Here is a 55,918-nt window from a genome sequence, read left to right as displayed (position 1 = left end):
GGTCTCATACCGGCGCACGTCGAACATCAGGAGCGTATCGCCCTCAACCATATCCAGCACGTAATGCGGCCAGGTGGCGGAGGAGGATGTCATATGGGTGACCCGCTGCCGGATCGCCTGAAAGTGAGTAAAGGCGTAATCCGCCAGCGCCCGGGTGATACGACCGCCCACCACATAAAGCCGCCCCTCAGTATTGGCGAGCTGATGCACCGCGGCGTCGAAATGGGCGGAGTCGATGTTGGAGAACGTCTGCTGCAGGTTGTCAGTCACCGCCTGTGCAAATCTGTTCAGCAGGTGGCCTTCGGGCGCCTCTGAGGCCCAGTTGTCGCGCCGCTTGGTGGGACCGGAAACTTTGGCCTCCAGCTCCTTCAGCAGGGCCTGATGAAACTGCGGATACCCTTTAAACCCCAGTTTCTGCACCATCCGGGCCACCGTCGGCGTGGACACTTCAGCATTCCCGGCAACGATGGTGATCGAGGCCAGTCCCGCCGCAGGATAGTTTTCCAGCAGCAGGTTCGCGAACTTCCGTTCGGATTGGGTGAGCGAGGAATAGCTCTCACGGATCAATTCGCGAACGGTGGCAGGAGGTTTCGACAAGGGCGCATTCCTGTTTTGAACAGACACTTTCTAACCTGGAACCGGCCTGAAAAGAAAGTTTCAGGAATACCTGTCCGGAACCGATCATGAAAAGATATTGACACAAATATCTCTTCATGGAAACATTTTTCCAATTCGCAGGGAGGCGGCGCATGCACGAGAGTGATTCTCACACTCAGAAGGACGCGGTGGAGGTGGTGAACCGTAACGGCACCAGCCCGGTCCTGCTTCTGTGCGAGCATGCCTCCAGCAACATCCCCGCCCGTTACGACGGGCTGGGCCTGCGCGAAGCCGACCGGCTGAGCCATGCCGCATGGGACCCGGGCGCGCGGGCCGTGGCCCTGCATATGTCCAAAGTGCTGGATGCCCCGCTGGTCGCCAGCACCGTGTCGCGGCTGGTTTATGACTGCAATCGTCCGCCAGAGGCCGCCAGCGCCATGCCGGAGAAATCCGAACTGGTGGAAATTCCCGGCAACAAGGGACTGACCGCGGAGCAGCGTCTGGAACGGGTGGAAACGGTCTATGATCCGTTCTGCGCAGCCGTTTCCGATTTGATAAAGGCCCGCAAAGAATCCGGGCGGCAGACCGTGCTGGTCACAATGCACAGCTTCACACCGGTTTATTTCGGCAAGCAACGCGCGGTGGAGATCGGCATCCTGCATGACAACGACAGCAGGCTGGCGGACGCGATGCTGGCAGAGGCCCCTGCCCTGCCGCACCGCCGGGTCGAGCGTAACGAACCCTATGGGCCGGCTGACGGCGTCACCCATTCATTGAAAATCCACGGGCTGGCGCATGGGCTGGCCAACGTGATGATCGAGATCCGCAATGATCTGGTGGCAACACCAGAAGAAGAAGAGGCCATGGCAGAAGAAATGCTGACATTGCTGCGCCCGGCCCTGGCCGCGCTGGCAGCGAAGGGAGGGCCAGATGCCTAGAATCATCCGGGCCTATGTCCGCGGCATCGACGCGATGAACCGCGCCATTGGCCGCTTTGCCATGTATCTGATTTTCGCCCTCATCGGGGTGCTGCTTTGGTCCTCGGCGTCCAAGACGTTTTTCAACCCATCGCACTGGACGCTGGAGACCGCGCAGTTCGTGATGGTCGCCTATTACGTTCTGGGCGGCCCTTACTCGATGCAGCTTGGGTCAAACGTACGGATGGACCTGTTCTACGGGGCCTGGTCCACGAAGACCAAGGCGATGGTCGATGCTTTCACCGTGCTGTTCCTGATCACCTATCTGGTGATCCTGATGTACGGCGCTCTCAGCTCAACCGCCTATTCACTGGGCTATTTCGGGCTGGAACCGCTGCAGTTCTTCTGGGACCTGCTGACGACGCTGGTGACCGAAGGTCCCACCGCCGCCGGCGAACAGCTCGGCTATTTGGAGCGCAGCTCCACCGCCTGGCGGCCGTTTCTGTGGCCCGTCAAAACCATCCTCTGCTTCGGTGTCTTTCTGATGCTGCTGCAATGCCTTGCCGAATTGTTCCGGGATATCGGACGCCTGCGCGGAGTTGAAATCTGATGTCCTACGAATGGATCGCCATCGTGATGTTTGCCGGCATGATGCTCATGCTGATGACCGGTCAGAGGGTGTTTGGCGCCATCGGCTTTGTCGGTGCGGTTGCGGGCATGCTGCTATGGGGTACCGGCGGGGTGGAGATCCCCTTCTCCGCCGCCATGAAGCTGATGAAGTGGTATCCCTTGCTGACACTTCCGATGTTCATCTTCATGGGCTACGTGCTGTCGGAGTCGAAAATCGCCGACGATCTCTACAGGATGTTCCACGTCTGGATGGGGCCGGTTAAGGGCGGTTTGGCCATCGGCACTATCGGCCTGATGGTTCTGATCTCAGCCATGAACGGCCTTTCGGTTGCTGGCATGGCCATTGGTGCGACCATTGCGCTGCCGGAACTCTTACGCCGCGGCTATGACAAGATCCTGGTGACCGGCACCATTCAAGCAGGCTCCTCGCTGGGTATCCTGGTACCGCCTTCGGTGGTGCTGGTGCTCTATGCGATGATTGCGCGTCAGCCGGTGGGGCAGCTGTGGCTGGCAGGGGTGATCCCGGGCCTGCTTATGGCAACCATGTTCATCATCTACATATATGTTCGCGCCCGTATGCAGCCGAACCTCGGACCCGCGATGCACCCGGAGGATCTGGCCGAGTATGAGCAGATTACCGACCACCCGCTGCGCCTGAACTATATCGTTCTCGGTGCGCTGGTGCTGGTGCCGCTGCTGATCCTGACCGGCGCAATGGAGACCAAGTCCGCGCTTGGTGTGGCGCTTGCCCTTGGCCTTCTTTCTTTCCTCACTCGCAAGAACGCCATGTTCTACAAAGACGTGTTCATGAAGGAAAAGTATCGCCTGCTGTTCTCCGGCGTGCTGCCCTTGGCGATCTTTGCCGCGATGATGGTGCCCTTTGTAAACGGCTGGACCTCGCTGGTGGAAAGCTCGGCCATTGGTGCGATGACTGCCTTCCTTGCTGCGGTGCTGAAGGGGCGGATGAACAAGGACGTGTTCGAAACCTCGGTGCGATCGACACTCGGCATCTCCTGCATGTTCATGTGGATCATCCTGGCGGCACTGGCCTTTGGCGCGATCTTTGACGGTCTTGGGGCGGTTAAGGCGATCGAGGACTTGTTCACCACCAAACTTGGCCTTTCCCCTTGGATGATCCTGATCCTGATGCAGCTGAGCTTCATCGTGATGGGCACCTTCCTGGATGACACCGCGATGCTGGTGATCGTGGCACCGCTCTATGTGCCGCTGGTTGGGGCGCTTGGCTTTGATCTGATCTGGTACGGCGTGCTCTACACCATCACCACGCAGATCGCCTATATGACGCCGCCCTTCGGCTACAACCTGTTCCTGATGCGCGCAATGGCGCCGCCGGAGATCGGGCTAAAGGACATCTATGTCTCGATCATCCCCTTTGCCGCGGTGATGGTGCTGGCGCTCGCCCTGATCATGATGTTCCCGCAGATCGCCCTGTGGCTGCCGGAATATGTCTACGGAAAATAACCAAGGAGAGTCCCGGCAAGGGGCCGGATGTTTCAACAAGGAGTGAGAATTATGACAACAAGACGTAAGTTTCTTCAGTCCGCCGGTGTTGGCGCCATGGCGGCGCCGCTGGCCACCCCGGCACTGGCCCAGTCCACTATCAAGTGGCGGATGCAGACCTATGCAGGTGCTGCACTGGCCGAGCATGTGGTAAAACCCGCCATCGACATGTTCAACAAGATCGCCGGCGACCGGATGCAGATAGAGCTTTACTACGCCGATCAGCTGGTCCCCACCGGCGAATTGTTCCGCGCCATGCAGCGCGGTACCATCGATGCAGTGCAGTCGGATGATGACTCGATGGCTTCGCCCACCGAAGTAACCGTCTTTGGCGGCTATTTCCCCTTTGCTTCGCGCTACTCGCTGGACGTGCCGGTGCTGTTCAACCAGTACGGCCTGAACGAGATCTGGGACGCCGAATACTCCAAGGTCGGCGTCAAGCACATCTCGGCCGGCGCCTGGGATCCCTGCCACTTTGCCACCAAGGATCCGATCAATTCGCTGGCAGACCTGAAGGGCAAGCGCGTCTTCACTTTCCCGACCGCTGGCCGCTTCCTGGCGCAGTTTGGCGTGGTCCCGGTCACCCTGCCCTGGGAAGACATCGAGGTCGCGGTGCAGACCGGCGAGCTGGACGGCATCGCCTGGTCCGGCATCACCGAAGACTACACCGTCGGCTGGGCCGATGTGACCGACTACTTCCTGACCAACAACATCTCCGGTGCCTGGGCAGGGTCGTTCTTTGCCAACCAGGGCCGCTGGAACGAACTGCCGGAAGACCTGCAGACCCTGTTCCGCGTCTGCTGCGACCAGTCGCATTACTACCGCCAGTGGTGGTACTGGGGCGGCGAAGCGTCCCTGCGCGTGAATGGCGACAAGATGAAGCTGACCACCATTCCCGACAATGAATGGCAGCAGGTCGAAGACGCAGCCGTGAAGTTCTGGGATGAAATCGCAGCCGAGTCCGAGACCAAGGCGAAGGTTGTGGAGATCTTCAAGAAGTATAACGCTGACATGCAGAAGGCCGGCCGCCCCTACCGCTACGGCTGACGCACCGGTTGAAAACGGAATTTGGCCTGCGCCGCAGCGGGCCAAATTCCTTACCCAAGGAATTTGCCAAAACTTTTGAGGAAAAGTTTTGCGCGCAACAGACAAAGGGCCGCTCATGCTCTCCTTCGACACTCTTAAGGACCAGGTTGCCGATGGCACCGTTGACACCGTTCTGGTTTGCCTTGTGGACATGCAGGGCCGCCTGATGGGCAAGCGCTTCCATGCCAAGCATTTTGTGAATGGCGCCTGGGAAGAAACCCATTGCTGCAACTATCTGCTGGCGACTGACCTGGCGATGGCGACCCCGGACGGCTATGCCTCGACCAGCTGGGAACGGGGCTATGGCGACTATGTGATGAAGCCCGACCTTTCCACCCTGCGCCCTGTCCCGTGGCTGGAGGGTACCGTTATGGTGATGTGCGACGTGCTGGATCACCATACGCACGAAGAAGTCTCCCACTCCCCCCGTGCGATCCTGAAGAAACAGGTGAACCGCCTGAAAGCGATGGGCTATGACGCGATGTGCGCCACCGAACTGGAGTTTTTCCTGTTCGCCAAAAGCTTTGACGAGATCCGCCGCTCCGGTTTCCGCGATCTGGAGCCGATCTCCGGCTACAACGAGGACTACAACATCCTGCAGACCACCCGCGAGGAGCATGTGATGCGCCCCATCCGCAATCACTTGTGGGATGCGGGCCTGCCGATCGAGAACTCCAAAGGCGAGGCGGAAACCGGCCAGGAGGAGCTGAACATCAAATACGCGGCGGCGATGGACACGGCAGAGTTCCACACCATTGCCAAGCACGCGATCAAGGAGATCGCGGAGCAACAGGGCCATGCAGTGACCTTCCTGCCGAAGTGGAGCCACGACAAGGTCGGGTCCTCCTCCCACGTGCATCAGTCGCTGTGGCAGGACGGCAAGCCTGCGTTCCATGATGAGAGCGACGAGTTGGGCATGTCAGCGCTGATGAAGAATTACATGGCGGGATTGCTAAAATACGCGCCCGACTACACCGCCTTCATGGCGCCCTATATCAACAGCTACAAGCGCTTCATGAAGGGCACCTTTGCGCCCACGCGGATCATCTGGTCGGTGGACAACCGCACTGCGGGCTACCGGCTGTGCGGCGACGGCACCAAGGCAATCCGCGTCGAGTGCCGCATACCCGGCTCCGACATGAACCCCTATCTGGCGATGGCGGGTATGCTGGCTGCCGGCATTGCAGGCATCGAGGAAGGGCTGGAGCTGCAGGCCCCCACCCGGGGCGATGTCTATCAGGGCGACACCGGCATGATCCCGGGCACCCTGCGGGATGCGGCGGTGGCGCTGAAAGGCTCGGAGATGCTGCGCGCGGCAATGGGTGATGACGTCGTGGATCACTACGTCCGCGCGGCGGAAGTGGAGATCGAGGATTTCGACCGGGTGGTTACAGACTACGAGATCGCCCGCGGGTTTGAGCGGGCGTAATCCGGCTGCTGGCGGCTTGGGGCGCTGCCCCAAACCCCAGAGTATTTTCGGAAAGATGAAGAGGGCTTTGGCCCTTTCTGAATGGAGTGAATGGCAATGGGCCAGGTTTTGAAATGCATCTCGCCGATCGACGGATCGGTCTTTGCGGAACGCGCAGTGCTCTCGCGCGAGGACGCCTTTGCAGCGGCGGATCGGGCGCGGTCAGCGCAAGCAGCCTGGGCGGCCCGGCCGCTGCAGGAGCGCATTGATCTGGTGATGGCCGGCGTGGCCGCCGTCGGTGCGATGAACGATGAAATCGTGCCGGAACTGGCGCACATGATGGGCCGGCCGGTGCGTTACGGCGGCGAGTTTGGCGGCTTCAACGAGCGCGCCAGCCACATGGTGAAGATCGCCGAAGAGTCGCTGGCAGATATTGAGGTCGGCGAGGACGCCACCTTCAAACGCTACATCAAGCGTATTCCGCATGGCGTGGTCTTTGTGGTCGCCCCTTGGAACTACCCCTATATGACCGCGATCAACACCGTGGCGCCTGCGTTGATTGCCGGCAATACCGTGGTGCTGAAGCACGCGACCCAGACCCTGCTGGTCGGCGAGCGCATGGCGCAGGCCTTCCATTCCGCAGGGGTGCCTCAGGACGTGTTCCAGAATGTCTTTCTGGATCACGGCACCACATCGGAGCTGATCGCCGCCAAGGCCTTCAACTTTGTGAACTTCACCGGTTCGGTTGGCGGCGGCCAGGCGATGGAGCGCGCGGCAGCCGGCACCTTCACCGGCGTCGGCACCGAGCTGGGCGGCAAGGACCCGGGCTATGTGATGGAAGACGCCGATCTGGACGCGGCGGTGGACACGCTGATTGACGGCGCCATGTTCAACTCCGGCCAGTGCTGCTGCGGCATCGAGCGGATCTATGTGCATGAGAGCCTGTTTGATGCCTTCCTGGAAAAGGCGATTGCCATCGTGAAGGGCTACAAGCTGGGCAACCCGCTGGATACGGAGACCACCATCGGACCGATGGCCAATGTGCGCTTTGCCAGCGAAGTGCGCGGCCAGATCGCCGAGGCGGTTGAGACGGGCGCGGTAGCCCATATCGAGACCTTCGCCGGGGATGACGGCGGCGCCTATCTCACGCCGCAGATCCTGACGGGTGTCACCCACGACATGCGAGTGATGCGCGAAGAAAGTTTCGGACCCGTCGTGGGCATCATGAAGGTCTCCTCTGATGAGGAAGCCATCCGGCTGATGAACGACAGCGATTTTGGCCTGACCGCCTCGCTCTGGACCAAGGATGTGGAGCGGGCACAAGCTGTCGGTGATCAAATCGAGACCGGCACCGTCTTCATGAACCGCGCCGATTACTTGGATCCCGGCCTGTGCTGGACCGGCTGCAAGGATACCGGGCGCGGCGGCGGCCTGTCGGTCATCGGCTACCACAATCTGACCCGTCCGAAGTCCTACCACCTGAAGAAGGTGACCGGCTGACGTACGGCCCTGCCCCGCCCCGGTGTCTCCTCCCCGGGGCGGGCCTTAGCATCAAAGGAATACGATATGTCTCTCGTTGGAAACTGGTCCTACCCGACCGCAATCAAGTTCGGCGCAGGCCGGATCAAGGAACTGGCGGACGCCTGCACCGCAGCCGGTATCAAGAAGCCGCTGCTGGTCACCGACAAGGGACTGGCAGACCTGCCGGTCACCCAATCGACCCTGGACATCATGGAGGCCACCGGCCTTGGCCGCGGCATGTTCTCAGACGTCGACCCGAACCCGAATGAGAAGAACCTGGACGCAGGCGTCGCCGCCTATAAGGCGGGCGGCCATGACGGGGTGATCGCCTTTGGCGGCGGTTCCGGCCTGGACCTGGGCAAGATGGTTGCCTTCATGGCAGGCCAGACCCGTCCGGTCTGGGATTTCGAGGATATCGGCGACTGGTGGACCCGCGCGGACAGCGATGCCATCGCACCGATCATCGCAGTGCCGACCACCGCAGGCACCGGCTCCGAAGTGGGCCGCGCCTCTGTGATCACCGACAGCGTCACCCACCAGAAGAAAATCATCTTCCACCCCAAGGTGCTGCCGGCAGTGGTAATCTGCGATCCCGAGCTGACGGTAGGAATGCCGAAGTTCATTACCGCAGGCACTGGTTTGGACGCCTTTGCCCATTGCGTCGAGGCGTTCTCGAGCCCCCACTACCATCCGATGTCCCAGGGCATTGCCCTGGAGGGGATGCGGCTGGTCAAGGACTACCTGCCGCGCGCCTATGCCGATGGCACTGATATCGAGGCCCGCGCCCAGATGATGAGCGCCGCCGCGATGGGCGCCACGGCGTTCCAGAAAGGCCTCGGCGCGATCCACGCGATGAGCCACCCCATCGGCGCGCATTTCAACACCCATCACGGCACCACAAACGCGGTCTGCATGCCCAGCGTGCTGGAGTTCAACGCTTCTGTGATTGCCGACCGCTTCAACATGGCCGCGGCTTACCTGGGCATTGACGGCGGCTTTGACGGCTTCCGCAGCTATGTGCAGGAGCTAAACGACTCCCTCGGCATACCGCGCGGGCTGTCGGATCTGGGCGTCACCGGGGCGGCGATCCCCGAGCTGGTCAAGGGCGCCATGATCGACCCCTCCTGCGGCGGCAACCCCATTGAGCTGACCGAGGAAAACCTCACCCAGCTGTTCAACGCCGCGATGTGATCAGCGGAAGAATCCCAGGCTACAGCGCTCTCCGCCCCGCGGGGAGCGCTTTTCTTTAGACAGCGGTTTCAGCCGCTGACGTAAACCTTGTCCTTGGGATAATAGAAAATCTTCTGATTGTGCAGCCGCCCCAAAAGCTCATGCACACGGCGGAGCGTGTCCTCTTCGCTGCTGCCTGCTGCAGGGTGGGTTTCCGATAGCGTGTCCCTGGTGGTTTGCAAGGCAGTTTCAATCAGTTCCATATCCGCAACGGACAATTCGAACATGTCATTGTACTGGGGCATCCGGGCTCCTACTCCTGCTGGCTTGACTGGATTGGCTGACTACAAGCTGCCCCAAGGCGCGGCGCAAAGCCACTGAAAACCGCCGTATCCCCGCCCTGCGTCTTCCAGCGCAGCTGCTGTTGTGATCTGCGGCGGAGGATTACAGCGTCTCTCCCAGGCTGAACGCCGGTGTCAGGCGGTCAAAAACCAGCCCTTCTGTTCCGCCCGGGCTCCGCGACTTCAGGATTACTTGAGCTGCACGTTCACCGATTTCGCGGCGGCAGGCATCCGTGGTCGCCAGTTGCAGCGGCAAGCCTTGCAGGATTTGAAGATTGTTGAAACCGGCCAAGGCGATATCGCCAGGCACCGACAAGCCTGCAGCCAGGCAATGCATCAGCCCGCCGACGCTCATCACATCGCTGGAATAGTAAATGCACTCCAGATCCGGACTGCGCGCCAGCATCTGTGCCGTTAGCTGGCGGCCCGTCTGGATCGCGCTTTCACCGGAATAATGCTCAATATCTCTGAGTGTCACGCCTTGCGCCGCCAGCCCGTCCGTGAAGCCGTCAAACCGTTTCCGGGCGCGGAAATCCTGCGGCATCTTGGTGCCGATAAAGCCGATCTGACGATAGCTGCGCGCCAGGATCTGCTCAGCCATGCCGCGGCCGGCCTGCAGATGCGAGATGCCGACGCAGTGGCGAACGGGATCACCGTCGACATCCATTATCTCAACAACCGGGCAATCAGCCTGCTGCAGCATCCGGCGGGTGGCCTCGGTATGCTCCAGCCCAGCCACGATCAGCCCCGAAGGGCGCCAGCTGAGCATTTCGCGGATAACGCCCTCTTCTTCCTCAAGGTCATAGCCAGAGACCCCGACAACCGGTTTCAGCGGACTGTCCTTCAACACGGCCGAAATGCCCGAAAGAACCTCAGGAAAAACAAAGCTGTTCAACGAAGGCACTACTACCGCCACCAGATTGACAGACTGCGAGGACAGGGAGCCTGCAATCCTGTTTGGCACATAGCCGCGGGTGCGGGCGATTTCCTCAATTTTCGCCTTGGTCTTGGCAGAAACGTCCGGCGCCCCGCGCAAGGCACGGGAAGCGGTCATTTCGCTGACACCTGCCAATTTAGCGATGTCTTTCAGCAGCAGTTTCTTCGTCATGCCCCCATGGTCCTGCAGATCGCGGGCAGCCGCAAGGGCAGCTCTGCCGGCAAGGGGGTTGATTTTTGGAAATGTTATCGATATCGGTATCGAAACCGTTATCGCTACCGGGCCCAATCCGGTAAACCAGCCGGAGATCAGAGATGACATTGAAGATTGCAATCAACGGATTCGGGCGGATCGGCCGCGGCGTGCTGCGGGCACTGCTGGAAAGCGATGCCAAGGATATCGAGGTGGTGGCCATCAACGACCTGTCGCCGCCGGAAACACTGGTTCATCTGCTGAAATATGACAGCGTGCACGGACGCCTGAAAGCGCCGGTATTATTGGCCGGAGACCTGATCCGCGTGGGCCATCACAGCATCCGCCTGAGCGCCATCCGCAACCCGGAAGACCTTCCCTGGCAGGATGTGGACATCGCCTACGAGTGCACCGGGCTGTTCACCGCCCGTGACGATGCCGCGCGGCATCTCGAGAATGGCTCCAAGCGTGTGCTGATCTCGGCCCCCGGCAAGGATGCCGACCGCACGGTGGTCTATGGCGTCAACCACATGGACCTGACGGCGGAGGACGTGATTGTGTCCAATGCCTCCTGCACCACCAACTGCCTGGCACCGCTGGCCAAGGTTCTGGATGAGGCCTTTGGGATCAAGACCGGCTACATGACCACGATCCACGCCTACACCGGCGACCAGCCGACCCATGACGCCAGCCACAAGGATCTCTACCGCGCGCGGGCAGCCGCCTTGTCCATGATCCCAACATCCACCGGGGCCGCGCGGGCAATTTCGGAGGTGCTTCCGCATCTGACAGGCCGCCTGGAAGGCTCTGCGATCCGGGTGCCCACTGCCAATGTTTCCGTTGTGGATCTGAGCTTTGTGCCGGAACGCCCTGCCACGGCTGACGCGGTCAATGCCGCGGTCAAGGCGGCGGCTGCGAACGGGCTGGAGGGCATCCTGTCCTTTGAGGAAGATCCGCTGGTCTCCGTCGACTTCAACCACGACCCCCATTCCAGCTGCTTTGCGGCAGCGCAAACCGCTGTCACCGCCGAAGGGCTGGTGCGGGTGGTCAGCTGGTATGACAACGAATGGGGCTTCTCCAACCGCATGGTGGACACGGGCCGCCGCATAGGAGCGGTAATGAAAACCGCAGAGATGGCACTTGCCAGCTGACGGGTTCCTCCCGCCCGTCCCCGGCCCGATGGGCCTCCTCCCGTTGGGCCCGGCGCCGCGCTGACGCGCGGCGCTGCTGCGTTTGCGGCAAGGTCTCTGGGTCTTCAGCAAGGCCAGCCTGCAAAAAAGCTGACTCCAGGATGTGCTAAATCAAACTCCAGGCCGGGTACAGCTGGCATGACCTGCCGAATTGCGCCAGAACAGGCGCAAGACATGACCAGCTACAGGAGACCGGCGTGACCGTCACCCGTGAAACCGTCCTTGAGGCGCTCAAGACCATCACCGACCCCGTCAGCGGCAGCGACATCGTCAGCGCAGGCATTGCCCGCGCCGTCACTGTCGAAGCCAGCACCGTCCGTTTTGTGCTGGAAATCGATCCCGCCAAGTCTGACGCCTACGGCCCCGTGCGCGACAAGGCCGATGCCGCAGTGGCGGCGCTGCCGGGGGTAGAGAAGGTCTCAGCGATGCTCACCGCCCATTCGGAAAAGGCACCGCCGGACCTGAAACCGAAGAAAGCAGCCCAGCCGCAACAGCAGGCGCCGCAGAATGTGCCCGGCGTGGCCCGGATCCTCGCCGTGGCCTCGGGCAAGGGTGGAGTTGGGAAATCCACCGTTTCCGCCAATCTCGCCTGCGCGCTGGCAATGCAAGGGCGCAAGGTGGGCCTGCTGGATGCCGACGTCTATGGCCCGTCGCAGCCCAAGATGCTGGGGGTCAGCGGCCGCCCCGCCAGCCCCGACGGCAAGACCATCCTGCCGCTGCGCAACCATGGGGTCACCATGATGTCGATGGGACTGATGACCGGCGAGGACCAGGCGGTGATCTGGCGCGGGCCTATGCTGATGGGCGCACTGCAGCAGATGCTCTTGCAGGTGCAATGGGGCGATTTGGACGTGCTGATCGTCGACCTGCCACCGGGAACCGGTGATGTGCAAATGACGCTGGCGCAGAAAACTCATGTGGACGGCGCAATCGTGGTCTCCACCCCGCAGGACGTGGCGCTGATCGACGCGCGCAAGGGCATCGACATGTTCCGCAAGATGAACGTGCCGGTTTTGGGCATGATCGAGAACATGTCCACACACATCTGCTCGAACTGCGGCCACGAGGAGCATGTCTTCGGCCACGGCGGCGTGGCGCAGGAAGCCAGGAAACTCGGCGTGCCGCTGCTGGGCGAGGTGCCGCTGCATCTGGACGTGCGGCTGGCCGGCGACAACGGTACGCCCATAGTGGCCGCCAAGCCCGGCAGCACCCAGGCCAAAGTGTTCCTCGACATTGCCACCCAGCTGGTCGACGCAGGCGCCGCCTGACCCCTGCCAGCCACGGATCAAGGGCCACAAGGCGGCGCGCAGCGCCGTTTACCTTCGAGGTGGGGATGGCAGACCTCACTATTAAAATGGCGCTTCAGGGTAAACCTGCCCCTGAAGCGCATCTCAGCAGGCCCTTAGGCCCGCCGCGCAGCGGCGCCACGCCCAACTGTGACGCACATTCATGAATGTGCTGGAACAGGCGGGAGCACCTGCCCGCCGGATCAGGAATACTTTTCCAGGAATTCTTCTGCCCGCAATATGCGGAAGTCCGGCAGGGCGGCCCGCAAGGCTGCATGGTTCCAGTCCCACCAGGCGAGCTCCATCATCTGCTCAGCAACCGCCTCAGGGTACCGCCGGCGGATCACCTTGGCGGTATTGCCGCCAACGATGGTGTAGGGTGAAACATCCTTGGTCACAACCGATCCAGCCGCCACAACCGCGCCATTACCGATTGTGACATCAGGCTTGATTAAGGCCCCATGGCCGATCCAGGTGTCATGGCCGATGCTGGCAGTTCGCCCGGCGCGGTGGTTAAACCACTCCGCGTCATCCTCCGCATCATCCCAGTAGCTTGCCGACCGGTAGAGGAAGTGGTGCAGAGACGCTTTCTCCATCGGGTGGTCTGAGGCGCCGATCCGCACGAAGCTGGCAATATTGGCAAACCTGCCGATCTCTGCGTTGGCAATGTCACAGGTCCGGTCACAATAGCTGTAGTCGCCGACCACCGCGTTCGCCACCCGGCTGCCGGCGCCGATTTCCACATAGGCACCGAAACGGCTGCCAGTGATCGTGCAATCCGGGTGGATGAACGGCTCTTCAGCCTTCAATCGGGCCATCGTCTGTCCTCCTCCGCAAGCCGGGACCGAAGTCAGGGCAGCAGAAACGCCCCGCCCTCTTCCGGCTTCCGCGCCTTGCGCTTGGCCTTGCCGCCCTCGCCCTTGATCAGGCGGCGGCGCAGCCAGCCGGAGAACCAGTCCATCAGCATCACCATCAGGATGATCAGAGTGATGTAATAGGCCACCTCCTCCCAGTCCTTCTGGGTGATGATCGCCTGTGTCAGCAAGAGCCCGATGCCGCCGCCGGTGATCGCGCCGATGATGGTGGCGGAGCGGGTGTTCGACTCGAGGAAATACAGAAGCTGGCTCAGCAGCACCGGCGTGATCTGCGGGATCACCCCGAAGCGGTGGCGCTGCACCGGCCCCGCCCCGGTTGAGGCCACGCCCTCAATCTGCTTCTGGTCGACATTTTCCAGCGCCTCAGAGAAGATCTTGCCGAACGTCCCGGTATCGGTCACCAGGATCGCCAGCGCGCCGGTCAGCGGGCCGGGGCCAAAGGCGCGGGCCAGAACAACTGTCCAGATCAGCGAATCTACGCCGCGCACGAAATCGAACAGACGGCGCATGGCAAATCGGATGCTGCGCAGAGGCATGAAATTACGCGTGGCGGCAAAGGCCAGCGGCAGCGCGATGATGCCTGCACCAATGGTGCCCAGGAAAGCCATCAGCAGTGTTTCGGCAATCGCCCAGGCTACATCCTGATGGCGCCACATCTTATTGGTCCAGAACTCTCGGAAGATCGCACCACCCTCGCCGGTGGCAGCGTGCTGCAGCAGTTCTCCTGCGCCCATGCCGTAGTACGGGCTGTCGAGGGTGAAGAAGAACAGCTCCCACCCTGCGAAATAGCGGAATACCTCAGCCCTGTTGCGGGTCACGGTCAGGCGGCCGGCCTCTGTGGTAACGGCCAGGCGGTTCTTCGAAACACTGATCCACTCCGGTACATCTCCGGCAGGCAGTTCCGCCTGCACTCCTGCGCTGCGGCTCGGGGTTGCACGTACGGTGCCATAACCGGGAATGACGTATTCGATGGCCTCGGAGCCGAAAGTGACGCTGTGCCCGTTCTCCAGATCAATCACGGTGGTCTCGCCCAGGGCAACCCAATCCGGCGCCATGCCGTCGGGATAAGCACCCTTGCGTTCGCCTTCGATGGCCACCGACACCTCACCGCTGCGGTTGTCGCGGGTGACGTGAGTCTTGTAGCTGTAGCTGTCGCTCACCAATGTCCTGGCGTTGTCCAGGCTGGCACGCTCCCACAGCCCGGCCATATCGAAGGCCACAAACACGTAAGTCAGGTAGACCAGCACTGCAGCGGGCAGCGCGAAATTCATCAGCCTCTTCTTCAGGAACAGCCGCGAGATGTCAGACTTCAGGTCTGCGGGCGCCAGAGTAGTGTCAAAAGTGGTCATGCCTTCGCTCCATGGGTCAGGTGGTCACGCAAGAGGCCGGACAGCTGGTCAACGGCCACGATGGTGACAAAGAGAAGGAGAAAAATGGCAGCAGCCTCGTCGTAGCGGCCCTGCCCCCAGGACATGGCGTTCTTCAACTCGTAGCCAATACCGCCCGCACCGACAAAGCCGAGGATGGCAGAAGCGCGGATGTTGATTTCAAACCGCAGCAGCGCGTAGCTGATGTAATTCGGGCCAACCTGCGGGATCACCCCCAGCGTCATCCGCTGCGCCCAGGTGGCACCGACGGAGGTCAGGCCCTCAACGGGTTTCAACGAGGCGTTTTCGTTCACTTCGGAAAACAGCTTGCCCAGCGCGCCCGCGGTGTGGATGGCGATGGCAATCATGGCTGGCACCGGCCCGCCGCCCAGCACAAAGATCAGCATCAGGGCAATAACGATTTCCGGAATTGCACGGCAGACATCGCTGACACGCCGGAACAGCGGGATCAGCATTGGCCAAGGCGCCATGCCGCGCGTCGCCAGCAGCGACAGCAGGGTTCCAAACACCGCGCCAGCCAGGGTCGAGGCGGCTGCAATGTTCAGCGTCTCCACCAGCGCCGGAAAGAATTCCACCAGATGCCCCGGCAGTTGGGCGGCCTTCTCGGCTGCTTCCGCCAGAACTTCGGAAGGATAATCGAAGATGCGCGAGAACCCGTCGGCAAAGGAGCCTGCATTGCGGGCATTCGCGGTGCGGAAACCGGCCGCCATCAGCGCCACAAAAACCGCCAGCAGGATGCCGCCATAGAGCCGCTTGCGCTGGGTATGGGCAGTGTAGTGCTGCCGGATGTCCTCGATGCCCGGCCGGGCGGCTGTCAAATCTGCCATTTGGGATCCTGATCTTCTGGGGATGGGTGATACTGGGCCCATCCAGGAAATTGCGGGGCTCCAAGACCGGCCCGGAACCCCGCAGAGCACAGTTAAATACGTGCTGGGCTGAAATTACTGGGACTTCAGCTTGCGGGCCTCAATGATCACCTCATAGGCTTCATGAGTGATCGGGTCGAAGCTCTTGGCTTCACCTGCCGCAACACCATAGAAGCAATCACGGTCGGTCTCGCTGAGATTATCCATCAGCGCGGTCATCTTGGCTTTTACGTCTGCCGGCAGCGCTTTGCGCAGAACCACCGGGCCTTCCGGGATCGGGGCGGATTTCCAGATCTCCACCATGTCGTTCATATCGACAAGGCCGGCATCCACAGCGCGGCGCAGGGCGCCGGACTGGTAGCCATCTTCCCATTCGCCCAGGCCGTCGGCCCAGGTCACACCGCCGTCCACATCGCCATTGGCGACCGCAACGATGGTCTGTTCATGGCCGCCGGTGAACTTCACTTCACCGAAGTAGTCGCCGGAGTCCATGGAGGCATTGATCTTGCTGGGGATCTCGATCGACGGGATCAGGTAGCCCGAGGTGGAGTTCGGATCGCCGAAGCCAAAGGTCTTGCCTTTCAGGTCTTCCAGCGAGGTGATGCCGCTGTCCTTGCGGGCAAAACCAACCGAGTAATAGCCGTAGCCGCCGTCGGTATTCACCTTGACCAGAACCGGCTCCACAGCTTCGGGGTCGGTCAGGTAGGTCTTGGCATAGCCGGAGGCACCCAGCCAAGCCATGTCGATGGTGCCGCCCAGCAGGCCCTGGATCACGCCGTTGTAGTCGGCCGGCGCGAACAGCTTGGTTTCGACACCAAGCTCCTTTTCGGTGTAGGCGCGCAGGCATTCGTTGTTGTTCAAACGGTCCTGGGCATTCTCGCCGCCGATGATCCCGATGCGGAATTCGGTGATGTCTTCGGCGGCAACGGGGGCTGCCAGCGCGGTGGTTGCCATAACGGCAGCAATCAGTTTCTTCATCTCATGTCTCTCCGGTTGGGTCCCGGCAGAGCAGCCCGCCGGGTCGATGAATTCAGGGTCACGGGTTACTCAGCGGGAATGGCAGCGCGCATCGCGCCCGTCTTTTCCAGCGTTTCAATCTCGGTCGAGGTGGCGGCTTCGGAGAATTCCTCCCCGGCGCCATAAATCTCGCGGGCGACGCCGGTGGTCAGCTGCTCCGGCAGCCCGTCAAAGACGATGCGCCCGTCGCGCATCCCAACGACCCGGTCGCAATAGCGGCGCGCAGTATCCAGCGTATGCAGGTTGGCAATGACAGTACGCCCGTCTTCCTCGTGGATGCGGCGCAGCGCCTCCATCACGGTCTGGGCGTTCATCGGGTCGAGCGAGGCGATCGGCTCATCCGCCAGAATGATTTTCGGGTCCTGCATCAGCGCCCGGGCAATCGCCACCCGCTGCTGCTGGCCGCCTGAGAGCGCTTCAGCCCGCTTGGCCGCATGCTCGGCAATGCCTAGGCGGTCGAGGATGTCGATCGCCTTGTGAATATCCGCCATCGGATAGAGGTTGAACAGCGTCGCCATCGCGTTGCGGCGGTTCAGTGTGCCGTGCAGCACATTCGACACCACATCCATCCGCGGCACCAGATTGAATTGCTGGAAAATCATCGCGCAGTCGGACTGCCAGGCGCGCTTGTCTTTGCCTTTCAGCCCGGTGATCTCGCGCCCCTCGAACAGGATGCGGCCGCCGCTGGCGTCCTCCAGCCGGTTTAGCATCCGCAACAGGGTGGATTTGCCCGCACCAGAGCGGCCGATGATGCCGATCATGCAGGGCTTGTCGATGTCCAGCGTGGCGGTATCCACCGCAATCTTGCCGCCGAACCGTTTGGTCAGTTTGTCTATGCGCAGCACCGGGGCGCTCCCTTGTCGTTCGGGAGTTGCCTACCGGCCCCGCTCAAAGCTCTTGTGTCACTGCCGTGAAAGTTTTGTAACGAGGACCGGCGCAACCGGCAGGCGTGGCACCCCAGGAAACAGGGCCGCGGCGCAATCTGCCCCTGTGCACAGCGGGCCGGACGGTCTATACGGCCTCCGACTCCTCAATTCCCTTTGCACAAGGAAGCCGCCAGATGTCCTTTGACCGCAAGATCAAGATCGCGCCCTCCATCCTGTCCGCCGATTTCGCCAACTTCGGCCAGGAGATCCAGGCTATCGAAGCCCAAGGCGCCGACTGGGTGCATGTGGACGTTATGGACGGGCATTTCGTTCCGAACCTCACCTTCGGCCCGCAGGCGGTGAAGGCCTTCCGCCCGCATGTGAAGACGGTAATGGATGTGCACCTGATGATCGCACCTGTTGATCCCTACATCGACGCCTATGCCGACGCCGGTGCCGACGTGCTGACTGCCCATATCGAGGCAGGCCCGCACATCCACCGCACCCTGCAGGCAATCCGCAGCGCAGGCATGAAGGCAGGCGTGGCGTTGAACCCCGGCACCCCTGCCGAAGCGGTGGAGCATCTGCTGGACCTGACTGATCTGGTCTGCGTGATGACCGTGAACCCTGGCTTCGGCGGCCAGAAGTTCCTCGACATGACCGCCAAGATCCGCCGCCTGCGGTCGATGATCGGCGACCGCCCGGTGCATATCGAGATCGATGGCGGCGTTGATCCTACCACCGCGCCACTGGTGGCCGAAGCCGGTGCCGACGTACTGGTTGCAGGGTCCGCGGTATTCAAGGGCGGGTCCGTGGACAAGCCGGAAGTCTACGGCGAGAACATCCGCAAGATCCGTTCCGCCACCGAAGGCACCTGGGCGTAAAGCGCGGGGAACTCCCGCCAATCGCCAGGCGCACCGAAGGTGCGCCGCTCTTGTTGGGCCATGCGCCGCGCGTTCCGCGCGGCGCTTTTGCGTAATACGGCCAACGCTTGCGCGTCCAGCCCGGCAGCACCGGGACGCGCACCGCTGACCCTCGGCGGGCCGGAGGGGCGCCGCCCGTGTGCCTAGCCGGCTTTGTTCAGATCGTCGAAGGTCGTGCCTTCCGCCACCAATTGCTCCAGGAGCGGCGCGGGCTGCCAGAAGAAACCGTCCTCTTCTGCATAGGCCTGAATATCGGCCAGGATACTGTCCAGCCCCTGCAGATCGGCCCATTTCAGCGGACCGGCCCAGAACCGCGGGAAACCGTAGCCGAACAGCATCACCATATCCACATCCAGCGGGCGCCGGGCTATGCCCTCGCCCACCACCTTGGCAGCCTCATTCACCATGGCGCACATGTAGCGGCGCAACACCTCCGCGTCCGAGAACTCCCGCGGGGAAACGCCTTGCTGTTCCTGATCCCGGGCAATCAGCTCGGCCACCTCAGGGTTCGGCACGCCGCCGCGCTTGCCTGCTTCGTAGACATAAAAGCCCTTGCCGGTTTTCTGACCGAAATCGCCGCCTTCGCAGAGCATTTCGTAGAAGCGCGGCACCCGCTCGCGCGGGTCGCGGGTGGGCGCACGGCGCTTGCGGGCGGCCCAATTGATATCCAGCCCTGCAAGATCCCCCATTGCAAACGGCCCCATCGGGAAGCCGAAAGTGGTCACCACCTTGTCCACTTGGTAGGGCGACGCCCCATCCAGCACCACATATTCTGCTGCCTTGCGGTAGGCATTCATAATCCGGTTGCCGATGAAGCCGTCGCAGATGCCAGACCGCACCGCCACTTTCTTCAGCCGCTTGCCGAGAGCAAAGCCGGTGGCCAGAACTTCCGGCGCAGTCTTCTCCGCCACCACAACTTCCAACAGCTTCATCACATGCGCGGGTGAGAAAAAATGCAGCCCGATCACATCCTGCGGGCGGGAGGTCGCTGCGGCGATCTCATCCACATCCAGATAGGATGTATTGGTCGCCAGCACCGCCCCCGGCTTGCAATGCGCATCCAGCTTGCCAAAGACCTCGCGCTTGACGCCCATGTCTTCGAACACGGCCTCGACCACCAGATCCACCTGGTCCAGCGCGGCATAATCCGTGGCCACGGTCAGCGCCTCGCCGGTCAGCTGATCATATTGCGCCTGGGTGACCTTGCCCCGCTTCAGGGCGCCTTGCAGGTTGCCTTCAATGCGCCCGCGCGCGGCGGCAACACCCTCGTCCGTCATCTCAATCAGCACCACCGGCATCCCCGCCAACAGCGCCGCTGTGGCAATGCCTGCGCCCATGGTGCCACCGCCGATCACCCCCATCGCGGCAACTTCGCGGGGATCCACGCCTTCCAGCTCCGGCAGCTTGCTGACCGCACGCTCCGAGAAGAAGGCATGGATCAGCCCCTGCCGCTGATCCGATTCCATCAGTTCCGTGAACAGCGCGCGCTCGCGTTTAAGGCCCGCCTCAAAGCTTTCTGCTTCCACCGCTGCCTGCACCGCCCGCACCGCCGTCGCCGGAGACAGCTGGCCGCGGCCTTTTTTCAGCGTCGCCTCATAGACGGCATCGAAATCCACAGCTTCCGGCGCGGGCATTTCGCCAACAGCTCGGCGCGGTGCGCCCGAATCCAGCAGTTCCTGCGCATAGGCGAGACCGATTTCACGGGGTTCGCCGTCTGCAATACGGTCGATGATTCCCTTGTCCAGCGCCTCAGCCGCGCCAAAGTGGCGGCCGGTGGTGATCATCTCCAGCGCCGCTTCGGTCCCCGCCAGCCGCGGCAGCCGCTGGGTTCCGCCGGCACCGGGCAGGATGCCCAGGTTGACCTCGGGCAGCCCCATTTTCGCCGTTGGCACTGCAATCCGGTAGTGCGAGGACAGAGCCACCTCCAGCCCGCCACCCAGCGCCGTGCCGTGCATGGCAGACACGACGATCAGCGGCGAAGCCTCAATCCGGCTGCACAGGCCCGGCAGGTAGGGATCCTGAGGCGGCTTGCCGAATTCGCGGATATCAGCACCTGCGAAATAGGTTTTGCCTTCACCGTAGATCAGCACCGCCTTGGCGCCTTCACCTTCAGCACGCTCGATTGCGGCCAGCAGCCCTTTGCGCACATCAATGCCCAGCGCGTTCACAGGCGGGTTTTGCGCCTTCAGAACGGCAATATTGCCGACGCGCTCGTATGCAATGGCTTCATTCATCCGGTATTCCTCTCTCTCCCGCGGCGGCAGTGCCTGCGCCCGGCTCCCAACAGATTAGGCACAGCACCCGGACCGGCGCCAAGCCCCAATGGCGGCCGAAGGCCAGCAAACCCCGCGTCGCGGCGTTCAGATGCCCAGCGGCCTGTTACGCTGGCAGTTGCGTAACAGAAGATGAGGCAAATGGGAACTTTTTGAAACGCATCATCCGACAGGCCAGCCTCCTTCCGCGACGAACCCGGATTCCTGACTTGGCTATCCGCCTCGCTACCCCCCTGCCTCTGCACGGCTTGTTGTGCCTCGCTGCCGAGACTCCCCGTTAGTTCTGTAAGGCCCGCGTCAAACCGGCTTCAAGGCACCCCGACAGCCACGGCACCCCGACAGCCACGGCATGAGGATAATCCCGGGCATCTCTTGGTGTTCGCAAGTGCCTAGCCCCTTGCAGCCCTAAGCACTGCCGCCGCCAAACCGTTGCCTGGCGATCCCCTCGCTCGCTACGGCTCTGTTCAACTTGTCGGCTCACTATTCAAACCACTGGTTTATTTAATTGACAACCAGATCTCGCATCTGCCATTTAAACCGCATCACGGAACCGTCGGCGCAGGAGAGATCGTCCGGACAGTTCAAACAGGGAGCTTCAACAGGCGCATGGGAACTGTATCCAAAGCCTTGTCACTGCTGACATATTTCAATCACGGCCGGACCGCGATCGGGCTCAGCGACCTCACGCGCCTGTCCGGGATGAACAAGGCAACCGTCTACCGGCTTATGAACGAACTTCAGGAATCGGGCTTTGTAGAACAGACGGGCAGCGACCGCTCTTACCGGCTAGGCCCCCAGGTTCTGCGTCTTGCAGCCCTGCGTGAGGCCGCGGTGCCAATCCTCTCCGTTTCCCGCCAGGTTCTGCGCGATTTGAGCGATGAAACCGGCGAAACCACTCACCTGTCGCTCTTGCAAGGCAGCCAGCTCAATTCGCTGTCACACGCCTATTCACCGCGCAACGCCACCAGGGTGATGATGGAGGACGCCAAGGTTCTGACATTTCATGGCACCAGCTCCGGCATGGCAGTTCTTGCCTATGCCGAACCGGACTTCGCCGAGACTATACTGTCCCAGCCGCTGGGGGCCCGCACTCCGGAAACCATCACAGATCCGCAGAAAATCCGCGCCCAGCTTACCAGCATCCGCAAAAGCGGCATTGCCGTGTCTGTCGGCGGGTTTGAGGAAGACGTTCATTCCCACGCGGTTCCAATATTTGATCCGGACCGCAAGGTGATCGGCGCCCTAGCGGTGGCCGCCCCCGCTTCCCGCATGACAGCAGAACAGAAACAACTGATCCCAGCCGCCCTGCGCCGCGCAGGCGCCACCCTCACCTATCGCATCGGAGGGTCCGCTCCGGCGGGCTTCCCGCAGGACGAAACCGCCTGACCCCTTCACCGGCCCAAACCGGGCCGCATCCAGGAGCTGCCCCATGAAAGACTCCAACTTCCTGAAAGAGCACAACGCCAAATCCCTCTGGCACCCCATGACGCACCCGGGCGACAGCCTAGCCAGTCCGCCCGCCATCATCACCTCTGCCAAAGGTGTCAAGATCACCGACATTGACGGGCATGAGGTGGTTGATGCAGTCGGGGGTCTCTGGAACGTGAACCTCGGGTTCTCATGCCAACCGGTAAAAGACGCCATCGCGGCGCAACTGAACGTGCTGCCTTACTATTCCACCTTTCGCGGCACCACCAACGATCAGGTGATTCAGCTGGCAGAAGAGCTGCACGCGTTCTTTGCGCCGGACGGGCTCACTCGCGCCTTTTTCACCTCCGGCGGCTCGGATTCCGTAGAAACCGCCCTGCGTCTTGCCCGCCAGTACCACAAGATCCGCGACGAGGAAGGCCGCACCAAGTTCCTGAGCCTCAAGAAGGGCTACCACGGCACCCACATGGGCGGGGCTTCGGTGAATGGCAACGCAAACTTCCGCACCCAGTACGAACCGCTGCTGCCCGGCTGCTTTCACATCCCGGCGCCCTACACCTTCCGCAACCCCTTCAACGAGACCGATCCGGAACGTCTGGCCCAGCTCTGCCTGCAGGCTCTGGAGGACGAGATCGCCTTTCAGGGCGCAGGCACAATCGCCGCTTTCATCATGGAGCCGGTCCTGGGGGCCGGCGGGGTGATCCCGCCGCATGCCAGTTTCATGCCCGGCGTGCGCGAGATCTGCTCCAGAAACGGCATCCTGCTGATCGCCGATGAGGTGATCACTGCCTTCGGCCGCACCGGATCGTGGAGCGGCTCGCGCCACTGGGGCGTGCAGCCGGACATGATGGCCACCGCCAAGGCGATCACCAATGGCTACTTCCCCTTTGGCGCAGTGATGATTGCAGACCATATGACCGAAACTTTCGAGAAGGACACCACCGGCAAGGCGGCCATCGGACACGGCTACACCTACTCGGGCCACCCGGTCGGCGCGGCTGCTGCCCTGGCCTGCCTTCAAGAGACCCTTCGCCTGAACGTGACGGAAAACGCAGCCGCCCGCGGCACCCAAATCCATCAGGGCCTGCTGGCGCTGCAGCAGAAATACGAGCTGATCGGCGACGTCCGTGGCGGCCACGGCCTGATGTGCGCGCTGGAGCTGGTATCCGACTGCACCGCCAAGACAGCCGTGGACAAGAAGACCATCAGCAAACTGCAGGAAGCGGCCTATGAGGCAGGCGCCATGGTGCGGGTCTCCGGCCCCAACATCATCCTGTCGCCGCCGCTGGTGCTGAGCGAGGCGGAGGCCAGCACCATACTTTCTGCCCTTGATGCAGGCTTTGCAGCGGTGAGCTGACATCAGCGCCGGATCCCCCTGCGCCCGGGCCGTCAGGCCCGGGCGCCACCAGGTGCCATGGCGGGCCCGATGCACAGGCTTCGGGCCCGCTCGTGTCCTTTCTGTGGCGCATCGGAAAGCCGGTTGAAGATTTGGTCGGCGATTCAGAGAGAGGAGTATTGCAGCACGTCGTTGGCGTATTCGGCTTCGCTGATCCTGAAACTTGTCAGCCCGGCATGTTCAAACCCGTTGCGCAGATAGAAGGAGATTGCGCGGGAGTTCTCGGAATTGCTGGCAAGCCAGGGCGCGTCCCAGCCGTTTGACCGGCAAAGTTGCAGCCCGGCTTGCAGCAGGTGCCGCCCGATGCTGCGCCCGTGGTGCCGCGGCTGGACGTAGAGCGTGGATATCTCGGTGCACGAAGCCCCGCCAGCCGGGCTGGGACGTCCGTGCGTAACACGGATATAGCCGTCGATGCCGTCCAGGTTTTGCGAGACCAGCAGGCCCTCTGCCGGATTTTGCAGGGCCTCGGCGAAACGCGCAGGGGTATAATACGCTAGCACATAGTCCGCAAAATGCGCGCTGATCCCATAGTGCAGATAGGTGCTGGCCCAGATTTCGATCGACAAGGCCGCTAGGCTGGAGCAGTCCTCCATTCCAGCGGGGCGGATTGCAGCGGGGGGTGAAAGACCTGTCATGAATGCCGTTGGGACAAAAGAAAACAAACGCCATAGTTCTGGCCAGGGCGGGACTCGTCAAGAAGCTCCCTCGTCAAATTTGCTTCACTTGTTTATTAATACTACAGCACCAAGCAGGAGGCGCCGATGAACATCCTCTATATCATGTTCGACCAGCTGCGGTTCGACTATCTGAGCTGCGCCGGCCATCCGCATTTGCAGACACCCCACATCGACGGGCTGGCCGCCAGGGGCGTGAGGTTTACCCGTGCCTATGTGCAGTCGCCCACCTGCGGCTCGTCGCGGATGTCGAGTTATACGGGGCGTTACCCCTCCAGCCACGGGGTGCAGTTCAACAGCTACCCGCTGCGGGTGGGCGAGTGGACCATGGGCGATCATTTGCGCAGCGCAGGCATGGGCTGCCACCTGATCGGCAAGACCCATATGGTTGCGGATGCGGACGGCATGCAGCGGCTGGGGCTGGCCCCGGACAGCGTGATTGGCGTGCGCCAGTCAGAATGCGGCTTTGATCCCTGGGTGCGCGATGACGGGTTGTGGGCGGAAGGGCCGGATGGCTTCTATGACAGCAAGCGCAGCCCTTACAATGAGTACCTCAAGGAAAGGGGCTATCCAGGCGAAAACCCGTGGAACGACTTCGCCAATGCCGGGGTCGAGGGGAATGACATCGCCTCCGGCTGGTTCATGATCAATGCGGACAAGCCCGCCAATATCGCTGAAGAAGACAGCGAAACGCCCTGGCTGACCACTCAGGCGATGGCCTTCATCGAGCAGGCAGAGGGCCCGTGGTGTGCGCACCTGAGCTATATCAAGCCGCATTGGCCCTATATCGTGCCCGCGCCCTACCACGACATGTACGGGCCGGAGCATGTGCTGCCGGTCGTGCGCTCGAAAGGGGAGCGCGAGGACGCGCATCCCGTGTTCGGCGGCATGATGAACAACCAGATCGGCAAGACCTTCAGCCGCGACGAAGTGCGGGCAAAGGTGATCCCCGCCTATATGGGGCTGATCAAACAGGCCGATGACCAGATGGGACGGCTGTTTGCCTGGCTGGAAGAAACTGGCCGGATGCAGGATACGATGATCGTGGTAACCTCGGACCACGGCGATTACCTGGGCGATCATTGGCTGGGGGAGAAGAACCTGTTCCACGAGCCCTCGATCAAAGTGCCGCTGATCATCTATGACCCGCGCGCGGAGGCCGATACCGCCCGCGGCACCTCCTGCGACGAACTAGTGGAGGCGATTGATCTGCTGCCGACCTTCCTGGAGGCGGCAGGCGGCGAACCTGCGCCGCACATCCTGGAAGGGCGTTCCTTGATGCCGTTCCTGCGCGGTGAAAAACCGGAGTGGCGGGAATATGCCATTGCCGAGTTCGATTATTCCACCATGCCGCTTAGCGAGAAGCTGGGCCTGGGGCCGAAGGATGCGCGACTGTTTATGGTCACCGACAAACGCTGGAAGTTCATGCACGCAGAGGGCGGGCTCAGGCCGATGCTGTTCGACATGGAAAATGACCCGGATGAACTGGTGGACCTCGCCAAGGACGGCAGTCATCAGGCGATCATCGATCTGATGTATGACCGTTTGCTGGAATGGGGCCTCAGGATGTCACAGCGGATCACCCTGTCGGATACGCAAATCAAGGCACGCCGCGGCAAGTCCGGGCGCAAGGGTATCCTGCTGGGGGTCTACGAGGCTGATGATGTGGCGCCTGAATTGACAGAACGATACCGCGGACAAGTACCGCAGTAACCACCCGGCCCTTTTATTCAGCGTGCATGCTTCAGGGAGCCCCGCGGGATGGGGGCGCCCCCAGCCCGGACAGCTCTGCGTCCATTCGTTACAGATTTTCACCAACATCCATTTTTGAGTTACAATTTACTTGCCGCGAATCATCTTCCGGCTTATCACCGACCCAACGGTCGGCTTTTCCTACCGCCGCCACAGGAGACGCGAACACCCATGGATGCTTTCATCTGCGATGCCACCCGCACCCCAATCGGCCGCTATGGCGGCGCGCTGAGTCAGGTGCGTACTGATGATCTTGCCGCCCTCCCTATTGCCGCGCTCGCCGCGCGCAACCCGGACGTAGACTGGGGCAGCCTGGACGACGTGATCTTTGGCGATGCCAACCAGGCAGGCGAAAGCAACCGCAACGTGGCCCGGATGGCCGCCCTGCTGGCGGGCCTGCCCACCTCTGTGCCCGGCACCACCATCAACCGCCTCTGCGCCTCCGGCATGGATGCGGTCGGCATGGCCTCGCGCGGGATCAAGGCGGGCGATTACGACATGGCCATTGCCGGCGGCGTTGAAAGCATGAGCCGCGCGCCCTTCGTGATGCCCAAGGCGACCTCCGCCTTCACACGTGCCAATGCGGTCTATGACACCACCATCGGCTGGCGCTTCGTGAACAAGAAGATGCACGGGATGTACGGCACCGACTCGATGCCGCAGACCGCCGACAACGTGGCCGAAGACTATGGCGTCAGCCGCGAAGATCAGGACGCATTTGCCGCCCGCAGCCAGGCCCGCTGGGCCGCCGCGCATGAGGCTGGCATTTTCAAGGACGAGATCACCCCGGTCACCATCCCCCAGCGCAAGGGCGATGACCTGGTTGTGGACACCGACGAACACCCCCGCCCCGGCACCTCGGCTGAGAAGCTGGCGGGCCTCAAGGGCGTCAACGGCCCCGACAAGACCGTCACCGCAGGCAATGCCTCCGGCGTCAATGACGGTGCCGCGGCGATCCTGATGGCAAATGAGGCCGCGGCTGCAAAGAACGGCCTGAAACCGATGGCCCGCATCGTCGGCATGGCCGCCGCAGGGGTCGAGCCGCGCATCATGGGCATCGGCCCGGTGCCCGCCACCCGCAAGGTGCTGGCCCGCACCGGCCTCAGCATCGAACAGATGGACGTGATCGAACTGAACGAGGCCTTTGCCTCCCAGGGCCTTGCAGCTCTGCGCGAGCTTGGCGTTGCGGACGATGCGCCCCATGTTAATCCCAACGGCGGTGCAATTGCACTGGGCCACCCGCTCGGCATGTCCGGGGCGCGGCTGGTGCTGACCGCCGCTTACCAATTGCAGCGCACCGGCGGGCGGTATGCCCTCTGCACCATGTGCGTCGGCGTCGGACAGGGCACCGCCCTGATCCTCGAACGCGTTTAATGAAAACCTGAGGAGGTCCCAGACATGTATGCTCAGATGGTTCAATCCGAAGCGACCCAGGACGATCCGGAAAAGCTGGCCGCCTTCCAGGCGCGCATCGACGCGGGCGAGAAGATCGAGCCCAAGGACTGGATGCCCGAAGGCTACCGCAAGACGCTGATCCGCCAGATCGGCCAGCACGCCCACTCCGAAATCGTCGGCCAGCTGCCCGAGGGCAACTGGATCACCCGCGCGCCCACGCTGGAGCGCAAGGCGATCCTGCTCGCCAAGGTACAGGATGAGGCGGGCCACGGCCTGTACCTCTACTGTGCAGCGGAAACCATGGGCGTGTCGCGCGACGAGCTTACCGAGATGCTGCTCGACGGCCGGATGAAGTACTCTTCGATCTTCAATTACCCGACGCTGAACTGGGCCGACATCGGTGCAGTCGGCTGGCTGGTTGACGGCGCGGCGATCATGAACCAGGTGCCGCTGCAGCGGACCTCCTTCGGCCCCTACTCCCGTGCGATGATCCGCATCTGCAAGGAAGAGAGCTTCCACGCCCGCCAAGGGTTCGATGCCATCCGCAAGATGGCCGAGGGCACGTCTGCGCAAAAGAAGATGGCCCAGGATGCGGTGAACCGCCTTTGGTTCCCGGCGCTGATGATGTTCGGGCCTTCCGACAAGGACTCGGTCCATTCCGCGCAAAGCATGGCCTGGAAGATCAAGATCAACACCAACGACGAGCTGCGCCAGAAATTCGTCGACCAGACGGTGCCGCAGATCGAATTCCTCGGCCTCGACCTGCCGGACCCCACCATCAAGTGGAACGAGGAGCGCGGCCACTATGACTACAGCGACCCGGACTGGTCCGAGTTCTTTGAGGTGATCAAGGGCAACGGCCCCTGCAACGTCGACCGCCTCGCCGCCCGCAACAAGGCCTGGGACGACGGTGCCTGGGTCCGCGACGGCCTGCTTGCGCATTCCAGAAAGAAGGCTGCACGCCAGCACGCCGCCGAGTAACCCCAAGCATTCCGGCGCTCCGCCCCCAATCGGGACCCGGCGCAGCGCCCCCTCAGCCAGGAGGATTTGAGACATGAAAAACGAATGGCCCCTCTGGGAAATCTTCATCCGCGGCCAGCACGGGATGAGCCACCGCCACGTCGGCTCCCTGCATGCACCCGACGCCGAAATGGCGATCAAGAACGCCCGCGACGTCTACACCCGCCGCAACGAAGGCGTGTCGATCTGGGTGGTTGAGGCCAATCACATCGCCGCCTCCTCGCCCAGCGACAAGGGCCCGCTCTATGAGCCGTCCGAGTCCAAGGTCTACCGCCACCCGACCTTCTTCGACATCCCCGAAGAAGTGGGAGCGATGTAATGACCCGCGAAGACGCATTTTTTCAGTTCCTGCTGCGGATGGGGGACAACACCCTGATCCTCGGCCACCGGGTCAGCGAATGGTGCGGCCACGCCCCGGTGCTGGAAGAGGACATCGCGCTGGCCAATACCGCGCTGGACCTGATCGGCCAGACCCAGATGTGGCTTGGCCTCGCCGGTGAAGTGCAGGGCGAAGGCAGAACCGCCGACGACCTCGCCTTCCTGCGCGACGCCTGGGATTTCCGCAACGTGCTCTTGTGCGAGGTGCCCAACGGCGACTTCGGCCGCACCCTGATGCGCCAGTTCCTGTTCGACGCCTGGCATTCGATCCAGCTGGGCCGCCTGATGAAATCCTCGGACGAGCGGGTCGCCGCGATTGCCGAAAAGGCCTCGAAAGAAGTGGCCTATCACCTGGAGCGCTCCGCCGACACCGTGGTGGGCCTGGGTGACGGCACCGAGGAAAGCCACCGCCGGATGCAGGAGGCGCTGGACTATCTTTGGCCCTACGTAGGCGAGATGTTCCAGTCCGACGATGTGGATGCGGAAATGGTCAAGGCAGGCATTGCCCCCGATCCCGCGTCCCTGCGCGAAGAATACGACGTCCTGGTGTCCCGCATCCTGGGCGATGCGACGCTGATCATTCCGGACAGCAGCTTTGCCCACAAAGGCGGGCGCACCGGTGCGATGCACACCGAGCACTTGGGGCACCTGCTGACCCAGATGCAATGGCTGCAGCGCGTCTATCCCGGCGCCAAGTGGTAACGCCACGGCCAAAGAACTGAGGGCACCCCCGGCTTCAGGCGGGGGGTGAGGCCCGCTTCCGTGAAGGAGGCCGGGCGGAACAGCCAATGAGGGTAACCGCATGAGCCAAGTGACGACACAGCCAAGCATCTCCCAAGTCTGGGACTGGCTTGACGCCGTGCCCGATCCGGAGATCCCAGTGATCTCGCTGGTGGATCTCGGCATCATCCGCGATGTCGCCTGGGAGGGTGGCACCCTGGTGGTCACCGTTACCCCGACCTATTCCGGCTGCCCGGCCACCTCGGTGATCGCTATGGATATTGAGACCGCCCTGCGCGACCGCGGCATCACTGATCTGCTGCTCAAAACGCAGATCTCCCCCGCCTGGACCACCGACTGGCTGACGGAGAAGGGCCGCACCAAGCTGGAGGAATACGGCATTGCCCCGCCCCAGCCCGCTGGCGGCCCCGAAAAATGCCCGCGCTGCGGCAGCAAAGATGTCACCCGTGTGAGCCAGTTCGGCTCCACTCCCTGCAAGGCCCACTGGCGCTGCCAGGACTGCCTGGAACCCTTTGATTATTTCAAGTGCATCTGAGGAGACCCTGATGGCGCGCTTTCACGACCTAGAAGTCACCGACGTCCGCAAGACCATCCGCGATGCGGTGGTGGTCACCCTGAAGCCCGCGTGTGGCGCGGCTGAGGAGTTTGATTTCACCCAGGGCCAGTACCTGACCTTCCGCCGCGACTTCGACGGCGAGGAGCTGCGGCGCAGCTACTCGATCTGCGCCGGCAAGGACGAAGGCATCCTGCAGGTCGGCATCAAGCGCGTCGACGGCGGCGCATTCTCGACCTGGGCCAATACCGAGCTGAAGGCGGGTGATACCCTTCAAGCGATGCCGCCGATGGGCACCTTCTTCACCCCGCTCGACGGGGCGGCAGAAAAACACTACCTGGGCTTTGCCGGCGGCTCCGGCATCACACCGGTGCTGTCGATCCTGAAAACAACGCTGGACGCCGAACCCAAGTCATCCTTCACGCTGGTCTATGCCAACAAGGGCGTGAACACGATCATGTTCCGCGAGGAACTGGAGGACCTGAAAAACCTCTACATGGGCCGCTTCAATGTGATCCATGTGCTGGAAAGCGACGCCCAGGAAATCGACCTCTTTACCGGTCTGGTGACCGAAGAGAAATGCGCGCAGCTGTTCGAGCACTGGATCGACATCCAGTCGGTCGACACCACCTTCATCTGCGGCCCCGAGCCGATGATGCTGGGCATCGCCAGCGCCCTGCGCACTGCCGGCCTGAATGACAGCCAGATCAAGTTCGAACTGTTCGCCTCTGCCCAGCCGGGCCGCGCCAAGCGCAAGGCCGCCGCCGCGGATGCGGCCAGCAGCGCCAACCAGACCAAGGCCGCCATCACCCTGGACGGCGCCACCCAGACTATCGAGATGGGCAAGGATACAACCCTGCTGGACGCCGCGCTGGAAAACGCAATGGACGCGCCTTATGCCTGCAAGGCCGGGGTCTGCTCCACCTGCCGCTGCAAGGTGCTGGAGGGCGAGGTCGAAATGGTCGCCAACCACGCGCTGGAGGACTACGAGGTCGAAAAAGGCTATGTGCTGTCCTGCCAGGCCTTTCCGCTGACTGACAACGTCGTGGTCGACTACGACCAGTAACACCTGCCCGAGGGAGGAAAGATCATGACTGACGAGATGAGCATCACCAGCTATCTGGCCCAGGGCGGCGTGCTGTCCAACCCGTCCAACGTGCCGCCGCGCTACCGCGCCGAGCTGATGAAGATGATGGCGACCTTTGTCGACAGCGAGCTGGCGGGTGCTGCAGGTTTTGCCGACATCATCAACGAAGGGCCGGGCATCAAGGCGCGCATCGCCGCCGCCAAGATTGTGCTGGAAAAATCCGACAGCGCCGAGAAAGTGCTGCGCATCATGGGCGACTTCGGCGCCGACACAGAACGCTATGCCGATCACCACCCCTGGACCGCACGGCTGGAGCGGGACGCCGACATTGGCCAGTCCCGCACCAAGCACGACATGCGGCTGGCCGTGTTCAACTACCCGCTGGAAGGCTGGGCCGATGCGGTGGTGATGAACCTTCTTATGGGCAGCGCGGTTGCGGTGCAGCTGGAGGAGCTGAGCCATGTGTCCTACCAGCCGCTGGCCGAAGCCTTCCGTGCCATCCAGCCCATCGAGGCACACCACGCCGAACTGGCGGAGGAAGGCCTGATGGTGCTGGTGGAAGCGCAAGGGACAAAGGCCCTGCAGGAACTGGCCGGCTATTGGTGGCCGCGGGTCGCGGCAAGCTTCGGCTCCGAGACCTCGCAGAAGTTCGAGGGCCTCAAGTCCATGGGCCTGCGCCGCACTCCGAATGCAGAACTGAAGGCACGCTGGGAGCAAGCCGCCTCTGCCGTACTGGCCAAAGCCGGACTGAAACCCGCCGCCTGATCTCCAGCGGAAACTCTCCCGCCCGGGCTGCAGCGCATCACAGATGCGCAGGCCCGGTTGGGCCGGGCGCGCCTGACGGCGCGCTGAACGTGCCGCGCTGTCAGGCTGTGCATCTCTACAGGGAAATGGTGCAGCACTGCGGAATGGCATCCAGAAAATCTATCCCCCATCTTTGCACCAGCACACAGATGGAGGCAGTAATGAGCATCGGAACACCCCCTCTTCCCGCGGGCACATGCATCGGCCATGTCCATCTCAAGGTTTCCGACCTGGAGCGGTCGATTGCCTTCTACAGCGGCGTGCTGGGCTTTGACGTGACCCAGCGGCTGGGCAGTTCCGCCGCCTTTCTGTCGGCGGGTGGCTATCACCATCATATCGGCCTCAACACCTGGCAGTCGCGCGGCGGCCCGGCGCCGGCGCCAAACATGACCGGCCTCTACCACACCGCCATCCTGCTGCCGGACCGCAAGAGCCTGGCCGCGGTGCTGCGCCGGGTGCTGGACGCCGGGATTGCACTGGAAGGCGCCGCCGACCACGGCGTGTCCGAGGCCATCTACCTGCGCGATCCCGATGGCAACGGGGTGGAGCTGTACCGCGACCGGGCAGAGGCCGACTGGCCGCGCACCCCGGATGGGAGGCTCAATATGGGGACAGAAGCGCTGGACCTGCAGGCTTTGCTCGCGGAAGTTGAGCAGGTCAGCCATTCTGCCCGAATGTTTCGCGCGCGAAACAATTGGTCAGAATGACTGACCAAAATAGCGCGACGTCAGATTTCGCGCACAATGACCACAAGCCACTGTAAGGAATGAAAAATAAGCCTTTCCGGCGCCAATCCACCAACACCTGCAAGCGATGTTAGGTCTGGACCTCTGACCTTTCCCTGCCTACCCTTGCGGCAAGCAGAGGGAGGCTGAACCATGGCTGCAGGCCGCACAATCCGCACGTATTTCAACGGCAGCTGGCAGGACGGAAATCAGGCCGTGATGCGGGCTGCAGACCATGCGATATGGCTGGGCTCCTCCGTATTTGACGGCGCGCGCTTCTTTGACGGCAGGACGCCGGATCTGGACCTGCACTGTGCCCGCACAAATGCCTCTGCGGAGGCGCTGATGATGGCCCCCAGCCATTCTGCACCGCAGATGGTGGAGATCATCCGCGACGGGCTGGAGGGATTTGCTCCCGGCGCCGCGGTTTACATCCGGCCGATGTACTGGGCCGCCGACGGCGACGAGACGCTGATCGCGCCCAAAGCGGACAGCACTGAATTTGCCGTCTGCCTGGAAGAAATCCCGATGGCGGCTCCCGATGCCGCTGCCACCCTGACCCGCACCCGGTTCCGCCGCCCGGTGCTGGAAAGCGCGGTGGTGAATGCCAAGGCCGGCTGCCTGTACCCCAACAACGCCCGGATGCTGCGGGAGGCGCGCAGCAAAGGGTTCAGCAACGCGCTGGCGCTGGACGCGATGGGCAATGTGGCTGAAACCGCCACCACCAATGTCTTCATGGTGCGCGACGGCGAGGTCTTCACCCCGATCCCCAACGGCACCTTCCTGGCCGGCATCACCCGCACCCGCCACATCAGCAATATGCGTGCCGATGGCATCACCGTGCATGAATGCGTGCTGGGCTATCAGGATTTCGAGGAGGCCGACGAGATCTTCCTGTCGGGCAACATGAGCAAAGTGACACCGGTCACTGCCTTTGACGAGAACCGCTATCAGGCCGGCCCTGTCGCCAAACGTGTGCGGGACCTCTATTGGGACTGGGCCGCCAGCCAGCCGTAAATCCGTAAGCTCAAGCCGAATATGCCCGGCCGGCACAAAGTCTAGGGCCAGAAATACGCAGCGTTGACGGCTCTTTGGCTCTATTGCCTGATCGCCCCGCATGCGCCATGATCCGCGGTGCAACAACGAGAGAGCGAAGATGCGCAAATTCCTTGTGGTCCTGGACGACAGCCGCGAATGCCTGAACGCCATGCGCTTTGCCGCGATGCGGGCGGCGCACACCGGCGCGGGCGTCACCATCCTGTCGGTTATTCCCCCGGATGAGTTCAACCACTGGATCGGCGTCGGCGAAGTGATGCGCGAGGAAGCGCGCGAGCGCATCCATGCTCATTTCGAAGTTTTCGCCAAATGGATGCGCGACCGCCAGAATGTGGACCCGGAACTGGTGATCCGCGAGGGTGAGCCGGTGCCGGAAATCCTCGACTTTATCGAGGGCGATCCGGAAATCGGCGTTCTGGTGCTGGGTGCGGGCACCGGCCGCAAGGGACCCGGGCCGCTGGTCACCCAGCTCACCAAGAACTCCGGCGCCCTGCCGGTGCCGATTACCATCGTGCCCGGCGACCTCAGCAAGGAAAAGCTGGAAGCAATCACCTGAGCAGAAAGGACGGCAGAGGCGATGACCGGCAGGATCACATTCTGGTTCGAATTCGCCTCCACTTACTCCTACCTCAGCGTGATGCGGATCGGCGAACTTGCCGCCGCCCGCGGCGTTGCCGTTACCTGGAAACCGTTTCTGCTCGGTCCAATTTTTGCCGCTCAGGGCTGGGACACCTCGCCTTTCAACATCTATCCAGCCAAGGGCCGCTACATGTGGCGCGACATGGAACGGATGTGCGCGGCCCGCGGCCTGCCCTTCTGCCGTCCGGAAGTGTTCCCGCAGAACGGGCTGATGGCAGCGCGTCTGGCACTGGCGGCGGCGGAAAAGGACCGGATTGAGGCCTTCGCCAAGGCGGTGTTCCAGGAGCAGTTCGGCGCGGGCGCGGATATCGCAGATGAAACTGTCTTGCAGAGCTGCCTGAGCAAGGCGGGCCTTTATCCCAGCCTGATGCAGCGGGCGCAGGCGCCGGACATCAAGTCGGCACTGCGGGCGCAGACCGATGAGGCCATTGCCGCGGGCATTTTCGGCGCGCCCAGCTTTACCAGCGGGGCGGAACTGTTCTGGGGCGATGACCGGCTGGAGCAGGCGCTGGAGCACGCCTCGGGCAGCGAAATTTAGAATCGTTCCAAATCTTGACTTGGCGGGCCGCAGGGCGCATATCGGGGGCACGCTTAACGGAGACCCGACATGTTCATTCAGACTGAATCCACGCCAAACCCGGCGACGCTGAAATTCCTGCCGGGCCAGACCGTTCTTGAGGTCGGCACCGCCGACTTCCCCAGCGCAGACGCTGCCGGAAAATCGCCTCTGGCCTCCCGCATCTTTGCGGTCGAGGGCGTGACCGGCGTATTCTTCGGCAACGACTTTGTCACCGTGACCAAAGCGGACGGCGTCGAATGGGACCACATCAAGCCTGCTATTCTGGGCGCGGTGATGGAGCACTATCAGTCCGGCCAGCCGGTGATGGCGGATGGGTCTGCCGATCCGGCTTCGGGCCATGCCGAGCATTCCGGCGAGGACGCCGAGATCGTCAACCAGATCAAGGAACTGCTGGACAGCCGGGTGCGCCCGGCGGTGGCCCAGGACGGCGGCGACATCACCTTCCACGGCTTTGACCGCGGCGTTGTCTACCTGCACATGCAAGGCGCCTGCGCCGGCTGCCCGTCCTCGACGCTGACCCTGAAGATGGGCATCGAGAACCTGCTGCGCCACTACATCCCGGAAGTCACTGAAGTGCGCCCGGTTGCTGTCTGACCGCGCGCGAGAGGACATCTGATGGCTTCCGAACCGCTGGTTCTGGGATTTGACACATCGGCCGCGCATTGCGCGGCCGCTTTGCTGCGCGGTGATGCGGTGCTGGCCTCCCGGCTGGAAGAAATGTCGCGCGGCCAGGCCGAACGGCTGATGCCGCTCCTGGAGGAGGTGCTGGCCGAGGGCGGCGCCACGTGGGCCGATCTTGATGCCATTGGCGTGGGCATTGGTCCCGGCAATTTCACCGGTATCCGCATTGCGGTCTCTGCCGCCCGCGGGCTGGCGCTGGGGCTGGAGGTTCCGGCGGTGGGGGTAGACGGGTTTGAGGCCCGCGCCGCCGAGGGGTCATTGCCCGCCGTGCCTGCGCCGCGCGACCAGGTCTATGCCGCCCTGCCAGGGGAGGCACCGCGTTTGTTGCCCCGCCAAGAGGCCGAGGACGCCGCCCGCGGTGCCGGGCTGGCGTTTGCGCCCGAAGCAAGCCCGGCAGGGATCGCCGAAGCGATTGCGCGCATCGCGGCACAGAAGTTTGAAACCGTGACGGAGCCGCCCGCACCGCTGTACCTGCGTGCGGCTGATGCGGCCCCCTCCAGCGACGTGCCGCCGGCACTGATTGATGAGTGACCCGCTGACACCGGCGCAGATGGCCGCCACCCATGCCGCGGCCTTTACCCAGTCGCGGCCCTGGTCGGCGCTGGAGTTTGCCGCCCTCTTGGACAGCCCGCTGGTCTTTGCCGCCGGCGATGCCCGTTGTTTCGCCCTGGTCCGGGTGATTGCAGATGAAGCGGAACTGCTGACCATCGCCACCGATCCTGCCCATCAGCGGCAGGGACTGGCCCGGGCCTGCATGGCAGACTGGGAATCAGCCGCCCGCGCGCGCGGTGCAGCAGAGGCCTTCCTGGAAGTCGCCGAAGATAACGCACCCGCACAAGCGCTGTACCGCGTCGGCGGATTCGCGGAATGCGGGCGCCGGGCGGGATATTACCGCCGCAAAGACGCCAATCCGGCGGATGCGATCCTGATGAGAAAGTCTTTACGCTAGGCCAGTTGCGCGGATTTCGCACCAAATGGTCAAAAAGCGGTTGACCCCCTCCCTGCCCTGCAGGCTAAATTGCCGCACCCTCTAAGGCCTGAACGGGGCCGGGCAGCGGAAAAGCCCCGCTGCATCCAACAAATAATGACAGTGGGAGTTAACCTGATGACCCTGATGAAACCGCTGATGGGCGCAGCCGCGACGCTGGCCCTGACCGCAGGTGCCGCACTGGCGGAACCGGCCCTGATCTTTGATCTGGGCGGCAAGTTCGACAAGAGCTTCAATGAGGCCGCACACGGCGGCGCCCAGCGCTGGACCGAAGAGACCGGCGGAACCTACCGCGAGATCGAACTGCAGTCCGAAGCCCAGCGCGAGCAGGCGCTGCGCCGCTTTGCCGAGGCCGGCGCCAACCCGATCGTGATGGTCGGCTTCGCCTTTGCTGATGCCCTGGGCCAGGTGGCTGCTGATTATCCGGACACCAAATTCACCATCATCGACATGGTGGTCGAAGGCGACAACGTGCGCTCGGTTGTCTTTAACGAACACGAAGGCTCCTACCTGGTTGGCATGATGGCCGCCATGGCGTCCAAATCGAACACCGTCGGCTTCATCGGCGGCATGGACATCCCGCTGATCCGCAAGTTCGCCTGCGGCTATGCCGAAGGCGTCAAGGCAGCCAACCCGGATGCCACTGTGATCGCCAACATGACCGGCACCACCCCGGCGGCCTGGAATGACCCGGTCAAAGGATCTGAGCTGACCAAGGCGCAGATCAGCCAGGGCGCGGACGTGGTCTATGCCGCGGCGGGCGGCACCGGTGTGGGCGTGCTGCAGACCGCAGCCGACGAAGGCATCCTGTCGATTGGTGTCGACAGCAACCAGAACCACCTGCACCCGGGCAAGGTGCTGACCTCGATGACCAAGAAGGTCGGCAACGCCGTGTTTGAGGCCTTCAGCGATGGAGCCGACATGGAAACCGGCTTCTCTGTCATGGGTCTGGCCAACGGCGGTGTCGGCTATGCCATGGATGAGCACAACGCGTCGCTGGTCTCGGCTGAGATGCAGGCCGCTGTGGACGAGGCTGCTGCCAAGATCGCCTCGGGCGACATCAAGGTGCATGACTACATGTCCGACGACAGCTGCCCTGTGCTGAGCTTCTAAGAAGAAAGCCCCAGGCCATGACGGATTCACTACACATTCTGTTTGAAGCCTGGGGCGACCCATCGCCCGAAACACGCGCCGGAAAGACGGACGCGGCAATCGGGCCCGGTTTTTATTACTCCGATCCCAACACACCCGCCCCGATCACCACACGCGACGCCTATCTGGACTATATCGCGCAGTTCAGCGCGATGATGCCGGGCGCTGCGGCGAATGTGGTTGCCGTCTCCGAACATCATGGCCATGCGCGCGCCACGGTGGATTTCGAGAAGGATGGCAAACGCATGGTGCGCGGACAGTATTTTGCCGATCTCGAGGACGGCAAGGTGGTGCGGCTGATCGGATTTACAGGCATGGGAGAGCCCGATTGACCGCCCCCGCCATCGAACTCAAAGGCATTTCCAAGGCCTTTGGCCCGGTCCAGGCAAACAAGGACATTTCCATCAGCGTCGCCCCCGGCACCATTCACGGTATCATCGGTGAAAACGGTGCGGGGAAGTCGACGCTGATGTCGATCCTCTATGGCTTCTACAAAGCCGATTCAGGCGAGATCTGGATCAAGGGCAAGAAGACCGCGATCCCGGACAGCCAGGCGGCGATTGCCGCAGGCATCGGCATGGTGTTCCAGCATTTCAAGCTGGTGGAGAATTTCACCGTGCTGGAGAACATCGTGCTGGGGGCTGAGGACAGCGGCATGCTGATGCCTTCGCTGCGCCGTGCCCGCAAGGAACTGAAGGCGCTGGAGGAGGAATACGAACTGTTCGTCGATCCCGACGCCCGCATCGATGAGATCGGCGTTGGCATGCAGCAGCGTGTGGAAATTCTCAAGGCGCTTTACCGCAAGGCCGAGATCCTGATCCTGGATGAGCCTACCGGTGTTCTTACCCCAGCCGAGGCCGACCAGCTGTTCCGCATCCTCGACCGGCTGCGCGCGGAAGGGAAGACCATCATCCTGATCACCCACAAGCTGCGGGAGATCATGGAATACACCGACACAGTGTCCGTCATGCGCCGCGGCCAGATGACCGCCACCGTCAAAACAGCTGAGACCAGCCCCGAGCATCTGGCCGAGCTGATGGTGGGCCGCAAAGTCCTGCTGCGCGTCGATAAGGTCCCAGCCCAGCCCGGTGCCCCGATCCTGGAGATCGAGAACCTGCGGGTGGTGGACAGCGCCGGCGTCGAGCGCGTTAAGGGCATCGACCTGACCGTGCGGGCCGGCGAGATCGTCGGAATCGCCGGGGTCGCAGGCAACGGCCAGTCGGAGCTGCTGGAGGTACTGGGCGGGATGCGCCCCGGCACCGGCAGCATCAAGCTGCATGGCACGCCCCTGCCCCTGCACGGGCTAGGGTCCGATGCCGCCGCGCGGCGTGACGCCCATATCGGCCATGTGCCGGAGGACCGCCAGCGCGAAGGCCTGATCATGGATTTCCACGCCTGGGAGAACGTGGCCTTCGGCTACCACCGCGATCCGGCCTACAAAAACGGCGTGCTGATGAACAACGCCGCCTTGCGCGCCGATACCGAGGCCAAGATGGAGAAATTCGACGTTCGCCCGCCCGATCCCTGGCTGGCGGCCAAGAACTTCTCCGGCGGCAACCAGCAGAAAATCGTGGTGGCGCGTGAGATTGAGCGCAACCCCGACCTGTTGCTGGTCGGCCAGCCGACCCGCGGCGTCGACATCGGCGCCATTGAATTCATTCACAAGCAGATCGTCGAGCTGCGCGACCAGGGTAAGGCGATCCTGCTGGTCTCGGTCGAGCTGGAGGAGATCCTGTCACTGGCAGACCGGGTTGCTGTGATGTTTGACGGCATGATCATGGGCGAACGCCCGGCGGATCAAACCGATGAGAAAGAACTCGGCCTGATGATGGCCGGTGTCGCGGGGGAGGCCGCGTAAATGGACAAGATGCCGAAATGGGCCGATGTGGTCCTGATCCCGCTGATCAGCCTTTTCCTGGCCGCGATCCTGTCGGCCCTGGTGATCCTCGGGATCGGCGAAGATCCGGTGGCCGCGGTCAAGCTGATGGTCGATGGCGCTCTGGGCTCCACCTATGGCTGGGGCTATACGCTCTACTACGCCACCAATTTCATGTTCACCGGCCTTGCGGTGGCGATTGCCGCCCACGCGGGCCTGTTCAACATCGGCGGCGAGGGCCAGGCGATGCTGGGCGGGCTGGGCGTGGCGCTGGTCTGCCTGCTGATCCCGTGGCCGCATTGGACGCTAGCGCTGGTCTTTGCGGCGCTTGGCGCGGGCCTTTTCGGTGCGGCCTGGGCCGCAATCCCGGCCTATCTGCAGGCCAAGCGCGGCAGCCATATCGTGATCACCACCATCATGTTCAACTTCATCGCCGCGGCGGTGCTGAACTATGTGCTGGTGAACCTGCTGCGCCCCGAAGGCTCCATGGATCCGGCCACCGCACGTTTCCCCGAGGCGGTGCATCTGCCCTCCCTGCATGAGCTGCTGGCACCGATCGGGATCGAGTTCTCGAAATCCGCACCGGCCAACGTCAGCCTGCTGGTCGCCGTCGGCGCCTGCCTGTTTGTCTGGCTGCTGATCTGGCGCACACCGCTGGGTTACGAAATCCGCAGCTTGGGCAAATCGGAGCCCGGTGCGCGTTATGCCGGTATTTCCTCTGTCCGCACCATCATGATCGCGATGCTGATCTCCGGCGCGCTGGCCGGCATGATGGCTGTGAACAACGTGATGGGCGAGGCAGAACGGCTGGTGCTGAACGCCACCGAAGGCGCCGGTTTCATCGGCATTGCGGTGGCGCTGATGGGGCGCAACCACCCGTTCGGCGTGTTCCTGGCGGCGATCCTCTTTGGCTTCCTCTACCAGGGTGGCGCCGAACTGGCGCTCTGGACCTCGATCCCGCGGGAGCTGATCGTGGTGATCCAAGCCCTGGTGATCCTGTTCACCGGCGCGCTCGACAATATGGTGCGGATGCCGTTGGAGCGGATCTTCCTGATGATGCGGAAGGGGCAGAACTGATGGATTTCCTGACGATCATCCAGCTCTTGGATTCCACCGTCCGCCTGGCCACGCCGCTGCTGCTGGCCTGCCTTGCGGGTTTGTTCTCGGAGCGCGCGGGCATCTTCGACATCGGCCTTGAGGGCAAGATGCTGATGGCGGCTTTCTTCTCCGCCGCTGTTGCTGCCGTCACCGGCAATGTCTGGCTGGGGCTGCTGGCGGGCATTGGCTCCTCGCTGCTGCTGGCAGGCCTGCATGGGGTGGCCTCGATCACCTTCCGCGGCAACCAGCTGATTTCCGGCGTGGCGATCAATTTCCTAGCCGCGGGCATGACGGTGCTCATCGCTCAGGACTGGTTCCAGCAAGGCGGCCGCACGCCGTCGCTGATCGGCGGCGGGCGGTTCACCCCGATCAACCTGCCCTTTGCCGAAAGCCTCTCCGGCGTGCCAGTGCTGGGTCCGGTCTATGCTGAGCTGCTCTCGGGCCACTCGATCCTGGTCTACATTGCCTTCCTGGCGGTCCCAGCCACGTGGTGGGTGCTGTTCCGCACCCGGTTTGGCCTGCGCCTGCGCGCGGTGGGCGAGAACCCAGCCGCGGTGGACACTGCCGGCGTCTCGGTTGTCGGCCTGCGCTATGCGGCGGTGCTGATCTGCGGCCTGTTGTGCGGCATTGCAGGTGCATATCTGGCCACTGCGCTGCAGGCGGGTTTCGTCAAGGACATGACCGCAGGCCGCGGCTTCATCGCCCTGGCGGCCCTGATTTTTGCCAAGTGGCGGCCCTGGCACGCTATGGGCGCCTGCCTGCTGTTCGGCCTGTTGCAGGCGATTGCGCTGCGCTTCCAGAACATTGAGCTTGGTGGCATCACCATCCCGGTGCAGGCAATGGACGCGCTGCCATACGTGCTGACGGTGGTCATCCTGGCCGGTTTCGTCGGCAAGGCGATCCCGCCCAGGGCCGGCGGCGAACCCTATGTGAAAGAGCGCTAAGCTCAGCGCCAGACACAGCATAACGCCCGGCCCTTCGCCGGGCGTTTCCTTTTCCCGCCCTTCTCCTGCAGGCGCGGGAGCACCCGGGCTTTAGATCCAGATCATGACCAGCTGTCGGTCCTGTCTGCCGGATTGCCGCCTGACCGGTTGACCCGGCGCTTTGCGGTTGCTGTATGGGCGCATGCACATCTTCCTCCCCATCGCCGAGGTTTCGGTCAACTTTTTGCTGCTCCTGGGTATTGGCGGCGCTGTAGGGGTTCTGTCTGGCATGTTCGGAGTGGGCGGCGGCTTTCTGATCACGCCGCTCCTGTTCCTGATCGGCATCCCTCCGGGGGTTGCAGTGGCCACATCGGCCAACCAGGTGGTAGCCTCGTCCGTATCCGGACTGATGGCGCATTTCCGGCGTCGCACTGTGGATCTGAAGATGGGTTACGTGCTGCTGGGCGGCGGCCTCATGGGGGCTGCTCTGGGGATGGCCATTTTCAACTGGCTCAAGCAGCTGGGCCAGGTCGATCTGGCGGTGCAGCTCTGCTATGTGCTGTTCCTTGGTGTGATCGGCGCACTGATGTTTGTCGAAAGCGTCAACGCTATCCGCAAAGCCCGGCAGGCCGGCGGCGCCCCCGCCTACAAGCGGCGCCAGCGGTCCTGGGTGCATGCCCTGCCCTACAAGATGCGGTTCAAGGCCTCCGGGCTTTACATCTCGGTGATCCCGCCCGCGCTGGTTGGCTTTGGTGTTGGCATCCTGTCGGCGATCATGGGTGTTGGCGGCGGTTTCATCATGGTGCCCGCGATGATCTACATCCTCGGCATGCCCACCAAGGTGGTGATCGGCACCTCGCTCTTCCAGATCATCTTTGTCGCCGGGTTCACCACAGTGATGCACGCCACCACAAACTACACCGTCGACGTGGTGCTGGCGCTGTTCCTGTTGATTGGCGGCGTGGCAGGCGCCCAGCTGGGAACCGTGATTGGCGCTAAGCTCAAGGCGGAACAACTGCGGGTCCTGCTGGCCCTGCTGGTGCTGTCGGTCTCGGTCAAGATCGGGTTTGAGCTGCTACTGGAGCCAGCCGACGTTTTTTCCCTGACCGTGCTCAACCTGCCCTGAACCGCCGGAGCGGCAGCTATAAGTCCAGTTTGCAACGGCAAATCAGTCCTGCACGCTGCAGAGCGGCATAGATCATTGATTTTTGATATGACTGCGGTCTAACAAAGAACATGCAGATATACCTTCCCATAGCTGAGGTCTCAGTGAATGCCTTCCTTCTCCTGGGCCTTGGGGGAATGGTCGGGGTTCTCTCAGGCATGTTCGGAGTCGGCGGCGGCTTCCTGATGACGCCGCTTTTGTTCTTTATCGGCATCCCGCCCGCGGTGGCGGTGGCCACGGAAGCAAACCAGATCGTCGCCTCGTCCTTCTCCGGCGTGCTGGCGCATTTCCGAAGGCGGACAGTCGATATCAAGATGGGGCTGATGCTGCAGGCCGGCGGCCTGATGGGCGCGGCGCTGGGGGTTGTGGTGTTCAACTACCTCAAGGCGCTGGGTCAGGTCGATCTGCTGGTCAAGCTCTGCTATGTCGTTTTCCTCGGCGTGGTCGGCGGGCTGATGTTCATCGAAAGCCTGAACGCGATCCGCAAATCCAAGAAGGCGGGCGGCGCCGCGCCCGCAGCCCGGCGCCAGCGCGGCTGGGTGCATGCGCTGCCGTTCAAGATGCGGTTCCGCACCTCTGGCCTCTACATCTCGGTGATCCCCCCCATTCTGGTAGGCGTCTGCGTTGGTATCCTGGCCGCGATCATGGGTGTCGGCGGCGGCTTCATCATGGTGCCTGCGATGATCTACATCCTCGGCATGCCAACCAAGGTGGTTGTCGGCACCTCGCTGTTCCAGATCATCCTGGTCACTGGCTTCACCACCATGCTGCACGCCACAACCAACTATACCGTAGACATCGTGCTGGCGGTTCTCCTGCTTGTCGGCGGTGTTATCGGCGCCCAGATCGGCACCCGCATCGGTGTCTACCTCAAGGCAGAACAGCTGCGCATCCTGCTGGCGCTGATGGTGATCGTCGTCTGTGTGAAACTGGGCCTCGACCTTCTGCTGCAACCGGCTGAGCTGTTCTCGCTCGGCGAAGCGGGAGGCCACTGATCATGCGCAAACTGCTGCTGTCCGCCCTGACTGCTGCCACCCTGGCACTGCTGCCGCAATCCGCAGCCCAAGCCGCCAAGGAAGAGGTCGTATTGGGTCTCAGCCAGGACCGCGTGGCAATTACCGCCACCTTTGACGGTTCGGAAATCCTCATCTTCGGCGCGGTCAAACGCGAGACCCCGATCCCTGCTGACGAGCCGCTGGAGGTGATTGTCGCGGTGTCCGGCCCAGCCCCGTCCGTGATGGTGCGGCGCAAAGAAAAGAAGCTGGGCATCTGGGTCAACGTCGACAGCGTTCTGGTCGACTCGGCGCCGGCGTTCTACGCAGTGGCCACCAGTGCCCCCTTTGCCCAGGTGCTGCGCGACACGGAAGACCTGCGCTACAGGGTGTCGATCCGGCGAGCAATCCGCTCGGTCGGCGCTGCCATGCATATCCGCGGTGCCCAGGCTTTTGCCGATGCGGTGATGCGGATCCGCGAAAAGAACGGGCTATATTCCCTGCGTGAAAACACAGTGGCGGTAGACGAGCAGACCCTGTTCCGTACAGCGATCAAGATGCCTGCCGACCTGACCGAGGGCGATTACCAAACCCGCATCTTCCTGACCCGCGGCGGCGAAGTGGTGTCGAGCTACGAGACCTCAATCGACGTGCGCAAGGTCGGGCTGGAACGGTTTCTGTTCTCGCTCTCGCGCGAGCAGCCGTTTCTATACGGCCTGATGTCGCTGGCAATTGCGATTGCGGCCGGCTGGGGGGCATCTGCTGCGTTCAGCCTACTTAGGAACCGCTAAGGAGGGGCGCTGCCCCTCTTGGCCGCGCGGCCAATTCACCCCGGGGTATTTCCAACCAGAAAGAAACCAAAAACACCGGGCTTTTTTCTGGTTCTCAACTACTCTGCACAGCGCCACGCCCAGCGGGAGCAGGGCATCTTGGAGGCACTGGCGACGGGCGGGAGAGCTTACCCGCGGCCGATATAGGGCATTTTGGTCGCCATCACCGTCATGAACTGCACATTGGCCTCCAATGGCAGGCTGGCCATGTGCAGCACCGACTTCGCTGCGTCTTCAACTGCAAATGTATGCATCGGCTCAGCGCCGGGGTTGGCCTCTGAGTGGCGCTGGCTCAGATCCTCGACCATCGGGGTGCGGGTGTTGCCGATATCGATTTGGCCGCAGGCGATATCATAGGGGCGCCCATCCAGCGACAGACTTTTGGTAAGACCGGTGATGGCCGCCTTGGTGGCCGCATAGGGCGCCGAGTGGGGCCGTGGCACATAGGCAGCGATGGAGCCGTTGTTGATGATCCGCCCGCCTTGCGGGGATTGCAGCCGCATCTGGCGGAAGGCGGCGCGGGCAGTCAGATACATGCCGGTGAGGTTCACGTTCACCGAAGCGAACCAGTCCTCCAGCGGGATCTCGTCAATGGTGCCAGGTGGGGTGAAGATACCCGCATTGTTGAACAGCACATCAAGCCGCCCCGCAGCCATAGCAAAGCTGTTCACCGCATGATCGACCGCCGCCGGGTCAGTTACATCGGCGGGCAGAACATTGGCATTGGCATAGCCCATCGCCACTTCTTCAAGCTTCTCTGCCCGGCGTGCTGTCAGGCCGACCTGCCAGCCCTCGGCCAGGAATAGTTCTGCAACAGCGCGGCCGATGCCGGAACTGGCACCGGTAATCAGGATTGATTTGCTCATGCCGGGGTCTCCTCCTGTGCTTCCAGCGTCAGCGCCGCCGCAGGCACCGCCTTCAGGTCATCCACCTGCAGCGGGCCCGAAGGCTTAGCCAGGCGGTTCCTGACAACCCAGATCAGCCGTTCCTGAGCCCGCGTGATGGCCACATAGGCCAGCCGTTTCCACAATGGCTGGCCGGCCTCCACCCGCCCCATCCGGGCGGCGGCATAGATATCCGGAGCGAAGACCTGAGTGGTGTCCCACTGGCTGCCTTGCGCCTTGTGGATGGTTACCGCCGCGCCATGCAGGAAGGTAGCGCCCATACGGGCTGCGTAGGGGATGAAAGGTTCCTCTTCATCCGGTTTTTCAATCTTCACGATAGAGGCGGCGGACACCTGAGGATCCTCCGCCCCCATTACATGCAGGCGCGAAAATCCTGGCTTGCGGCCGGAGCCGAGAAAGATCACCTGCGCGCCCTTGATCAGGCCGCGGGCCTCCAGGTCCAGGCGTTTCTTCCGGTGCTTCACCGGCAGTTCGATGCCGTCGCAAATCAGCGGCTCACCGGCGATCAGTTCATCTTCCGGCGCGCCGTAGACTCTGCGGAAAGCGTTGATCAGCCGGATGCGGGTGTTGTTGCGCCAGACCAGCACAGGCGAGCGCGCCATCAGGTCGACCTCGACCCGCTGCCCCCAGACCACACGCTCGTCGCGGCGCGCCGTGTCTTCGATCATCCGCTCGAAATCCTCAAACCCCAGCTGCGGATCGGCCAGCGCATGCGCCAGATCCAGGATCGGGTTGCCCGCCTCCTGCCGATGGATGCGGTTCAGGATCAGGCGGCGCGGCTCTGGCAGCGCGTCAAACACCATCGACCCCGACTGATTGACCGGCGCCAGCTGGGCCGGATCTCCGAACAGGATGAGGTTCGGGAAAATCTCCTTCAGATCCTCGAACTGGCGGTCGTCCAGCATCGAGGCTTCATCGACAAAGCCGATATCCAGCGGCTCCTCGCGCCGTTTCCAGCCGGTGATGAAGTCGGAGCCGCGCAGGCCCGCGGCGGCCAGCGCGCCGGGGATCGACTTGTTCCTTTCATAGAAGGCGGCGGCACGGGCCAGCGCCTCTTCGGTCAGCCCTTCGATCTCAGGCTGATCACCCTGCCCTGCCAGCCATTCGGCGATCTTCTCGAACTCGGGGTCATAGACCGGGGTGTAGAGGATGCGGTGAATGGTGGTCGCGGGCACGCCGCGCAGGCGCAGCACGCTGGCGGCCTTGTTGGTTGGCGCCAGGATCGCCAGGGTGCGGCGGTCGTCGCCTTTCTTGCGGCTTTCGTAGTCGCCGGAGACGACCTCGACACCTGATTGCTCCAGCGCCTTGTAAAGCTCCGCCAGCAAGAGCGTCTTGCCCGATCCCGCCTTGCCGATCACCGCCATCACCCCGGCGTCGCCGCGGGGCGGATGCAACAGCCCGTCATCAAGGTCCACCCCCGCCTGGCGCAGGAGTTCGGTCACGCTGTCATAAGCGGTGGCCTGGTCGTCGGAAAACTGTACGGGCAGAGCTGTCATGGCGCGACCCTACAGCCGCGGGGCCGGGTCCGCCAGAGGCACCGGCCCCGGAATGCGCGTCTGTCAGGCTGTAAGCGCCAAGGGCATCGCGGCCCCTGCCCCGCCAAACGAACGGTCGAACCAAAGCTGCGAGAGTTCCGGAGCGATGCCCGCCTTGGACGCCACGTTCAAGTACACTTGAGGCGTGTATTCCCACAGGCCAAGGCAGATGCGCTCCCGCCCCTCTCCCTGGGTGCCGATCACCTCGGGGCTGAAGCCCAGGCTGCGGTAAATCCGCACCATACGGCGGTCAAAGACGCCGGCGAAATGCGCGACGGAGAAGTTTCGCATAATCTCCACCCCGCCAAGCGTCAGCGCGCCAGCCACGCTGGTCCCCGCATCGCGCGACAGGCAGAACCGGGTGCATTCCCAGATCAGCGGGCTGCAGATGGGCACACCGCCCGCGAGTTCCAGGAACACATCATTGACCATCACCGGTCCGGTGGTCGGCAGGAACCGCATGGAGCCGCCATGGCTTCCATCGGGCATTTCCCAGATCACATACAGCGGGTCGAGCGCGTCATACTGATCCTGTTCCTCACCGTTCAGATCGACCTGCACGTCCCAGCCCAACCGGGTTTTGAACTGGTCCGCCCGGTCCCGGAACATCGAGTGCGCCAGGAAAGCATGATTTTGAAGATCGCGGCCATAGATAAAGCGAAGCATAATGTAGTCCCCTTCTGGTTGAACAGTGGGGACAGGGTACGGCCAGAACCGACAATCTCAGAGTGTATTTGCGGTAGCTTTCACAACCGATCGTTAAATCACAATAAAACCAAGCGATATTGCGCGGGCAATTGCATGGGTTGTATTGATTGCTCCCAGCTTGAAACGCGCGCTTTCAATATAAACGCGCAGCGTATGCTCGGAAATGGATAAGGTCTTTGCCACCTGCGCCCGGCTGTAACCGATCGCCAGCAGGGTCAGCGCATCCACCTCCCGCGGCGACAGCGGCTGCGCCTGCTCCGGGCTGCGGTCGGGTTCGAACTCCAGCGCCTTTCGGTTGAAATAATGCGCCATCAGGATCATGTCGCGGCTGTAGCGGTCGGTCAGCTTTTCCCAAGTTTCGTCATCGCAGTTGTGGCTGACCGTGAACACCGCAAACTGACCGTTGGGCCCGCGGACCGGGATGGAATACCCTTGGTTTCCAACGCCGTGCTCCAGCGCGTCCTTAAGAAACTCCCGTGCCGGTTTTGGCGACCAGTCCAGCCGCTTCCAGTCGACGGGATGAAACCTCTGATAGCAGCCGGCCACGACCGGGTCCACGCGGACATAAGCCTTTTCCTGATACCGCTCGACCCAAGTCTGCGGATAGGTGCCGAAGTAGTAGTGGTCGCCGGCGCTGTCGACCCAGTGATACATGGCATGGTCAACGCCAAACACAGTGCAGACCTGCTCGATAATCTGCTGGAGACCATCCAGGGTATCCGTGGCGTCGAGCGCCTCCAGAATGCGGTCCAGTTCTGCTTTGCCTGCCATCTGCTATCGCCCGAATCCACCAAAGTTAGGTTTGAATGCCGCAACCCCCTTCGCTTCAGGCAAGGCATATAACTTCGGCTTTTGTGCAGCGGCCAAGTTACTGAAGTCAATGAAGCTTCTGACTTAACGGTCAAATTTGGCGGCCTCGCGCCGTTCATAGGTGTCCTGAAACAGCCTCGCACCACTCATGGTTTATCCTACATGCTTCTTTTAGCCCAGCCACCAGGAAATGCGGCGATGCTGAAACAGCCAAGCACTTGAAAAGATAAATTTTTAAATAAAATTTCCCGCTGATCGCATTTGCGATTCGCGGGAAAAACTTTTCGTCTTCACCTTTGAGGGCCGGTCCGCCTTCAGGCGTCGAGCACATCCTGCAGGGTACGCAGACCGGTCTTTGGCGCTTGCACCAGCACCGACATGTTGCCCGGCAAATGCTCGTTGCGCAGCATCTTCATATGTGCTTCCGGCAGATCCGCCCAAGTGAATACTTCGGACATGCAGGGGTCCAGACGGCGTTCCACCATCAGCTTATTGGCAGCCGCGGCCTGCTTGAGGTGAGCAAAGTGAGACCCCTGCAGACGCTTCTGGTGCATCCACATGTAACGCACGTCGAAGGTCAGATTATAACCGGTGGTACCGGCGCAGATCACAACCATGCCGCCCTTTTTCACCACAAAGGTGGAAACGGGGAAGGTGCTCTCGCCCGGGTGCTCGAACACCATGTCGACGTTGTTGCCCTTGCCGGTAATGTCCCAGATCGCTTTGCCGAACTTGCGGGCTTCCTTGAACCACTCGGCATATTCCGGGGTGTTCACCGTGGGCAGCTGGCCCCAGCAGTTGAAGTCTTTGCGGTTCAGAACGCCCTTGGCGCCCAGGCCCATGACAAAGTCGCGCTTGCTCTCGTCGGAGATCACGCCAATGGCGTTGGCGCCGGCGGTGTTGATCAGCTGGATCGCATAGGAGCCGAGGCCGCCCGAGGCGCCCCAGACCAGCACGTTTTGGCCCGGTTTCAGGTCGTGCGGCTCATGGCCGAACAGCATCCGGTATGCGGTCGCCAGGGTCAGCGTGTAGCAGGCGCTTTCTTCCCAGGTCAGATGCTTGGGGCGCGGCATCAGCTGCTGGGCCTGCACGTTGGTGAACTGGGCAAAGGAGCCGTCCGGGGTTTCATAGCCCCAGATCCGCTGGCTGGGGGAGTACATCGGATCGCCGCCGTTGCATTCCTCGTCGTCGCCGTCGTCCTGGTTGCAGTGGATCACGACCTCGTCGCCGACCTTCCAGCGGGTCACCTTGGAGCCCACCGCCCAGACGATGCCCGAGGCATCAGAGCCGGCAATGTGATAAGGAGCCTTGTGGCCGTCAAACGGCGAGATCGGCTTGCCCAGCGAGGCCCAAACGCCGTTATAGTTGACGCCTGCCGCCATCACCAGCACCAGCACCTCGTTGCTGTCCAGCTCCGGCACATCGACCACTTCCTGCTGCATCGCAGTGTTCGGCTCGCCGTGGCGCTCCTTGCGGATGGCCCATGCGTACATCTTTTTAGGCACATAGCCCATCGGAGGAATTTCCCCCAGTTCATAGAGATCTTTCTCGGGCGCCTCGTACGACATGACGTCAGTCTGGGTATCCAATGCCATGATGGCCTCCTTTGCATCCTGTTCTTTGCCGCGGTGCAGAATCGCAGCGGTTACCTGATGGATAGGATCGAGAAGGTAATATTGCAACCTCTTTTGCGACGTTTGGGTAATTTTATGACCCAGCAAATGCAGCATCGTTCTTAGCAGGTGCAGAAAAATCAGTGTAGCCACCGGGCAAACCGCTGTCCTCGGGCAGCAAATGATGGATCGAGTTGGCATAGAACTCCAGCAGATCCTGACGATCCGCCATGGGTGTGATCCGTCCCTCCGCTTCCATCACCAGCCCGCGCCGCAGCAGCTGGCTCAGGCCCGCCTCAGCCGCATATGACAGATCGTCCCGCGGAATGTGGACATGAGCCAGCGGCATTGCAGCAACCAGATCCTCCAGCCTGTGCTCAATTGCCGCCCGGCTGAGCGGCCCCTGCCTGAGCAGAATGGCGGAGATCAGCGGCACCGGCAGAACAGGGACAATGCCGCTGATCCGCTGCATCAGTTCCCGCGCCAGCGGTTTGGTAATGTCGCCCTCGCGCCCGGCTCCGAATCCGGCGAGGCTGAGAGGACGGCCGAAATTCACCGCCGCATAGCCCGCACGGCGGTAACGGCCGGTCATCCACAGCCATAGCTGCCGCAGCAGCCGCAGCGCGACCAGCCCGATCCGGGCCTTGAACCGGCGGTCGCCCGCCTTGGCGGCAGAGGTCAGGATCTTGTCCTCCAGCACCCGGTCGTAGTTCAGAGCCACCGGCACAAACACCACGTCGCGCCGGTCTGGGTCATAGCCCTCGACGATGTATTTCAACAGCCCTAGCCTGGGCTGCACCAAAGCGCCGTCGAGACTGAGACCGCCCTCGGGGAACATCGCTTGGGTGGAGCCGCCGCGGGTTGCCAGCCGCACGTAGGCTGCCAGCACCTTGCGGTAGAGGCCATTACGCGAGCGGCGGCGGATGAAGTAGGCCCCCATCGCCCGGATCAGACGGCTGAGCGGCCAGACCCGCGCCCACTCCCCCACCGCATAGGACAGGGCTGAGCGTTCCGCCGCCAGATAAGTGACCAGCACATAGTCCATGTTGGAGCGGTGGTTCATGACAAAGACCACGGTGGCATTGGGGTCTATGGCGCGCAGCGCTTCCTCGTCCTGGTGGCCCAGCCGCACCCGGTAGACCGCGTTGGACAGAAACCGCGCCGCCCGGATCGCCAGACTGAAATAGGCAAAGGCGGAAAATCCCGGCACGATTTCACGCGCATAGCGGCGCACCTGCTCAAACGCCACGTTTTCCGGGATGCCCTCAGCCTCAGCATGATCCGCCGCGGCCTGCGCCACCTGAGGGTCGTGGATCAGCCGCTGGATCATGTCGTGGCGGCGCGCCAGCTTGAACGGTTCGATCGGGCGTTCCAGCCGCTTGTTCAGCCGCGCCACCGCCCGCTCCAGCCGCCGCCGGAAGAACCAGCGCACAGAGGGGAACAGGAAGTGCGACGCAAAGGTCACCGTGGCAAAACCCACGATAAGCACAAATAGCCACAGCGGCAGTTCCACGGTTTGCGTCATGATTGAACAGTTGCGCATGGCAACAGCCTTTACAAGCGCGAAGCCATTCCGGTTTCCTGCTACTGGAGAGAAATTGCCGCAACGCAGCGAATTGACAAGGGTTGAAAATTGCAGTTTACATCTGCTTGACGAAATAAAATTACCTACACACTGACTCGCGAGGCCCGACATGCCGCAGATGCAAAAAGACCGCCCCTGGCTGATCCGCACCTATGCCGGCCATTCCACGGCATCGGCATCCAACGCGCTTTACCGCGCCAACCTGGCGAAGGGGCAGACCGGCCTTTCGGTCGCCTTCGACCTGCCGACCCAGACCGGCTATGACAGCGACCATGTGCTGGCCCGCGGCGAAGTGGGCAAGGTCGGCGTGCCCGTCTGCCACCTGGGAGACATGCGGACCCTTTTCAATGAAATCCCGCTGGAACAGATGAACACCTCGATGACGATCAACGCCACGGCGCCTTGGCTGCTGGCGCTGTACATCGCGGTGGCTGAGGAACAGGGTGCGGATGTGTCGAAACTGCAGGGCACCGTGCAGAACGACCTGATCAAGGAATACCTCAGCCGCGGCACCTATGTCTGCCCGCCCAAGCCCAGCCTCAAGATGATCGCAGATGTGGCGGAGTACTGCTACACCAACGTGCCTAAATGGAACCCGATGAACGTCTGCTCCTACCACCTGCAGGAGGCCGGCGCGACACCGGAGCAGGAACTGGCCTTTGCCCTGGCGACCGCACAGGCGGTGCTGGACGAGCTGAAACCACGCATCGCGCCCGAGGATTTCCCGGCCATGGTCGGCCGCATCTCTTTCTTCGTGAATGCTGGCATCCGCTTTGTCACCGAGATGTGCAAGATGCGCGCCTTTGTCGATCTGTGGGACGAGATCTGCGAAAAACGCTATGGCGTTGCCGACCCCAAGTTCCGCCGCTTCCGCTATGGCGTGCAGGTGAACTCGCTGGGCCTGACCGAACAGCAGCCGGAAAACAACGTCTACCGCATCCTGATCGAGATGCTGGCGGTGACATTGTCCAAGAAAGCCCGCGCCCGCGCGGTGCAGCTGCCCGCCTGGAACGAGGCGCTTGGCCTGCCCCGCCCCTGGGATCAGCAATGGTCGATGCGGATGCAGCAGATACTGGCGTATGAAACCGACCTTCTGGAATATGGCGACCTATTTGACGGCAACCCTGCAGTTGATGCCAAGGTGGAGGAGCTGAAGGACGGCGCCCGCGCCGAACTGGCCAACCTGGAATCGATGGGCGGTGCCGTCGCCTCCATCGAATACATGAAGGGCCGCCTAGTCGATTCCAACGCCGAACGGCTGAACCGGATCGAAAAGAACGAGACCGTCGTTGTCGGTGTCAACAAATGGACCGAGGGCGAGCCCTCGCCGCTGCAGACAGAGGACGGCGGCATCATGGTGGTCGACCCGGCGGTGGAACAGGAACAGATCAGCCGCCTGAATGCTTGGCGCGGCACGCGTGACAACGACGCGGTGCAATCGGCGCTTGCCACCCTGCGCGCAGCAGCCCAAAGCGGCGCCAATATTATGGAGCCCTCGATTGCCGCCGCCAAGGCCGGCGTCACCACCGGCGAATGGGCCGAGGAAATGCGCAAGGTCCACGGCACCTACCGCGGCCCGACCGGCGTGTCGGCCTCCGTTTCGAACAAGACCGAAGGGCTGGACGACCTGCGCGATGCGGTCAATGCGGTCAGCGATGTGCTGGGCCGCCGGATCAAGTTCGTGGTCGGCAAACCGGGCCTGGACGGCCACTCCAACGGCGCCGAACAGATCGCCTTCCGCGCCCGCGACTGTGGCATGGACATCACCTATGACGGCATCCGCATGACCCCGGCCGAACTGGTGGAAGCGGCGCAGAAGGACGACGCCCACGTGGTTGGACTGTCGATCCTGTCGGGCAGCCATCTGCCGCTGGTTGAGGAAATGATGCAGCGTATGCGAGACGCAGGGCTGGAGCATATTCCCGTGGTGGTCGGCGGCATCATTCCGGATGATGACGCACAAAAGCTTAAATCCATGGGTGTGGCCCGCGTCTATACCCCAAAGGATTTCGAGCTTAATTCAATCATGAGCGATATTGTTGACCTGGCTAAGCCACCGCAAATTGCAGCGAATTGACCTTTAATAGGCAATTTCCTGCAAATAGCCGAGAAAGATGCTGAAACGCGTCTGGCAATTGGGTCATAAGGAATGACATACCGGATTTTCCGGTATGTCATTTTTATATGGAGTTCAAAATGACCTTCGATCTTTCGGCTATGAGCAGAAAAGAGCTTCTCCAGCTGCAAAGCGACGTTGAAAAGGCATTGCAGGAGGCAGAACTGCGTGAGCGTCAGGAAGCCCTGAAAGCCGCCGAAGAAGCTGCCGCCAAATTCGGATTTTCGCTGGATGAAATCGCCAATGCATCGCGCCAGAGCGCCAAGAAAGCCAAAGCTGCCCCGAAGTACCGCAACCCCAGCAACCCCGAGGAAACCTGGACCGGCCGTGGCCGCAAACCGCATTGGGTGCATGCCGCGCTGACCGCGGGCATGGATATTTCCGACCTGGAAATCTGAAGCCTTAGCGGAGGTAAGCCATGACCATTCATATTGGCGCCGCACCGGGCGACATCGCGGAAACCGTGCTGATGCCCGGCGACCCCTACCGCGCGAAATGGGCAGCCGAAACTTTTCTGCAAGATGCCCGGCTGGTCAATGAAGTGCGCGGAATGCTAGGCTATACCGGCACCTGGAACGGCCACCGCGTCACCATCCAGGGCAGCGGCATGGGCATGCCCTCGCTGTCGATCTACGCCAATGAGCTGATCCGCGATTTCGGTGCAAAAACCCTGATCCGCATCGGGTCCTGCGGCGGCATGCAGGATAAGGTCAAGGTGCGCGACGTGATCCTGGCAATGACAGCCAGCACCGTGAACAGCCCCTCCAGCGGCATCTTCCGCGAGCTTAACTTTGCCCCCTGCGCCGACTGGGGCCTGCTGCAGGCAGCAGCCCAGGCAGCATCGAAACACGGCTCTGCCACCCATATCGGCGGCATCTACTCCTCCGATGTGTTCTATGACGAGCGCCCCGACCTGAACGAGCAGATGGTGCGCCACGGCATCCTGGGCGTCGAGATGGAAGCGGCAGAACTCTACACGCTTGCGGCCCGTCACGGCTGCCGGGCGTTGGCGGTGCTGACGGTCTCCGACCATCTGGGCACCGGCGAAGCCCTCCCCTCCGATCAGCGGGAGCGCAGCTTTGGCGACATGGTGGAAATTGCCTTGGAGGCAGCGTTCAGCTGACGCCACGTAATTTCGATTTACGGCTTTCCCTAGGACAGCGGTTATTCCGCTGTCCTTTTCTTTTTGGGAGCTCGGGAAATTCACAAGGTGCGATTGTTCACGCCGCCCTGAATTTCAGCAAGACCTCTGGCCAAAATAACTTTTGACCGGTTTTACTTGCACCCGTGGCTGCGGTCATACCCATTTGGCGGCGGGCTTTTCCAATCGCCAAGCGCGCCCTCTCCCGGGGCAAAAACTTCGACCAGCATCGGGTAACAGGCGGCGGTATCGCTGGAATGCTCTGCTGAACAATCCCCGCCCGGACAGGCGCTAAGGCAGCCCAAAAGGTCGATCTCGGCAAAAAACTCCAGGTAATCGCCGGGCCGCACCGGGCTGGCCTTCATGAAATACTGGCCGGTGTCGCGGGTAAAGCCCGTGCACATGAAGACGTTCAGGACATCATGCACATGCGGCTCTGCCTCTGCCAGGGACACACCCAGATGGTCTGCCAGCGCCCGGGTCAGGTTGGAGTGGCAGCAGTGGTGGTACTGGCTGCCTGCCAGCAGGTTGCCGGTATAGGGATCGCAACGGGTGCCGATCACGTCAT

55 protein-coding genes (2 of these 55 running past the window's edge) are annotated in these 55,918 nt (G+C 62.4%); 38 read left to right on the top strand and 17 right to left on the bottom strand.

The window, feature by feature from the left end; all coding sequences use genetic code 11:
- Positions 1-597 carry the 5' portion of a MurR/RpiR family transcriptional regulator gene (locus tag RA26_RS07405; RefSeq protein WP_039181986.1) on the bottom strand. It extends 276 nt beyond the left edge of the window, so 597 of the gene's 873 nt are visible here — the first part of the coding sequence; the start codon lies at positions 595-597; the stop codon falls past the left edge of the window.
- Between the two features lie 152 nt (positions 598-749).
- On the opposite strand from RA26_RS07405, the gene RA26_RS07400 reads away from it, so the two are divergent.
- From RA26_RS07400 to RA26_RS07370, 7 genes are all read left to right on the top strand, one after another.
- The gene (locus tag RA26_RS07400; RefSeq protein ID WP_039182127.1) at positions 750-1,535 is read left to right on the top strand and encodes an N-formylglutamate amidohydrolase; all 786 of its coding nucleotides are present in this window, start codon (positions 750-752) and stop codon (positions 1,533-1,535) included.
- Positions 1,528-2,124 carry a TRAP transporter small permease subunit gene (locus RA26_RS07395; RefSeq protein ID WP_039181983.1) on the top strand — a complete coding sequence of 199 codons (597 nt, stop codon included), beginning with the start codon at positions 1,528-1,530 and terminating at the stop codon, positions 2,122-2,124. Before RA26_RS07400 ends, RA26_RS07395 begins: the two co-directional genes overlap by 8 nt.
- Positions 2,124-3,626: a TRAP transporter large permease gene (locus RA26_RS07390; protein ID WP_039181981.1), complete on the top strand. Its 1,503-nt coding sequence runs from the start codon at positions 2,124-2,126 to the stop codon at positions 3,624-3,626. Before RA26_RS07395 ends, RA26_RS07390 begins: the two co-directional genes overlap by 1 nt.
- A 51-nt stretch (positions 3,627-3,677) precedes the next feature.
- Positions 3,678-4,712 (top strand): TRAP transporter substrate-binding protein, encoded by a 1,035-nt coding sequence (locus RA26_RS07385; protein WP_039181977.1) that lies wholly within the window; start codon positions 3,678-3,680, stop codon positions 4,710-4,712.
- Between the two features lie 115 nt (positions 4,713-4,827).
- Complete coding sequence (locus RA26_RS07380) at positions 4,828-6,180, top strand: glutamine synthetase family protein (RefSeq protein WP_039181975.1); 1,353 nt, start codon at positions 4,828-4,830, stop codon at positions 6,178-6,180.
- Positions 6,181-6,276: 96 nt separating this feature from the next.
- On the top strand, positions 6,277-7,659 hold the full coding sequence (locus RA26_RS07375) for an aldehyde dehydrogenase family protein (RefSeq protein WP_039182124.1): 1,383 nt from the start codon (positions 6,277-6,279) through the stop codon (positions 7,657-7,659).
- Between the two features lie 66 nt (positions 7,660-7,725).
- Positions 7,726-8,871, top strand: coding sequence for an iron-containing alcohol dehydrogenase (locus RA26_RS07370; protein ID WP_039181972.1), 1,146 nt, complete (start codon positions 7,726-7,728; stop codon positions 8,869-8,871).
- Between the two features lie 68 nt (positions 8,872-8,939).
- Here the strand turns inward: RA26_RS07370 and RA26_RS07365 are convergent, their stop codons facing one another.
- Positions 8,940-9,155 carry a hypothetical protein gene (locus RA26_RS07365; RefSeq protein ID WP_039181969.1) on the bottom strand — a complete coding sequence of 72 codons (216 nt, stop codon included), beginning with the start codon at positions 9,153-9,155 and terminating at the stop codon, positions 8,940-8,942.
- A gap of 139 nt (positions 9,156-9,294) precedes the next feature.
- Positions 9,295-10,299 carry a LacI family DNA-binding transcriptional regulator gene (locus tag RA26_RS07360; RefSeq protein ID WP_039181966.1) on the bottom strand — a complete coding sequence of 335 codons (1,005 nt, stop codon included), beginning with the start codon at positions 10,297-10,299 and terminating at the stop codon, positions 9,295-9,297.
- 143 nt (positions 10,300-10,442) lie between these two features.
- Between RA26_RS07360 and gap the strand changes: the two genes are divergently transcribed.
- Together gap and RA26_RS07350 are read left to right on the top strand one after the other, a co-directional pair.
- Positions 10,443-11,471 (top strand): type I glyceraldehyde-3-phosphate dehydrogenase, encoded by a 1,029-nt coding sequence (gene gap, locus RA26_RS07355; protein ID WP_039181963.1) that lies wholly within the window; start codon positions 10,443-10,445, stop codon positions 11,469-11,471.
- A gap of 236 nt (positions 11,472-11,707) precedes the next feature.
- The gene (locus RA26_RS07350; RefSeq protein WP_039181960.1) at positions 11,708-12,778 is read left to right on the top strand and encodes an Mrp/NBP35 family ATP-binding protein; all 1,071 of its coding nucleotides are present in this window, start codon (positions 11,708-11,710) and stop codon (positions 12,776-12,778) included.
- Positions 12,779-12,999: 221 nt separating this feature from the next.
- Here the strand turns inward: RA26_RS07350 and RA26_RS07345 are convergent, their stop codons facing one another.
- The 5 genes from RA26_RS07345 to phnC form a co-directional block, all read right to left on the bottom strand.
- Positions 13,000-13,614, bottom strand: a complete 615-nt coding sequence (locus RA26_RS07345; RefSeq protein ID WP_039181957.1) for a DapH/DapD/GlmU-related protein — start codon at positions 13,612-13,614, stop codon at positions 13,000-13,002.
- Positions 13,615-13,646: 32 nt separating this feature from the next.
- The gene (phnE, locus tag RA26_RS07340) at positions 13,647-15,020 is read right to left on the bottom strand and encodes a phosphonate ABC transporter, permease protein PhnE (RefSeq protein WP_039181955.1); all 1,374 of its coding nucleotides are present in this window, start codon (positions 15,018-15,020) and stop codon (positions 13,647-13,649) included.
- Positions 15,017-15,886, bottom strand: a complete 870-nt coding sequence (gene phnE, locus RA26_RS07335; RefSeq protein ID WP_039181952.1) for a phosphonate ABC transporter, permease protein PhnE — start codon at positions 15,884-15,886, stop codon at positions 15,017-15,019. The genes phnE (RA26_RS07340) and phnE (RA26_RS07335) overlap by 4 nt, the downstream gene beginning before the upstream one ends.
- 114 nt (positions 15,887-16,000) lie before the next feature.
- Entirely contained in the window at positions 16,001-16,903 is a 903-nt protein-coding gene (gene phnD, locus RA26_RS07330) for a phosphonate ABC transporter substrate-binding protein (protein ID WP_039181949.1), read from the bottom strand.
- Between the two features lie 65 nt (positions 16,904-16,968).
- Positions 16,969-17,787, bottom strand: coding sequence for a phosphonate ABC transporter ATP-binding protein (gene phnC, locus RA26_RS07325; protein WP_039181946.1), 819 nt, complete (start codon positions 17,785-17,787; stop codon positions 16,969-16,971).
- A gap of 215 nt (positions 17,788-18,002) precedes the next feature.
- On the opposite strand from phnC, the gene rpe reads away from it, so the two are divergent.
- Positions 18,003-18,692: a ribulose-phosphate 3-epimerase gene (gene rpe / locus RA26_RS07320; RefSeq protein WP_039181943.1), complete on the top strand. Its 690-nt coding sequence runs from the start codon at positions 18,003-18,005 to the stop codon at positions 18,690-18,692.
- A gap of 182 nt (positions 18,693-18,874) precedes the next feature.
- Here the strand turns inward: rpe and RA26_RS07315 are convergent, their stop codons facing one another.
- Entirely contained in the window at positions 18,875-20,965 is a 2,091-nt protein-coding gene (locus RA26_RS07315; RefSeq protein WP_039181940.1) for a 3-hydroxyacyl-CoA dehydrogenase NAD-binding domain-containing protein, read from the bottom strand.
- Between the two features lie 645 nt (positions 20,966-21,610).
- On the opposite strand from RA26_RS07315, the gene RA26_RS07310 reads away from it, so the two are divergent.
- The gene (locus RA26_RS07310; protein ID WP_039181937.1) at positions 21,611-22,390 is read left to right on the top strand and encodes an IclR family transcriptional regulator; all 780 of its coding nucleotides are present in this window, start codon (positions 21,611-21,613) and stop codon (positions 22,388-22,390) included.
- Between the two features lie 43 nt (positions 22,391-22,433).
- Complete coding sequence (locus RA26_RS07305; protein WP_039181934.1) at positions 22,434-23,789, top strand: aspartate aminotransferase family protein; 1,356 nt, start codon at positions 22,434-22,436, stop codon at positions 23,787-23,789.
- A 143-nt stretch (positions 23,790-23,932) separates the two neighbouring features.
- Here the strand turns inward: RA26_RS07305 and RA26_RS07300 are convergent, their stop codons facing one another.
- Positions 23,933-24,463 carry a GNAT family N-acetyltransferase gene (locus tag RA26_RS07300; RefSeq protein ID WP_039182120.1) on the bottom strand — a complete coding sequence of 177 codons (531 nt, stop codon included), beginning with the start codon at positions 24,461-24,463 and terminating at the stop codon, positions 23,933-23,935.
- 126 nt (positions 24,464-24,589) lie between these two features.
- Between RA26_RS07300 and RA26_RS07295 the strand changes: the two genes are divergently transcribed.
- From RA26_RS07295 to RA26_RS07185, 23 genes are all read left to right on the top strand, one after another.
- The gene (locus RA26_RS07295; protein WP_039181930.1) at positions 24,590-26,215 is read left to right on the top strand and encodes a sulfatase-like hydrolase/transferase; all 1,626 of its coding nucleotides are present in this window, start codon (positions 24,590-24,592) and stop codon (positions 26,213-26,215) included.
- Between the two features lie 210 nt (positions 26,216-26,425).
- Positions 26,426-27,628, top strand: a complete 1,203-nt coding sequence (gene pcaF / locus RA26_RS07290; protein ID WP_039181928.1) for a 3-oxoadipyl-CoA thiolase — start codon at positions 26,426-26,428, stop codon at positions 27,626-27,628.
- A gap of 24 nt (positions 27,629-27,652) precedes the next feature.
- Positions 27,653-28,630 carry a 1,2-phenylacetyl-CoA epoxidase subunit PaaA gene (gene paaA, locus RA26_RS07285; protein ID WP_039181924.1) on the top strand — a complete coding sequence of 326 codons (978 nt, stop codon included), beginning with the start codon at positions 27,653-27,655 and terminating at the stop codon, positions 28,628-28,630.
- Positions 28,631-28,703: 73 nt separating this feature from the next.
- Positions 28,704-28,988 (top strand): 1,2-phenylacetyl-CoA epoxidase subunit PaaB, encoded by a 285-nt coding sequence (gene paaB / locus RA26_RS07280; protein WP_008557866.1) that lies wholly within the window; start codon positions 28,704-28,706, stop codon positions 28,986-28,988.
- Positions 28,988-29,749, top strand: a complete 762-nt coding sequence (gene paaC / locus RA26_RS07275) for a 1,2-phenylacetyl-CoA epoxidase subunit PaaC (protein ID WP_039181921.1) — start codon at positions 28,988-28,990, stop codon at positions 29,747-29,749. Before paaB ends, paaC begins: the two co-directional genes overlap by 1 nt.
- A 100-nt stretch (positions 29,750-29,849) precedes the next feature.
- Entirely contained in the window at positions 29,850-30,323 is a 474-nt protein-coding gene (paaD, locus tag RA26_RS07270; protein WP_039181919.1) for a 1,2-phenylacetyl-CoA epoxidase subunit PaaD, read from the top strand.
- A 10-nt stretch (positions 30,324-30,333) separates the two neighbouring features.
- Entirely contained in the window at positions 30,334-31,407 is a 1,074-nt protein-coding gene (locus RA26_RS07265) for a 2Fe-2S iron-sulfur cluster-binding protein (protein ID WP_039181917.1), read from the top strand.
- 24 nt (positions 31,408-31,431) lie between these two features.
- Positions 31,432-32,193: a Phenylacetic acid catabolic protein gene (locus RA26_RS07260; protein WP_039181915.1), complete on the top strand. Its 762-nt coding sequence runs from the start codon at positions 31,432-31,434 to the stop codon at positions 32,191-32,193.
- 200 nt (positions 32,194-32,393) lie between these two features.
- Positions 32,394-32,939, top strand: coding sequence for a VOC family protein (locus RA26_RS07255; RefSeq protein ID WP_052272335.1), 546 nt, complete (start codon positions 32,394-32,396; stop codon positions 32,937-32,939).
- Positions 32,940-33,110: 171 nt separating this feature from the next.
- Positions 33,111-33,974 carry a branched-chain amino acid aminotransferase gene (locus RA26_RS07250; RefSeq protein WP_039181914.1) on the top strand — a complete coding sequence of 288 codons (864 nt, stop codon included), beginning with the start codon at positions 33,111-33,113 and terminating at the stop codon, positions 33,972-33,974.
- A 139-nt stretch (positions 33,975-34,113) separates the two neighbouring features.
- Positions 34,114-34,569 carry a universal stress protein gene (locus RA26_RS07245; RefSeq protein ID WP_019297030.1) on the top strand — a complete coding sequence of 152 codons (456 nt, stop codon included), beginning with the start codon at positions 34,114-34,116 and terminating at the stop codon, positions 34,567-34,569.
- Positions 34,570-34,590: 21 nt separating this feature from the next.
- On the top strand, positions 34,591-35,190 hold the full coding sequence (locus RA26_RS07240; RefSeq protein WP_039181912.1) for a 2-hydroxychromene-2-carboxylate isomerase: 600 nt from the start codon (positions 34,591-34,593) through the stop codon (positions 35,188-35,190).
- A 69-nt stretch (positions 35,191-35,259) separates the two neighbouring features.
- Positions 35,260-35,826 (top strand): NifU family protein, encoded by a 567-nt coding sequence (locus tag RA26_RS07235; RefSeq protein WP_039181909.1) that lies wholly within the window; start codon positions 35,260-35,262, stop codon positions 35,824-35,826.
- A 21-nt stretch (positions 35,827-35,847) separates the two neighbouring features.
- Positions 35,848-36,444, top strand: coding sequence for a tRNA (adenosine(37)-N6)-threonylcarbamoyltransferase complex dimerization subunit type 1 TsaB (gene tsaB / locus RA26_RS07230; protein WP_039181903.1), 597 nt, complete (start codon positions 35,848-35,850; stop codon positions 36,442-36,444).
- Positions 36,437-36,862, top strand: coding sequence for a GNAT family N-acetyltransferase (locus tag RA26_RS07225; RefSeq protein WP_039181900.1), 426 nt, complete (start codon positions 36,437-36,439; stop codon positions 36,860-36,862). Before tsaB ends, RA26_RS07225 begins: the two co-directional genes overlap by 8 nt.
- A gap of 156 nt (positions 36,863-37,018) precedes the next feature.
- Positions 37,019-38,014 (top strand): BMP family lipoprotein, encoded by a 996-nt coding sequence (locus RA26_RS07220; RefSeq protein WP_039182112.1) that lies wholly within the window; start codon positions 37,019-37,021, stop codon positions 38,012-38,014.
- A gap of 17 nt (positions 38,015-38,031) precedes the next feature.
- On the top strand, positions 38,032-38,385 hold the full coding sequence (locus RA26_RS07215) for a nuclear transport factor 2 family protein (protein ID WP_039181898.1): 354 nt from the start codon (positions 38,032-38,034) through the stop codon (positions 38,383-38,385).
- A complete protein-coding gene (locus RA26_RS07210) occupies positions 38,382-39,911 on the top strand; it encodes an ABC transporter ATP-binding protein (RefSeq protein WP_039181894.1) in 1,530 nt (509 codons plus the stop codon). The genes RA26_RS07215 and RA26_RS07210 overlap by 4 nt, the downstream gene beginning before the upstream one ends.
- The gene (locus RA26_RS07205; protein WP_039181891.1) at positions 39,912-41,006 is read left to right on the top strand and encodes an ABC transporter permease; all 1,095 of its coding nucleotides are present in this window, start codon (positions 39,912-39,914) and stop codon (positions 41,004-41,006) included.
- On the top strand, positions 41,006-41,971 hold the full coding sequence (locus RA26_RS07200) for an ABC transporter permease (protein WP_039181888.1): 966 nt from the start codon (positions 41,006-41,008) through the stop codon (positions 41,969-41,971). Before RA26_RS07205 ends, RA26_RS07200 begins: the two co-directional genes overlap by 1 nt.
- Positions 41,972-42,152: 181 nt before the next feature.
- A complete protein-coding gene (locus RA26_RS07195) occupies positions 42,153-43,076 on the top strand; it encodes a sulfite exporter TauE/SafE family protein (RefSeq protein WP_039181885.1) in 924 nt (307 codons plus the stop codon).
- A 110-nt stretch (positions 43,077-43,186) separates the two neighbouring features.
- Entirely contained in the window at positions 43,187-44,110 is a 924-nt protein-coding gene (locus RA26_RS07190; protein ID WP_039181881.1) for a sulfite exporter TauE/SafE family protein, read from the top strand.
- Positions 44,111-44,112: 2 nt separating this feature from the next.
- Entirely contained in the window at positions 44,113-44,898 is a 786-nt protein-coding gene (locus tag RA26_RS07185; RefSeq protein WP_039181878.1) for a TIGR02186 family protein, read from the top strand.
- 167 nt (positions 44,899-45,065) lie between these two features.
- Here the strand turns inward: RA26_RS07185 and RA26_RS07180 are convergent, their stop codons facing one another.
- The 6 genes from RA26_RS07180 to RA26_RS07155 form a co-directional block, all read right to left on the bottom strand.
- Positions 45,066-45,803, bottom strand: a complete 738-nt coding sequence (locus RA26_RS07180) for an SDR family oxidoreductase (RefSeq protein ID WP_039181876.1) — start codon at positions 45,801-45,803, stop codon at positions 45,066-45,068.
- The gene (locus tag RA26_RS07175) at positions 45,800-47,338 is read right to left on the bottom strand and encodes an ATP-dependent DNA helicase (RefSeq protein WP_039181873.1); all 1,539 of its coding nucleotides are present in this window, start codon (positions 47,336-47,338) and stop codon (positions 45,800-45,802) included. Before RA26_RS07175 ends, RA26_RS07180 begins: the two co-directional genes overlap by 4 nt.
- 63 nt (positions 47,339-47,401) lie before the next feature.
- Positions 47,402-48,043, bottom strand: coding sequence for an acyl-homoserine-lactone synthase (locus tag RA26_RS07170; protein WP_039181870.1), 642 nt, complete (start codon positions 48,041-48,043; stop codon positions 47,402-47,404).
- Between the two features lie 93 nt (positions 48,044-48,136).
- Positions 48,137-48,856: a helix-turn-helix transcriptional regulator gene (locus tag RA26_RS07165; RefSeq protein WP_039181866.1), complete on the bottom strand. Its 720-nt coding sequence runs from the start codon at positions 48,854-48,856 to the stop codon at positions 48,137-48,139.
- Between the two features lie 353 nt (positions 48,857-49,209).
- Positions 49,210-50,490, bottom strand: coding sequence for a crotonyl-CoA carboxylase/reductase (ccrA, locus tag RA26_RS07160; protein ID WP_039182111.1), 1,281 nt, complete (start codon positions 50,488-50,490; stop codon positions 49,210-49,212).
- A 112-nt stretch (positions 50,491-50,602) separates the two neighbouring features.
- Positions 50,603-52,033 carry a 1-acyl-sn-glycerol-3-phosphate acyltransferase gene (locus RA26_RS07155; RefSeq protein WP_039182109.1) on the bottom strand — a complete coding sequence of 477 codons (1,431 nt, stop codon included), beginning with the start codon at positions 52,031-52,033 and terminating at the stop codon, positions 50,603-50,605.
- 169 nt (positions 52,034-52,202) lie between these two features.
- Here RA26_RS07155 and RA26_RS07150 point away from each other — a divergent pair, with 169 nt between their 5' ends.
- The 3 genes from RA26_RS07150 (at position 52,203) to deoD (ending at position 55,332) form a co-directional block, all read left to right on the top strand.
- Complete coding sequence (locus RA26_RS07150) at positions 52,203-54,170, top strand: protein meaA (RefSeq protein WP_039181864.1); 1,968 nt, start codon at positions 52,203-52,205, stop codon at positions 54,168-54,170.
- A 119-nt stretch (positions 54,171-54,289) separates the two neighbouring features.
- On the top strand, positions 54,290-54,607 hold the full coding sequence (locus RA26_RS07145) for an H-NS histone family protein (RefSeq protein ID WP_039182106.1): 318 nt from the start codon (positions 54,290-54,292) through the stop codon (positions 54,605-54,607).
- 20 nt (positions 54,608-54,627) lie between these two features.
- Complete coding sequence (gene deoD, locus RA26_RS07140; RefSeq protein ID WP_039181861.1) at positions 54,628-55,332, top strand: purine-nucleoside phosphorylase; 705 nt, start codon at positions 54,628-54,630, stop codon at positions 55,330-55,332.
- Between the two features lie 152 nt (positions 55,333-55,484).
- Here the strand turns inward: deoD and RA26_RS07135 are convergent, their stop codons facing one another.
- Positions 55,485-55,918: the 3' portion of an urea carboxylase-associated family protein gene (locus RA26_RS07135; protein ID WP_039181858.1), read on the bottom strand. 424 nt of this gene lie beyond the right edge of the window; 434 of the gene's 858 nt are visible here — the last part of the coding sequence; its start codon lies off the right edge, out of view — the gene reads right to left on this strand; its stop codon occupies positions 55,485-55,487.

The sequence above is a fragment of the Leisingera sp. ANG-M7 genome (assembly GCF_000813965.1).
GTDB lineage: Bacteria > Pseudomonadota > Alphaproteobacteria > Rhodobacterales > Rhodobacteraceae > Leisingera.
Note: the sequence above shows the minus strand (reverse complement) of the source record. Positions and strands in the feature narration are given on the sequence as shown.

Bases quoted from the DNA above. Each gene is read 5' to 3' on its own strand.
- RA26_RS07400 (WP_039182127.1), top strand. From the start codon at position 750: ATGCACGAGAGTGATTCTCACACTCAGAAGGACGCGGTGGAGGTGGTG.
- RA26_RS07395 (WP_039181983.1), top strand. From the start codon at position 1,528: ATGCCTAGAATCATCCGGGCCTATGTCCGCGGCATCGACGCGATGAAC.
- RA26_RS07390 (WP_039181981.1), top strand. From the start codon at position 2,124: ATGTCCTACGAATGGATCGCCATCGTGATGTTTGCCGGCATGATGCTC.
- RA26_RS07385 (WP_039181977.1), top strand. From the start codon at position 3,678: ATGACAACAAGACGTAAGTTTCTTCAGTCCGCCGGTGTTGGCGCCATG.
- RA26_RS07380 (WP_039181975.1), top strand. From the start codon at position 4,828: ATGCTCTCCTTCGACACTCTTAAGGACCAGGTTGCCGATGGCACCGTT.
- RA26_RS07375 (WP_039182124.1), top strand. From the start codon at position 6,277: ATGGGCCAGGTTTTGAAATGCATCTCGCCGATCGACGGATCGGTCTTT.
- RA26_RS07370 (WP_039181972.1), top strand. From the start codon at position 7,726: ATGTCTCTCGTTGGAAACTGGTCCTACCCGACCGCAATCAAGTTCGGC.
- RA26_RS07365 (WP_039181969.1), bottom strand. From the start codon at position 9,155: ATGCCCCAGTACAATGACATGTTCGAATTGTCCGTTGCGGATATGGAA.
- RA26_RS07360 (WP_039181966.1), bottom strand. From the start codon at position 10,299: ATGACGAAGAAACTGCTGCTGAAAGACATCGCTAAATTGGCAGGTGTC.
- gap (WP_039181963.1), top strand. From the start codon at position 10,443: ATGACATTGAAGATTGCAATCAACGGATTCGGGCGGATCGGCCGCGGC.
- RA26_RS07345 (WP_039181957.1), bottom strand. From the start codon at position 13,614: ATGGCCCGATTGAAGGCTGAAGAGCCGTTCATCCACCCGGATTGCACG.
- phnE (WP_039181955.1), bottom strand. From the start codon at position 15,020: ATGACCACTTTTGACACTACTCTGGCGCCCGCAGACCTGAAGTCTGAC.
- phnE (WP_039181952.1), bottom strand. From the start codon at position 15,886: ATGGCAGATTTGACAGCCGCCCGGCCGGGCATCGAGGACATCCGGCAG.
- phnD (WP_039181949.1), bottom strand. From the start codon at position 16,903: ATGAAGAAACTGATTGCTGCCGTTATGGCAACCACCGCGCTGGCAGCC.
- rpe (WP_039181943.1), top strand. From the start codon at position 18,003: ATGTCCTTTGACCGCAAGATCAAGATCGCGCCCTCCATCCTGTCCGCC.
- RA26_RS07315 (WP_039181940.1), bottom strand. From the start codon at position 20,965: ATGAATGAAGCCATTGCATACGAGCGCGTCGGCAATATTGCCGTTCTG.
- RA26_RS07310 (WP_039181937.1), top strand. From the start codon at position 21,611: ATGGGAACTGTATCCAAAGCCTTGTCACTGCTGACATATTTCAATCAC.
- RA26_RS07305 (WP_039181934.1), top strand. From the start codon at position 22,434: ATGAAAGACTCCAACTTCCTGAAAGAGCACAACGCCAAATCCCTCTGG.
- RA26_RS07300 (WP_039182120.1), bottom strand. From the start codon at position 24,463: ATGACAGGTCTTTCACCCCCCGCTGCAATCCGCCCCGCTGGAATGGAG.
- RA26_RS07295 (WP_039181930.1), top strand. From the start codon at position 24,590: ATGAACATCCTCTATATCATGTTCGACCAGCTGCGGTTCGACTATCTG.
- pcaF (WP_039181928.1), top strand. From the start codon at position 26,426: ATGGATGCTTTCATCTGCGATGCCACCCGCACCCCAATCGGCCGCTAT.
- paaA (WP_039181924.1), top strand. From the start codon at position 27,653: ATGTATGCTCAGATGGTTCAATCCGAAGCGACCCAGGACGATCCGGAA.
- paaB (WP_008557866.1), top strand. From the start codon at position 28,704: ATGAAAAACGAATGGCCCCTCTGGGAAATCTTCATCCGCGGCCAGCAC.
- paaC (WP_039181921.1), top strand. From the start codon at position 28,988: ATGACCCGCGAAGACGCATTTTTTCAGTTCCTGCTGCGGATGGGGGAC.
- paaD (WP_039181919.1), top strand. From the start codon at position 29,850: ATGAGCCAAGTGACGACACAGCCAAGCATCTCCCAAGTCTGGGACTGG.
- RA26_RS07265 (WP_039181917.1), top strand. From the start codon at position 30,334: ATGGCGCGCTTTCACGACCTAGAAGTCACCGACGTCCGCAAGACCATC.
- RA26_RS07260 (WP_039181915.1), top strand. From the start codon at position 31,432: ATGACTGACGAGATGAGCATCACCAGCTATCTGGCCCAGGGCGGCGTG.
- RA26_RS07255 (WP_052272335.1), top strand. From the start codon at position 32,394: ATGAGCATCGGAACACCCCCTCTTCCCGCGGGCACATGCATCGGCCAT.
- RA26_RS07250 (WP_039181914.1), top strand. From the start codon at position 33,111: ATGGCTGCAGGCCGCACAATCCGCACGTATTTCAACGGCAGCTGGCAG.
- RA26_RS07245 (WP_019297030.1), top strand. From the start codon at position 34,114: ATGCGCAAATTCCTTGTGGTCCTGGACGACAGCCGCGAATGCCTGAAC.
- RA26_RS07240 (WP_039181912.1), top strand. From the start codon at position 34,591: ATGACCGGCAGGATCACATTCTGGTTCGAATTCGCCTCCACTTACTCC.
- RA26_RS07235 (WP_039181909.1), top strand. From the start codon at position 35,260: ATGTTCATTCAGACTGAATCCACGCCAAACCCGGCGACGCTGAAATTC.
- tsaB (WP_039181903.1), top strand. From the start codon at position 35,848: ATGGCTTCCGAACCGCTGGTTCTGGGATTTGACACATCGGCCGCGCAT.
- RA26_RS07225 (WP_039181900.1), top strand. From the start codon at position 36,437: ATGAGTGACCCGCTGACACCGGCGCAGATGGCCGCCACCCATGCCGCG.
- RA26_RS07220 (WP_039182112.1), top strand. From the start codon at position 37,019: ATGACCCTGATGAAACCGCTGATGGGCGCAGCCGCGACGCTGGCCCTG.
- RA26_RS07215 (WP_039181898.1), top strand. From the start codon at position 38,032: ATGACGGATTCACTACACATTCTGTTTGAAGCCTGGGGCGACCCATCG.
- RA26_RS07205 (WP_039181891.1), top strand. From the start codon at position 39,912: ATGGACAAGATGCCGAAATGGGCCGATGTGGTCCTGATCCCGCTGATC.
- RA26_RS07200 (WP_039181888.1), top strand. From the start codon at position 41,006: ATGGATTTCCTGACGATCATCCAGCTCTTGGATTCCACCGTCCGCCTG.
- RA26_RS07195 (WP_039181885.1), top strand. From the start codon at position 42,153: ATGCACATCTTCCTCCCCATCGCCGAGGTTTCGGTCAACTTTTTGCTG.
- RA26_RS07190 (WP_039181881.1), top strand. From the start codon at position 43,187: ATGCAGATATACCTTCCCATAGCTGAGGTCTCAGTGAATGCCTTCCTT.
- RA26_RS07185 (WP_039181878.1), top strand. From the start codon at position 44,113: ATGCGCAAACTGCTGCTGTCCGCCCTGACTGCTGCCACCCTGGCACTG.
- RA26_RS07180 (WP_039181876.1), bottom strand. From the start codon at position 45,803: ATGAGCAAATCAATCCTGATTACCGGTGCCAGTTCCGGCATCGGCCGC.
- RA26_RS07175 (WP_039181873.1), bottom strand. From the start codon at position 47,338: ATGACAGCTCTGCCCGTACAGTTTTCCGACGACCAGGCCACCGCTTAT.
- RA26_RS07170 (WP_039181870.1), bottom strand. From the start codon at position 48,043: ATGCTTCGCTTTATCTATGGCCGCGATCTTCAAAATCATGCTTTCCTG.
- RA26_RS07165 (WP_039181866.1), bottom strand. From the start codon at position 48,856: ATGGCAGGCAAAGCAGAACTGGACCGCATTCTGGAGGCGCTCGACGCC.
- ccrA (WP_039182111.1), bottom strand. From the start codon at position 50,490: ATGGCATTGGATACCCAGACTGACGTCATGTCGTACGAGGCGCCCGAG.
- RA26_RS07155 (WP_039182109.1), bottom strand. From the start codon at position 52,033: ATGACGCAAACCGTGGAACTGCCGCTGTGGCTATTTGTGCTTATCGTG.
- RA26_RS07150 (WP_039181864.1), top strand. From the start codon at position 52,203: ATGCCGCAGATGCAAAAAGACCGCCCCTGGCTGATCCGCACCTATGCC.
- RA26_RS07145 (WP_039182106.1), top strand. From the start codon at position 54,290: ATGACCTTCGATCTTTCGGCTATGAGCAGAAAAGAGCTTCTCCAGCTG.
- deoD (WP_039181861.1), top strand. From the start codon at position 54,628: ATGACCATTCATATTGGCGCCGCACCGGGCGACATCGCGGAAACCGTG.